Genomic DNA, 57671 nt, shown 5'->3' with positions numbered 1-57671 from the left:
AAGTTAACAGCAGCATTTGTGAGCCGTTTTGTGATAAAAAGTCTATCATATTCGTCAATCCTTTCTATTACTGGTCTTCTGAAACTGCTGTCGTTTCAAGAGGAATATCTTTGGCGTCATCCATATCGCCCCAAATATTATCATAAACGATTTCGGCTAGTGAGCTTCGAGTGACCAGTCCGATTAGACGATCCTTTTCATCAACAACTGGGATACTCTTGAAACCCCGTTTAAGAATACGTTGTACAGTATCTCTTAACAACGTACCAGTGCGGACAAAGTAAACTTCCGGAGACATCACATCTCCTACACTCGTTGCTCTTCTACGGTTTCGATCGAAGTCTTCAAGATCAACGATACCTTTAAGAACACCTGAGTCATCGGTAACATATAAAGTATCAACTTTGCGGTTCCGCATCAACTTGATGGCTTCTTGCAATGTTTTTCCAGGAGTGACACTAACAGGGTCTTTGATCATAATTTGATCGACTGTTTGAAGTGAAGGACGAGCTTGTAACAAGCGGTCTTCTCCAATGAAATCTTCAACGAACTGATTCGCTGGGTTTGCCAGTATGTTGTCAGGCGTATCAAACTGAACCACTTTCCCTTTTTGCATGATCACAATACGGTCTGCAAGTTTGATTGCTTCATCCATATCATGTGTAACAAAAATAACGGTCCGTCCCATTTCTGATTGAAGATGTTTCACCAATTCTTGTAAAGCATCTCTTGTGATCGGGTCTAAAGCACCAAATGGTTCATCCATCAAAATAATATCTTGGTCAGCTGCAAGCGCACGGATAACACCAATACGTTGTTGCTGCCCGCCGGATAATTCCTGTGGATAACGATCTAAGAATTCTAAGGGAAGGTCAACACGTCTGATCAGTTTTTCTGCCCGCTCACGTTTTTTTTCTTCTGGCCACTTCAGTAATTTTGGTACAAGTGTAATATTTTCGTACACTGTCATATGCGGCATTAAACCGATTTGTTGGATCACATAACCGATTCTTCTTCTTAATTCTACGGGGTTTTTATCCATGATATCTTCGTTGTCGATTAAAATTTGTCCTGAAGATGGTTCTTCCATACGGTTGATCATCCGCATCGAAGTCGTTTTCCCACTTCCACTTGTCCCAATGAAACAAATAAATTCTCCATCATTGAACTTTAAATTTAGATCATCAACAGCAACAAAATCATCATATACTTTTGAAACTTTTTTAAATTCAATCATTACGACACCTCTTTTATTATTTCGTTTGATTTGTTTACATTACTCAATTATTACAGAAATTGTAAAATTTTACAAATTTTGTCCTACTTCTTTGTAAAGTTTTACTATCAGTAATGCCTTTTCAGACTAAAAAAAGATGTCTCATCAGAACACTGAATAGTCCTTTTTAGTCAGCCTTTCTATTTATCTTCTCTATCAAGCTTAAACATTCACATGGATTTTCTAGATCAAAATAAGAGAATACAAAAAGCTCATGGCCAAGTTTAATGTCAACTGACATCAATTTTAGCAATGAGCTTTTTCTTCATTTATTATGGAGCGTCTAGAGATCATACAAGATATCTGCAGAAAACAAGGAAACGACATTCCCGCGCCGCGCTTCATCTAGTTCTTCTTTAGAGAATAGGCGAAAACAGACGAGAAAAAGTTTGTTTGAATTTCAGCCACCAAGATTGTTGATCTAGTATCTCTTTTGTTAATAAATAACTTTTTTTCATATCTTCTTTAAAATAATGCACTTGTTTCTCAGCGATAATCTTATCATACATAAAAGCATTAACTTCAAAGTTCAGCTTAAAACTCCTAATGTCGAAGTTAGCTGTACCGATCGAACAAATTTCATCATCAATAACGATTGTCTTGCTGTGTAGAAAACCATTATCGTAAATATAAACTTTGGCTCCAATATCGACCATATCTGACGCGTAATATAAAGTTGCGCGATAAATAAATGGATGATCTGGCTTATTTGGAATCATAATTTTAACATCAATGCCCGACATCACTGCGATCTCTAAAGCTTCCAGCACCCCTTCATCTGGAACAAAATAAGGCGTTTGAATGTAGATGGATTCTTTTGCCATACTGATCATTTTTAAATAACCCTTTTTGATTTGTTGGACTTCTGTGTCTGGACCGCTCGAAACGATTTGTAAATTGGTCTTTCCTTTTTTTCCGATCAAAGGGAAATAATTTTCAGTGTACTCTAACTTTTGCTTAGGAACAGCAGCATTCCAGTCCATCAAAAAACGACTTTGTAAAGCTAAAACGCCATTTCCTTCAATACGTAAATGAGTATCACGCCAGTATCCGAATTTTTTATATTTTCCTAAGTATTCATCGCCCACATTAAATCCGCCCACATAGCCGATTTTACCATCAATAACAACGATTTTTCGGTGATTACGGAAATTGACGCGCAAGTTGATAAAACTGTATTTAGAACCAAAAAACGGTTCTGCTTGTCCGCCCAGCTTTTTTAATTGATCAAAAAAGTGGTGACCTAATCTCCGAGAACCTAGAGCATCGTAAATAACTAAAACTTCTACTCCAGCAGCTGCGCGATCTTCCAGTGCTTTCAAGACCAATTTTCCTATTTGGTCGTTATGAAAGATATAATAAATCATATGTATATGATGTTCAGCTTTATAAATATCCCGAATCAGTTGTTTAAACTTTTCTTTCCCGTCTACGAAAATGGACACTTTATTCCCTTTTGTCAAAATGGATTCGCTGCTTTCTAAAAACAAACTTGCCATTTCATTAGTATTTTCATTAGATTGTGATGCAGACAACAAATCTTCGTCTTCCGCTAATAACGCTTTTTGCGCTTCAACTAGTTCAGGCATCCCGATATTTTCTTGAGCTTTAATATCAAAAATCTGTTCTCTTGAGATTTTTTTCCCTAAGAAAAAGTAAATGATAAATCCTACTCCAGGAAGTAAGTTTAACAATAATAGCCATGCCCATGTAGCAGCGATATCGCGTTTTTCTTTAAATACTGTTACGATGGCAAATACAGTATTGATCAATAACAAAGATACTAGGATATTCCTAAAAATCGTCATCCAGCTTCACACTACTTTCATAAATTATCTCTATCATCATACTATGTTCCTGCTTAAATTACTAACAAAAAATAAAACTCAGCAGTAAAAATATCTGCTGAGTTTCAATGCTTTGAACATTTTTGGTTCTTCCTCTTTTAACGTTGGTAAAGAAATTTCCTATGATCGATGGGCTACTGATGGAAAGCCATGAGAACACATTGAGCCGAAAATCGCGTCTCAATGCTTGCAAGCTTCAAACTTAGTGTAACGGCTAAAGCCTAACACTAAGTGATTCACATTGCATCTTTTTTCATGGTTATCAGTAGCCTTATGCGCTTCCTGAAATTTTTAGAAATAGGATTCTAACGAGTTCAGCATTAAAAAAATTGATTTTTTACAGACCAACGTTAAATATTGTAGAACCCATTTTTTAAGGTACAAATAAGCGTTTAGAAGACTTGATCAAAAGGACAAGTACGATGCTCGCTACTATCGCTGTCATTAAACCACTGGCACCGTTAGTCAAAAATGAATAAAGAAAAGCACCCATTCCTTCAGGAGCATAACTTCCCCAATAAACATAGCCTGCCCAAAAATGCCAGAAAAAACGGGCAAATGTTCCAGTAAAAGCGCTGAGACAGACGATCAGATACAAATCTTTTTGTTTACCATTCTTGATGGCGCTTTGCAATTTATTTGAAAACAATCCAGCAAATCCAATAAAAGCAAACGCGATAAAATACTCAATAAAACCTTGAACAAAACTTAAAATGTAAGCATTTCCTATCAAAAAATGAAGGATTCCCCACAAAAATCCTGAAAAAATCGCCGCTTTTGTTCCTCTTCTTAAAGCAAAAAGTGTTAAAGGGATGGTCCCCAGAGAAACGGTGATGGAAGGCCCTATGTTCGTAGGAACCAACGATAACACAATGGCCAATGCAGCAAAAATCGTTCCTTCAACAGCTACTTTAAATCTTATTCCTTGCATATAAAAAACCTCCTCTATTGTGTTGAACAGGGCCACACAAAAAAGGAGGATCACTGGAGTAATTGAAAAACTACTTTCGCGTTCCGTCACAATTCCTACGCTCGTACTAACGAACAGGTTCGAAGGGTCAGAATCAAAAGATTCAATCTCAGCTTTAACAGCTCCCCTTTGTGATGGGTGTTCATTTAATTTTCCTTGCCATTTCACTATACCTAAAGCTCTTTCTTTTGTCAATGGCAGAAAACAAAAGAGGTTATATCGATCAATTGTTAGCAAACATTCGCGTTTATGCTGATACTGTTTTCTACTTTTGCTTTTAACAAGTGATGACATGCACAGCTTAGTCACTTTGTTCTACAGGAATGAACAATAATCTTTGGTTGTTCTTCCTGCTTTAGTAAGTTTTTTCACTATCTTTTTGAGTAAGTGTAGGGAAATGTTTTCTTTTATAATCAACTGATTCCTTTTGAAAAAATAAAGTAAAAGTGGTCATTGATATGCAACTTTCTCTTTGTGTTTTCAAAACCAGCTCTCATGTAAAGGGTTTGTGCACCTAAATGATCGAGTTCAACAGCTAAAACAATTTCGTTGACAGAAGGAAAGTGTTGCTTGATATAAAGCGGAAGAAGTTCTAAAGATCTTTTTGCATAACCTTTCTGCTGATATAATCGATCGATCGAATGGTCTTTAAATAAGATAGCATGCGGATTGGAGGTGTATAAGGACAAGACAGATCCTGTCTGCAAGATAAAGAAGCCAATCATCAACTGATTCTCAAGGATCAAGATCAAATGCTTTTCCGTTTCATGAAGGTTCTCTGTTATGGCATCCATGGGGTTCGTCATCAAAAGATGAGTCTCTATATGATAACCACTGATCAGGTCTGCATCTCCTATCGTTGCTTCTCTTAGTTCAATTGGTGTTGTCGGTTCGATTTTTTCCATGTTTGCGCACTTCCTTCCTTTTTCTGCATTATAGCACAAAAATCTTTTTTTCCCTTTTTAAATGAATATCGACAAAATATTTTTTTATCACTAACTGTTTATTTTTTCCCATCCCATTCTTGATAAAACTCTTCCAAGAAAAGTTCCATGTACCGGTGTCGATCTGCTGCTATTTTTTTACCGTAGTTTGTATGGATCGTCTCTTTCAACTTCAATAACTTTTCATAAAAATGGAGGATCGCCGTATCATTTCCTGAACGATATTCTTCAAGTGTCATTTCTTCTCGCGGCTTTTTGTTTGGATCATGAATCAAGCGACCATGAGCGCCAGAATAAGCCATAGTACGAGCGATACCGATTGCTCCGATTGCATCCAGCCGATCTGCGTCTTGAACGATCTTCCCTTCAATTGTTTGCAACTCGACTTTATTGGTTCCGCCTTTATAAGAAAGATGCAAAACAATAGCTAGAATCTCATCACTTTTCCTTTTTTCCAGCTTTAATTCTTCAAGCCAGTTTCTGACTTTTCTTTCACCTGCCTCCAAGCTTTCATTTAGCTTTTCATCGGGTATATCGTGAAGTAAAGCCGACATTTCGCAAACGAATGGATCGATCGTCGATTCTTTTTCATGAGCAGCTATAGTCAGCGCCAGGTTTCTGACACGGTGGATATGCCACCAATCATGCCCTGATGCCTCATTTTCCAATTCCTTTCGAACGTATCTTTCAGTTTTTTGGATCATCAGTTGTTCCTGTCGTTTCATTTTCTTTCCACTTCCTTTTTCAGGTAACACAAAAGGCTGAGAAGACACTCCTCAACCTTTTATCTTGATGTATTCAAATCATCTTTTATTTTCTTTTTTTATTGCTGACTTCCATGATGATCGGCAGTATTACAGGTCTTCTGCGCGTGCGGTCAAATAAAAATTTGCTCAAAGCATCCCGCATTTCCTGTTTCAAAGTACCCCATTCAAATTTATTATGTTCTAGGTTTTCTTCTACTACTTCCCGTACTTCCTCACTGCTTTGCTCAATTAACTGCGTATTTTCTTTAACATAAACAAAGCCGCGAGTCATGACAGTCGGCCCAGAAACGATTTTTTGTTTTTTACGATCGATCGTTACAACAATAATAAAGATACCGTCTTCTGACAACAATTTACGGTCTCTTAAAACAATATTCCCAATATCGCCAATTCCGATGCCATCCACCATCGTATCGCCTGCGCTGACTTGGCCAGACATATGAATACGTTTGTTTTTATATTCGATAACATCTCCTTTACCAGGAATCAGAATATTTTTGTAAGACATGCCAACTTCATGTGCCAATTCAGCATGAGCGGCTAGCATTCGGTACTCTCCTTGAACTGGGACGACATATTCAGGATGGATCAAATTGATCAATAGTTTTAAGTCATTTGGCGTTGCATGTCCAGAAGCTTTTAAGTGATCAGTGATTTTTTTCACCGTTCCGCCAGCTCTGTAAATCATATTTTCAGTTGTAGACAAGATGACTTCCATTTTAGTGGAAGGACTTGTAACGATATAAACCAAATCTCCATCTTTGATATTGACTTGCGGATGGTTTCCTTTTGCCATTCGTTGCAAAGTCTGGATAGGTTCGCCCGTACTTCCAGTTTCCAGCACGACGATTTCTTCATCACGATATTTATCAATGTCTTTGACAGGCTTGATGAGGTCTTCGCTTGGCAATTGCAGCTTATTCAAATTTAAAGCCGTTTCAACGATTTCTTCTAAATTTTTACCAGTGATAAAAACTTTGCGCCAAGAACGGTAAGCTGCATCCATTACTTGTTGGATCCTCAAAATATTGCTGGCTACCGCTGCAACAATGATCCGCCCATCCGTATTCTGGAAAGTTTCTAAAACTTCTTCAGACACTTTTAGATCGCTAACGTTTTCTACATAACTTTCTGCTTCGCTTGAATCACTTAGTAAAGCCAAAACTTTTTCTTTGCCGATATCACTGATTTTAGAGAAATCAGTTCGATACATAGACGTAGCACTTTGATCAAACTTAAAATCTCCTGTATAAACGATACTACCTTCTTCTGTCTTTACCACGATCCCTACAGAGTCAGGTATCGTATGTGTGGTTTTAAAGAAACGTATCACAGCTTTATCAAATTCGATCTCAGTTTGCTCATCGATCACATGGAAGTCATCGTATCCTTTGACTAGGCTATTTTTTTCGACCAATAATTTTGCCAATGCAATCGTTAATTCAGTCCCAAAAACAGGAACATCAAATTTTTGAAGGAAATAAGGCAAAGCACCTATAGCGTCTTCATGACCATGTGTTAAGAAAACACCTGCGATTCTTTCACGATTTTCTTCTAAATAACTAAAATCAGGGATGACAACATCGATCCCATATAGTTCAGATTCTGGATACATTAATCCACAATCTAATATAAAGATTTCTTCATCCACTTCGACAACGTAAAGGTTTTTACCATTCTCACGAACGCCGCCTAAGGGAATCAGTTTAATTTCACTCATTTCTTCACCTCTATTTCGTTTTTTTTAATAATCCTTTTTTATTACTTCTAAAATATTCTTCTTTTCTTCCTCTGTACAAGGCACAAGCGGTAAACGTACGCCACCGGTTTCAATATTGATATGGTTGAGGTACATTTTTGTTGGTGCCGGTGAGGGAACAGAAAATAAGCTATTCATTTTTGGTACGAGTTTGCGATGAATGGCCGCTGCTGCTTGGAGCTGCCCATCTTCTAATAAATCATACATTTTAGCCATATCTTTTCCAACCGCATGGCTAGCAACTGAAACAATGCCATTTGCTCCAATGCATTTGGCTGGAAAGGCTGCAGCATCTTCTCCACTATATACAAGAAAATTTTCGTCTGTATGCTCAATGATCTCACTGACAGCTTCCAAACTGGCACATTCTTTGATGGCAACGATATTTTTGATTTTTGATAATTGTATCGTTGTTTGTGGATCGATCGAGATGCCTGTCCGGCCTGGCACATTATACATCATAATCGGTAAAGAAACTGCTTTTGCAACAGCTTCGAAGTGAGCAAAAATTCCAGATTGGTTCGGTTTGTTGTAATAGGGTGCAACGACCAACACACCATCAATCCCTGAAATGTTTTCAACTTCTTTTGTAAAAGCGACCGTTTCCTGAGTATTATTTGAACCTGTACCGACGATCACTGGAACTCTTCCGTCTACGATTCTAACGGTTTCCCGATATAAGTCCAGTTTTTCATCGTGATTCAATGTTGGGGACTCACCAGTTGTTCCACCTGCTAAGATTCCTTCTGTTCCATTTTCAAGTAAATGATTGATCAGCTTTTCCAATCGTTCTATATCTACTTTTTTTTCTTCATTAAAAGGTGTAACCATGGCTGTATAAATTCTAGCTTTTTTTAATTCCATTTTAAAACTCCTTTCAATTCTTATTTTGTTGCTTCTGATTTGACCATATTAAGATGATGTAGACGTTCAGCAATTTGTACTGAATTCCATGCCGCGCCTTTTAATAAGTTGTCAGAAACAACCCAAAGATGGTAGCCATCTTTTGCATCTAAATCTTTTCTGATTCTACCAACAAAAGTTTCTTTCTTATCTTTTGCTTCTAAAGGTGTTGGGTAAACTTGATCTGCAACGTCATCCATCAAAACCACACCTGGAGCATTTCTTAGAACATCTCGCATTGCTTCTACAGATGCAGCTTCTTCATTTTCAACTTCTATATAGATAGACTCAGAATGACCTGAAGCGACAGGAACACGCACACAAGTTGCAGAAACTTTGATTTGCGGATCTCCCATAATTTTTTTCGTCTCATTAGTCATTTTCCATTCTTCTTTTGTATAGCCTTCTTCAGCGAATACATCGATTTGTGGAAGAACATTAAACGCAATCGGAAAATGTTTTTTATCGCCGCTAACAGGTAAGATCGCAGCTTCGATCGACTCTTCATCAAGCATTTTTTGGGCTTGTTCATTCATTTCTTTTACCGCTTCATTGCCTGCACCGCTAACAGCTTGATAGGTAGAAACAATGACCCGTTTTAATCCAAATTTTCTTCTGATCGGTTCAAGTGCCACCATCATTTGAATAGTGGAACAATTTGGATTGGCAATAATTCCTTTGTTTTCTTTCAAAGCTGCTTCATTTACTTCCGGCACAACTAAAGGAACTTCTGGATCCATTCGGTACGCACTTGTATTGTCGATAACGATAGCGCCTCGTTTGACTGCTTCTGGTGCGAATTTTTTTGAGACTTCTCCCCCTGCACTAAACAATGCAATATCGATCCCTTCAAAACTTTCAGGTGTCGTTTCTTCAATCGTCATTGTTTGATCTTTAAAGGATACTGTTTTTCCTGCAGAGCGTTTAGAAGCTAAAAATTTCACTTCTTTAATTGGAAAATCTGCCGTTTCTAACATTTTAATCATTTTTGTTCCAACTGCTCCTGTAGCACCTACTACAGCAACTGCATAACCATTCATGCTGATCTCTCCTTATATACTTTCCTATCTCGTCGTTTAATTTATCTGTACAACCTGTACCATTACCCATTTTAGCACAATTATGTCTGAAATCCTATCAAACGAAATAAACAGCTCGTGTCAATGGAGGGTTGAAATTTTTTAAACTTGCGCTGATAATGTTTTCAATTTTTGATTCTGCTTGCTTCTATAGTGAGCGGCCCTATTCAAAGGGTATTTTTTTGCTTTTCTATTGCACTTCATTGCATTTTAGCAAACCCATACAAAATGAGGCTTTATGCTACTATTTTCTTTTAAATAAGAATTGGTCAACCCTAATCTATTCATTCTCAAAACAATAAAGGAGCCACAATAATGAATGTTGGGCAGTAAAAAACCCTTTCTTTTGATGCTAAATTTCTTAGAAACACATTTTTTTACCAACGTTAGAAGATGAAAAGTCATAATAAAAAGACTTGGTCTATTTTTTGACCAAGTCTTTTGTATTTTAATGTTTGCTCAGCATGTGTCGCTTCCATTTACCTCAATTGGAAACTTCCGGCAACTTTTTTCGGTTCTTCCTCTTTTAACGTTGGTAAAGAAATTTCCTACGGTCGATGGGCTACTGATGGAAAGCCATGAGAACACATTGAGCCGAAAATCGCGTCTCAATGCTTGCAAGCTTCAAACTTAATGTAACGGCTAAAGCCTAACACTAAGTGATTCACATTGCATCTTTTTTCATGGCTATCAGTAACTCTATGCGCCTCTTGAAATTTTTAGAAATAGGATTCTAACGAGCTTAGCATTAAAAAAATTGATTTTTTACAGACCAACGTTAAATATTGTAGAACCCTTTTTCATCATGTTAAGCTTTTTCATTCTCATTTTCGCTGTCAGTCATGACATCTTTGTGCGAAAGGTTGATCCGTCCTTGGCGATCAATCTCAATAACTTTAACTTTTAACTTGTCGCCCACACTCACAACATCTTCGACTTTGCCCACACGTTTTTTATCTAATTGTGAAATATGCACCAAACCATCTTTGCCTTTTGCGATTTCAACAAATGTACCAAACTTTTCAATTCGTTTGACTGTTCCGTTGTAGACTTGACCGACTTCAATTTCTTTTGTCAGTTCTTCAATGATTTCTTTTGCACGTTGAATCATTTCAGCATCATCTGAAGCAATGCTGACTTTTCCATCTTGATCAATATCGATCTTAACGCCTGTTTCTTCAATGATGGCATTGATTTGATCACCGCCGCGACCAATAACGACTTTGATCTTATCTGGATTGATTTGCATCATTTCAATTTTCGGAGCATATTTGCTTAGCGATTGACGTGGTTCAGCAATCGTTGAAGTCAATTCTTCCAAAATTTCCATACGCGCTTTTTTAGCTTGTTGCAGTGCTTCTTTCAAGATTGCTGTAGTGATCCCTTGAATTTTGATATCCATTTGCAAAGCTGTGATTCCTTCGCTTGTTCCTGCAACCTTAAAGTCCATATCTCCTAAGTGGTCTTCTAGTCCTTGGATATCTGTTAATACTGTATAGTTTTCGTTTTCCATTACTAGACCCATTGCTATCCCGGCTACTGGAGCTTTGATCGGTACACCGGCATCCATTAATGCCAAAGTTCCGGCACAGATACTTGCTTGTGAAGAAGAACCATTAGATTCTAAAACTTCAGCTACAAGACGAATGGTATAAGGAAAATCCTTTTCGCTAGGAATAACTTGCGCTAATGCACGTTCTCCAAGAGCGCCATGGCCGATCTCGCGGCGACCAGGTGCACGGCTGCGTCCTGTGCTGCCTACTGAAAACTGCGGGAAATTATAATGATGGATGAAACGTTTGCTTTCTTCTGCACCTAATCCATCTATGATTTGGTGTTCTCCAAGCGGAGCTAATGTAGCGATAGATAAAGCTTGCGTTTGTCCACGAGTAAAGAGACCTGATCCATGTGTTCTTGGTAATATACTGACTTCAGAAGATAAAGGACGAATCTCATCGATCTTACGACCATCCGGACGAACTTTTTCAGCTGTGATGAGGCGACGCACTTCATCTTTTTCCAAATCTTCCACAATTTGTTTCACTTCTTTGCGGATACGATCTGCTTCTTCATGCTCAGCATATTTTTCTTCAAAATAAGCTACAGCTTCTTCTTTAACGGCTTCTGTTTGTTCAGCACGTGCTAATTTTTCTTGGACTTGAATGGCTTGAACCATTTTTTCCTTGAATGCATCTTGAACTTCTGTCCGTAATTCAGCATCGATCTCTAACAATTTGACCGTCATTTTTTCTTTTCCGGCTTTAGCTATGATTTCTTCTTGGAACTGATTGATTGCTTTAATGGCTTCATGTCCGAACAACAAAGCTTGCAACATATCTTCTTCCGAAACTTCTTTTGCTCCGCTTTCCACCATATTGATAGCATCTTTGCTTCCTGCAACTGTTAAATGGATATCCGATTGTTCAGCCTGTGCAGACGTAGGATTTAAAATAAATTCTCCGTCTACACGTCCAACATCTACACCTGCAATGGGTCCATTGAACGGAATATCAGATACTCCCAAAGCTAATGAAGAACCGAACATTGCTGCGATAGCTGGCGAGCAGTCTTGCTCAACAGAAAGAACAGTGTTGGTGATTTGAACTTCATTACGAAATCCTTCTTCAAACATCGGACGAATCGGACGGTCGATCAATCTAGCAGTTAATGTTGCTTGTTCACTTGGACGACCCTCTCTTTTAATAAAGCCGCCAGGAATTTTTCCTACAGCATACATCTTTTCTTCATAATTGACTGTTAACGGGAAAAAGTCAGTATCTAATGCATCCTTACTTGCAACTGCTGCTGTTAAAACAACTGTATCACCGTAACGAACGAGCACAGCCCCATTTGCTTGTTTAGCAAGCTGGCCAATTTCGACTGTCAGCGGACGTCCGCCAAAGTCTTGAGTAAATACTTGTTTCTCTGACATATTTTGTTCTCCTTTTTTTGAGAACATTGTTGACTCTACATTCTACTAAACAAATGTCAGCTTTCTGAATATTTTTTATTCTGAAAGTTCACATTTGCATAGTAGCAAGCGAATAAAACAATGTTCTCTTATTTTGATTTTTCTCATCTATCAAGTTTAATCTGCCATTACCATTGATGCTTGCAACATTTCATTATGCTTTGTTTCCATGATCATTTGTTTGCAAAAAAATCAACGATTCTCAATCGATTGCCCATGATTGATACAAAATAAAGCGAGATTCCAAAAGAACCCCGCTTTTTGGTAGACAAACGGCTCTTAACGACGTAAGCCTAAGCTTTGAATCAATTCACGGTAACGTGTAACGTCTTTGTTACGCAAGTATGCCAACAAGTTACGACGGTGACCGATTTTTTTCATTAAACCACGGTAAGAATGGTGGTCTTTTTTGTGAACACGAGCATGTTCGTTCAAATGATTGATTTCTTCAGTCAATACAGCGATTTGAACTTCTGGAGAGCCAGTATCTCCTTCGTGTCTTGCAAATTGTTTGATGATTTCGTTTTTGCGTTCTTTAGAAATTGCCATTTCTAAACACCTCTTCCTTCTATTTTTCCTTTCACTGAGAAAACGTTGGTGAATCGTACATCCAAGTAAAAGGTATATGCTTTAGCACACCTTAAAGCATACAGGAGCCACGACTAAATTGCAAGATTAAATCGAGCTTTTCCAGTAATTTATAACTGTTTTTTACGCATGCCCATTAGATGAACAAGCAAATAAAGACATGGATGAAACGCCTGCCTATTCTACAATTTCTAAAAGGCAACGAACAGCTGGTTTGCCACTGCTAACGTTGTTTGGTACTAGTTGAATCAGGATCCATACCGTTATTTTCGTTTGTTCAGTACCTTGTTTTCTCTTTGTTCAGCAACTATTGATTATAACTTGTATTCTGCTTTCAGTTCTAAAACAACATCTCTTAAGTGAGCAGCTTTTTCAAAATCAAGCGACTTAGCAGCAGCTCGCATTTCCAATTCCATTCCGTCAATAACTGCTGCTTTTTCTTCTCGTGATAGGCTTGCCATTTTTTCAGCTGGTGTCAGTTCTTCACTTTCAACAGCAGAAGTGATGGAAATAAGATCACGTATTTCTTTCTTAATGGTGCGTGGAACGATCCCGTGCTCTTTATTATAAGCTTGCTGTACAGAACGCCGACGCTCAGTTTCATCAAGAGCATGTCTCATAGAGTCTGTTACTTTGTCAGCATACATAATAACTTTCCCATTCTCATTTCGAGCGGCTCTCCCGATCGTTTGGACAAGTGAACGTTCGCTTCTTAAAAAGCCTTCCTTATCAGCATCTAAAATCGCAACTAAGGAAACTTCAGGCACGTCAAGTCCTTCTCTCAATAGGTTGATCCCGATCAATACGTCAAATTCACCTAAGCGCAAGTCGCGAATAATTTCTGTCCGTTCCAAAGTTTTGATGTCACTATGAAGATACTTTACTTTCAGTCCCACTTCTTTCAAATAATCAGACAAATCTTCAGACATTTTTTTAGTCAATGTCGTAATAAACACACGCTCATTTTTCTCGATCCGTTCATTGATTTCACCGATCAGGTCATCGATTTGTCCCTTAATCGGTCTCACTTCTACTACCGGATCCAACAAGCCAGTCGGACGAATGATTTGTTCCACTACTCCCGACGTTCGTTCCAACTCATATGGTCCAGGAGTGGCTGATATATAAACGATTTGATTAACATGCTTTTCAAATTCTTCCAAACGTAAAGGACGATTATCCAAGGCGCTCGGCAAGCGAAAACCATGGTCGATCAAACGCTCTTTACGGGCTTTATCTCCATTAAACATTCCTCGAATTTGCGACATCGTGATGTGAGATTCATCTACTACGATCAAAAAATCATCTGGGAAAAAGTCAATTAACGTATATGGCGGTTCACCCGGCTTTCTTCCATCCATGTGTCTTGAATAGTTCTCTATCCCTGGACAATAGCCCATTTCAAGCAACATTTCAATATCATAGTTTGTTCGCTGCTCTAAACGTTGCGCTTCTAAAAGTTTGCCTTCTGCTCTCAATTCTTCCAAACGTCCATCCAGTTCTTTTTGTATGGTTTGAACGGCATGTCTCGTTTGCTCGTCATTTGCTACAAAGTGAGTAGCCGGAAAAACAGAAACATGTTGAACATCTGCTTTTACTTCCCCAGTTAATACATCGACTTCACGAATACGATCAATCTCGTCGCCAAAAAATTCTACTCTAATGGCTTCTGCATCCCGAGAAGCCAAGAAAATTTCCACTACATCTCCTCGTACTCTAAAACGACCACGCTGAAAATCGATATCATTTCGTTCAAATTGCATATCTACCAGTTTTCTCAGCATGGCATTGCGGTCCATTTGGGCACCTACACGCAAAGAAAGCACGTGATCGCGATAATCGAGCGGATTAACAAGTCCATAAATACACGAAACAGAAGCAATGACAATAACGTCTCGTCTTTCTAGCAAAGCGCTTGTAGCAGAATGACGCAATTTGTCGATTTCATCATTAATGCTAGCTTCTTTTTCAATAAATGTATCGGTTTGCGGGACATATGCCTCAGGCTGATAATAATCATAGTAGCTGACAAAATATTCTACAGCATTGTTTGGGAAAAACTCTTTAAATTCTCCATAAAGCTGCCCTGCCAATGTTTTATTGTGGGCAATCACCAATGTTGGTTTGTTAACTTCCTTTATGACATTCGATACTGTAAATGTCTTTCCTGTACCTGTAGCACCTAGCAGTGTTTGTTCTTTTGTTCCCTCATTCAAGCCATTGACCAGTTGTTTAATGGCTTCGGGCTGATCACCTTCAGGCTGATATTGCGAAACCAATTCAAACTTTTCATCTGCCATGCAGCATCCTCATTTCTTTTATTCATTTCTTTTAAGTTTTGTTTTTAATCTTCATTCTTCCTTATTTTACCACGGAACATACGTTCTTACAAATGCGAAGAAAAATAAACAACATCATTTCAGTTGCGGGAAAAGTTCAGACTTATACTGATACAGCAAGCAAAAAAAACACCCATTTCAAAAGAAATGAGTGACAGTTGCAATACTTTATTTAGCTAATTTTTTTGATAAACGAGCTTTGTCGCGCGCTGCTTTATTTTTGTGGATTAAACCTTTAGCAGCAGCCATATCAATGGCTTTAGCAGCTTCGTTGTATAGAGATTCTAGGTTTCCTTCTCCAGTTTCAGAAGCTTTTTCAAATTTTTTCATTGCTGTACGCATAGAACTTTTTTGAACATTGTTTTGAGCAGTTGATTTTTCAGCAGTGCGAACACGTTTAACTGCGGATTCGATGTTTGGCATTACATACACCCCTCTTTCCCTTTAGAACAAATAAAATAATCATTTTTAATTATTTCAACGTTTTTTATTATACAGAAGTTCGTAGCGTATTGCAACAAAAAGCTGTAAAGTTTTTTTACTTGATAGTAATCTTTTATTAGCTGAATATCTTCTTACTATTTCCTTTATTTGCAAATGAAAGCACAAATAATTCAAATTGCATTTTACGATCTCCTTGACCAGTTTTTAAGTGATATTCTGTTTCGATCAGCCCTTCATAGGCGCTCAGCAATGTTTTTGAATCAAATTTTCGAATTTGTTGAGCAGCCAATTTAATTCTGTAAGGGTGTACTTTTAACATCTTGCCTATTTCACTTTGTTGAAACCCTTTTTTTAACAACATTTGGACTTGTATGAGCAGCCGAAATTGTCCAGCCATAATCGCATTGATTTTTATTGGATCTTCTTTTTGCAGTAATAGGTCTTGATAAAGACTTAAGGCATGAGCAGTATCTTTTTTTAATACACTTTCATTTAATGCAAAAATATTTTGTTCCAATGATTTTGGTACCAATGCCTCCACTGCAGCCACCGTGATTTTTCTATTTTCCTGTGCATAAAGAAACAGCTTGGGCAACTCTCCAATAGCGGTTGATAAGTTGGCATCGGTCAATTGAATCAGCTTTTCAAAAGCCTCTGGAGAAATATTGTATCCTTCGTTGTTGATTGTATCACGAATGTATTTTTGAACATCCCGTTCTTTTAAAGGCTGTACATCAATCAATACAGCTGATTTTTTTAAAAGCTTATTGATTTTTTTACGCTGATCTAATTTTTCATAAGGAGCATAAATCACCAAAACAGTCGATTCGGAAGGTTGTTGTAAATAATGCTCAAAGTCTGCTAAGTCAGGATCGTTTTTTTGTTTGCTTTTTTCGGTGGATAAAAAAACAGATCGATTCATAAAAATCAATCGGCGTTCACCGAAAAAAGGTATGCTTTCTGCATCAGCTAAGACGGTCCCTAAGGAAACTTCTTCCATATCAAAAGAGCTGAAATTTAAATCTATTTCATCTGGCCCAATAACATTTTCCATTAAAGTTTTTCTTAACGTATCAATCAAATAGGCTTCAGTTCCAAACACTAAGTAAACAGGTGCAAACTCTTTTTTCTTTATTTTGGCTAATTCAGTTGAAAAGCTCACTTCAAACACCTTCCTTTGCTCTCATCTTTCTATGGTACAAAGTTATTTACCTGAAAGCAAGCTGATTTTTCATTTGAGTAAGGTTGTAAAGACACCTGTCTTCTTAAACATAGGCCATTCTCGATAAGTAAAAATGATCGAACCATCTTGATCTGTTCGGTAAATGGTACACTGCTGTTTTTCCAATCTCTTAAGGATTTCAGGATGCGGATGTCCAAAAGAATTATTTTTTCCGACCGAAATCAAGCTGAAAGTTGGTTTTAAAAAATCTACCCATTCTTTGCTTGTAGAAGTATGACTGCCATGATGTCCCACCTTTAAAACATCAACTTTTAAATGTGGATATTGTTTTATGATGGCTCGTTCACCAGCTTCTTCTAAATCTCCGGTAAACAACCAATAATGCTCACCAAATTTTCCATACAGCACTAATGAATCATTGTTTTCTCCTTTTCCTTCTTCCAGCGGCCATAAAATGATTAATCCTGGCCCAATTTGCTTCGTTTTCGCTTGATCCGCTAAAACTTCGATCAAACGTGTCCCTGTTGTTGCAAGCTTTCCAGCTGAAACGTCAAAGAGCGCTTTTTTTCTTACACCCTCTGGATAAACCAACGCTTTGATCGGAATATTCTCTGATAGCTCTGCCAATTCTCCAAAATGATCCATATCGCCATGTGTAATGAGAACTTGGTCAAGAGACGTCACACCATAAGCTTTTAGAACTGGTATAAGTGTTTTTTCTGTAAGAGATGCAGCTTGCTTTCTTACTTTCCAGTTCTCTTGTTCATACTGGATTTTCCCGCCAGTATCGATCAAATAGTTACCTTTACTGCCAGGAGATTTGATAAGAATAGCCTCTCCTTGTCCTATGTCGATCATAACGATTTTCCCTAAAAACGGATAGTGTTTAAAAAACAATATCAAGCCTAATAGAATCACTAAGACGGCTGTAGTTGTTTTTCTTTTTTTACCAGACTCTAACGCCAGCAACCAGTTGAGTAATGCAATCGTTAAAATAACAAGCACAAATGCAGACACTTTGCCTGTCACAATGACACTAAAAGGAATGGCACTCATCCAAGATGCCAATTTTTCGATTCCTGTTATGCTGTAAGAAAAAATAGCCACAAAAAAGTGAAAGATTTTAGTCGTGGACACCATATAAGACAGCAGTAAAAGGATAAGCAGCGGAAACAAAAGCCAGGAGAAAAATGGAACAAATAACAAATTGGCTAGAATACCGATCCAAGGAAATTCATAAAAATGTAATATCAAAATCGGAATCGAGCTCACTGTCATTAACATAGATAACTTAAGATTATCTAAAAGATAGGAAGTACGAGCTTTCAAATAAGATGGAGAAAATAACAATAAAGTAAGGCTCAATAGGTAGCTCAACTGAAATCCGACTAAAAAAATTTGATAAGGATCAATCCATAAAGCAAGTAACAGGGTAACCGACCAGGCATCCAAGCTAGTTAATGGTAAGTAAAACCTTTTTGTTGTGATGGAAATCATGGTTGTCAAAACTGCCCGAAAAGAACTTGTTCCCCAACCAATGAAAGAACCAAAAGCAAACAAACTAATCATTAGGATACCGTACGTTTTTTCTTTCGACAGTCCTAAACGGAGTAAGAAAAAAGATAAGCCAGCAAAAATAAATTGTATGTGCAGACCTGAAATGCTAAGTAAATGGAGGATGCCGAGATTTTTGAAATCATCTGACATATCCTGGTCAAAAGAACCTCTTTCACCTAGCCATAGTGTCTTGATATACCCGCCGATCTTAATCGGAAAAATAGCATCAATATGTTCACTGACACTTGCTTTTGCTGTTTCAAAGAAATGATCGTTCCTCTTTTTAAGTTGTTTTGCTGAAGAAAAGTGAACATCAGTAGCTTGCAGTATCCAATGGATCTTTTTTCGATAGAGAAAATTTCGATAATTAAATTGGCCGAAGTTGCGATTATTTTCGGGTTCTATCAGCTGACCAGAAATAACTACCCGATCAGCTTCAATCTCATTCTGCCATTTTTCTTTTTCAGCTTCCGATTGAAAAGAATAAAACACAACGATTCGTTCAGAAATCGACTTTTTATGATCCGTTTGTTTAACCGTTCCGTAAAATTGCAAGAGATTTCCGTCCATTTTTGTCTCACTTTTTTTAAAATAAACTTGAAAATGCTGCTCGTTTCCTGAAAGGCTGGTTTGATTGTGGACATCTTCCAATACTGTTACACCGCTGATCAAAACCGCAAAAATGCAGCTGAAAAAAAAGATAGGGGTGTTTTTTGTCCAGTATAAACGGAAGAGAAAATAAACCCCTGCTGCAATACTCAACCAATATCCATGGGTTAAGATGATCCAAACACAAATAAAGCTGAAAATGGCTGGAAAAAGGAAAAATCCTTTCACTAATGAGAAATCGTGTGTCTGTTGTGTTGCGGCATTTCTGTTTGTTCTTTCACTGCATGATCTAATTGCCCAAAGAAATCACCAGGCAGTTCAACCTTCTCACAGGCTACGTGGGCTTGTTTAATCAAATGCATACCATATTCATCATTTTTATAATCATGTAAATAATAAATCTTCTTAATGCCCGCTTGAATGATCATCTTCGTACATTGCAAGCAAGGAAAATGAGTGACATATATTTCTGCATCCTTTGTAGATGCGCCAAATTTAGCACATTGGAGAATAGCATTCATCTCAGCATGGATCGTTCTCGCACAGTGCCCATTAACAAGATAGCATCCTTCATCTGTACAATGCGTCTCTCCACTTACTGAACCATTATATCCGCCAGCGATAACTCTTTTTTCTCTGACGATCGTTGCCCCGACCATTAAACGTGTACATGTACTTCTTTGGGCCAGCAACACACTTTGAGCCATAAAGTACTGATTCCAAGGGATTCTTTCCATTCTTTAGACACCTCCCATTTTAAATTTCTTTTAGTATACATGAAGCTTTGATGAACTTGCAATGACCTCTTTATTGCCCCACCGTGATGAACGCTTTTAAAGATTCAAACGTTTTGTCGCCAATACCAGACACTTCTAATATTTCTTCAATTTTTTGAAAAGAGCCATTTTCTTCTCGATAACGAATAATTTCTTGAGCCTTTTTTTCACCGATTCCATTCAAGGTCTGCAATTGCGCTAAATCAGCGGTATTGATATTGATCAAATCAGATGCTGTCTCGTCGCTTTGAGTAGAAAGAGCAGAATGAAGTGTCGCTGTTTCGATTGTTTCCCCTACCTGCGGAACATAAATCACCATCTGATCCGTCAATCTTAAAGCCAAGTTGATAGAAGATTGATCCGCTGAAACAAGAAAACCGCCTGCAGATTCAATTGCATCCATTAAACGCATTCCTTCTTTTATCTGATAGACGCCCGGATCATGAACAGCTCCTTTTACATCCACATACATGGTCTCATTCTCTACCTGTGCAGATTGAATAGATGAGTCTTCCTCACTTGAGTTGCTTTTCATTTGTTCACTTTCTAAGTAATTGTCTAATTCTGACTCCTCCTCATAAGATCCATTATTTGATAATAAGAGAAAAATGACGATCAACAGACTGCTAAATACCATGATCAGACTGACGCTCAAAATGATCACTGGTTTTGATTTTGTCCATTGCTTGAATCTATCACCCATCAAAAGATCCCCCTTTGCTCTTTTATTTATCATGAGTATCTTACGCAGAAAAGTGAGCACTCTGTTTTTTAAATAAAAAAAGAGCGAGATTTTACTCTCAGCTCTTAATGATTATCTTATTGATTCTATTTTTTCCAAATAGTCGACTGCATCTTGAAAATGTTTAACTGGCACAATCGTCATATCTGTATCGATTTTCTTCGCTGCTGCAACTGCTTCTTCATAATTTGATTTCATTTCAGGAAAATGTTTTGCAATTTCTTTAGGTATCTCATCATCGGGAGCAAAGAAGATTTGAGCACCTTCTTTATCAGCTGCTACTACTTTTTTATCGATCCCGCCAATTCTGCCGATCGTTCCATCAGGAGAGATTGTTCCTGTACCGGCGATATCATTTCCATTGCGGAGTTGTTTGTCCGTCAATTGTGTATAGATCTGTAAAGCAAACATAAAACCAGCTGATGGTCCCCCAATAGAACCAGCATCTATAGAAACAGGAATGTCTGTTGTGATGGTTGTATCATCCACTAAACTGATGCCTAAACCAGGTTTCCCTGTCTCTTTCATTTTCATTAACTTAGCTGCAGCTGTTTGTTCTTTATCGTCACGCTGATAGGTCACGGTAACTTTTTGTCCTTCTTTTTGCTGTTGAACATAATCGATAAATTCCTGTGAGCTATCAAAAGACTTTCCGTCTAATGCTATGATCGTGTCCCCAGGCTGCAAAAGATCCTTAAACTGAGAACCCTCTAAAAGAGACATGACATAAACACCATTATATTGTAGATCATATTGTTCACCAGCTTGTTCATAGGCTGCCTGAATGGCTCCATTGATTGAGCTGATCATATAGTATTTCTGAAGCTGGTTATATTCTTGAGACGTTTCCATCGTTCCAAATAATTCTTTTTCTGTTACCCCTTCATGAAAAGGCAAATACTTCATAAAATAAGTAATAGGCGTCGCGTGGCGAATCGCAACTGTTGTCAACATGTACCTTCCTTTTTCTTGGTCCTCTTTGCCATCGACTGTTATCAATTGGTTTAAGGAAACCGCAGCTCCCGGGCCTTCAATATAATAAGGAATCGGTATTAAAAAGCCGAGACACAACAATATAACCGCAAGAAGAATAATCCACTTGCTAGACCATCTTTTTTTCAACACAGCCACCTTCATTTCGTTTATTCACTCTGATATTAACGGATCTTATCCCTCTTGTATTTTTCAATGATGGCATCGTTGATCTGTTCAGGAACGAGATGACTCACATCTCCGCCAAACATTGCAACTTCTTTGATCAAAGATGAACTGACGAAACGATAACGTTCATCAGCCATAAAAAAGACTGTATCCAGTTCAGGAAGTTGGGTTTTATTCATAGCAGCGATTGCTGCTTCATATTCAAAATCTTGAGTATTACGCAAGCCGCGAATCAAAGAAGTGGCATTGATTTTTCTCGCAAGTTCTACTGTTAAACCTCCCGTATGTTCAATCACTTTTGTATTCGGGAGATCTTTTGTGGCTGTTTCGATCAATGTCATTTTTTCTTCAGCTGAAAACAAGGATGTTTTTGATGAATTTGTTGAAACAGCGATCACCACTTGATCAAACAACTTACAAGCACTTTTGATCGTAGATAGATGTCCGTTTGTCATGGGATCAAAGCTCCCAGGAAAAAGAGCAATTTTAGTCATCGTCCTCTTTACCTCCATCAGTTTGTAATGTCAACTTATAGACCACAATACGAGTAATACCATACACCACATTTTTAATTGCGTATGCCGAGGAAACATTTTCTGGAAGTTCGATGTCTTTATCCACTTCACAAACGATCAAAGCATCATGAGTCAGCAAATTTTTTGTCAACATCAACTCAATTTGTTTAACGATCTGTTGCTTAGCATAAGGTGGATCAAGAAAAACCAGTTCAAAGGTTTGGTTTGTTTCAGACAATTTATTGACGGTTTGATTTGCACTACTGCGCATGATCACAAACTTCTCTGGTTCTTTCGTCATTGCGACATTATCGCGAATGGTTTGAATAGCTGGAGCCGCTTTGTCGACAAGGACAGCTCTTTCCATTCCTCTAGATACAGCTTCGATCCCTAGAGAACCAGAACCTGAAAATAAGTCTAAACAATGGCCCCCGTTAAAGTAAGGACCAATCATATTAAAAATTGATTCTTTCACCTTATCTGTCGTTGGTCTCGTATGTTTTCCAGGAACAGCTTTCAACTTTCTTCCGCGATACTCACCTGATATGATCCTCATCAGATCATCCTTTCTTATTCAATTATCACTAGCAATCAACACTGAGCAAGACCAAAAAAACACTTAAAGTATCAAGCTAGTATCTTCATTATTTTTCTATATTTTCTCTTTCGATAGATCTTTCTTCTGTCTGCTCTGTATTTTGAAGTTCATCAAGCGCGTGATCAAAATCCATATTGATTTCTGGACGGTGAGAAACTTCCACTTTTCTAACAAAATGCAATTGTTTTAATTTCTTTTCCGTTTCATTGAGCTCGAATTGATTGACATATAGGACAACATATTTCATTCTTCTTGATACATAATGAATCAATCCATAACGTTTCAATTGTTTGAGCGGCTTCAAAGTGTAGACCCATACAATGATTCCTTGACGTTCAATAAAATTCAACTGTCCCTCTCCTTTCTGCTTTGTTTAATAAGCGGTCACTGATCCATCATCCAATAACAGTAAAATGTGTTGTTGTTTGATCGCGATGCCAATTCTCGACATCTTATGATCCATTAACAAAGCTTGCATTTGCTTATAAGTAAACCAATAAGGTACAAGCGTTGCAGGTTCTTGATTTAATGGCGCATAAAATAACCTTACTTTCTGCTGATCGATCTGTTTTTCTTTTAAAAATTGTTTCAATAGTGCTTCATCTAATAGTGTCTCAGCATTTTGGTCGCTAGAAGAGTCTTGACTACTTTCTTGTGAAGTTTGGTTTTCTTGTTCTCTATCAGAAAAATCATGAACGATCACATTTCTTTTTGAACTATCCTCTTCTGGTGTTTCTTTGCTATTTTCCATTTCTTCTCGGTGTTCCTGCTGGTAGTCAAAAACAGCATACCCCATTGCAGACATGGTGAGATCAATGGTCAAAGGAGCCAATTCTGCTTTTTCTCTAAAGTTATTCAACATAACAATTACTTGTTCAATGATGTTCTGTTCCTTAGCCGTCGCATCAACAAAAGATTGCTGTTCTTTTTCTGGAATGACAGGGGTACTATCATATAAGCCAGCATACAATAAATTAGCGGCTGACATATAGTGAATCGCATTGATCTCATTCGTTGAACCATCCATGTATATAGCAGCATAGGCTTGATTGTCAAACGCAACTAGTGGGAAATGATGCAATTGGTTCTCAGATAGTTCCAATTGATACGTTTGTTGCTGGACATTCAATTCAAAAGTTAGATAAAAAGAAGCACTCTGATACATTTCTCCTCTGCTCATATTGATTTTAAAGGGCGCTACATCTAAATCGCTGCCAGTAACAAGAATATCTTGGATCTGCTCATGTTCTATCCCAATTTGAAAAGCATGCTGGTTGTCTTTCCCATACATCCATCTTTGTTTGCCATTCGATTCGGCTTCTTTTTTTTCAGGTTGGCCGAAAATTTCAATAAAGTCATCGACCGGCTGATTGATATAATAAGCATAGCCCTCTGCTGGCAATTCCGTTTGTTCCATTTCAGTGGATTCTTTAGGAAATGAATCCATTGCTTTTTCAGATACAATGTTTTCTTTGGTTACGATCGATCCAGCTTGTTCATTATCAAAAAAGCGAGGCAAAAAGTAAGTTCCCACCATAAATAAAACAAATAGCGGTATAACCCTCATGATGGTCTTCATTACTCTCTGCCTCCTTTTTATTTTTTAATGCGCGATGAATCGAACTTTATTTAATTTCTATCAGTAAGTCGCCTGATTCGATGATATCTCCATCTGTCACGTAAATTTGGTCCACGATACCATCTACTGTAGCTTTGATCGTCGTTTCCATCTTCATGGCTTCTGTTGTGATCAATGCTTGGCCTTTAACAACAGGATCACCTTTTTTAACAGCAATCTCTAACACAGACCCTGACATGGTTGCACTAATATGGTGCTTATTGGTCGGCTCAGCCTTTTTCCTTACAGCACTTGTGCTCGTGACACTAGCATCTTTCACTTCAATTTCTCGTCCTTGTCCATTCAATTCAAAGTAAAGAGGTCGGACACCGTCAGAATTTGGCTCACCGATTTGGTTGAGTTTAACGATCAGTGTTTTTCCTTTTTCAATCTGAACTTCGATAGATTCGCCTGTTCGCATGCCATGGAAGAAAGTGGCTGTATCTAGCATGGTGACATCTCCATACTTTTCAACATTTTGTCTGTAGTTTAAGAAAACTTGCGGATACATAATATAACTCAATACTTCTTCATCGGCAGGTTCCTTCGCAAAGATTTCTGTCAGCTCCTCTTTTATTGCTTTAAAATCTACCGGCTCGGCTAAGCTTCCCGGTCTGACCGTCAGTGGTTCTTTTCCTTTCAAGATCAAACGCTGCAGTTTTTCAGGAAAGCCGCCTACTGGTTGTCCAAGGTTCCCCATAAAGAAATGGATGACGGAATCTGGAAAATCAATGTCCATTCCTCGTTCATAAATATCCTTTTCAGAAAGTTGATTTTGAACCATAAACAATGCCATATCACCAACGACTTTAGAAGAAGGGGTAACTTTGATGATGTCTCCAAATAATTGATTGACTTCAGCATAAACCTTTTTGATTTCATCCCATTGTTCTTCCAGACCGACTGCTTTTGCCTGCTGCAACAAATTCGTGTATTGTCCGCCTGGCATTTCGTGCTGATAAACCTCTGTTTGCGGTCCTTTGATCCCCACTTCAAAATCACTATACAACCGACGTACATCAGACCAGTAATGATCAATTTGCTCAGCATTTTCGATATTCAATTGCGGACATCTTTCATCGCCTTCAAAAGCGTAATACAAACTGCTCATACTTGGTTGGCTAGTGGTGCTGCTCATTGCGCTAGTTGCTACATCCACGATATCTACTCCTGCTCGGATGGCAGCTGCATAGGTATATAATCCATTTCCACTTGTGTCATGCGTATGCAGATGGATAGGTAAATCCACAGTTTCTTTTAACTCGCTGATCAAACGATAAGCTCCTTGAGGTCGCAAGATACCGGACATATCTTTGATTGCAATGATATGTGCACCCAATTTTTCCAATTCTTTCGCTAAGTTCTTATAGTAGTCAATGGTATATTTATGTTGCGCAGGATCTAAAATATCTCCTGTATAACACATGGTAGCTTCAGCGATTTTTCCAGCATCACGTACATACTGAATACTTTTTTCGACTTGAGGCACCCAATTGAGACTGTCAAAAATTCTAAACACATCGATTCCATCTTTTGCAGCTTGTTTGATAAAAGCTTCTAAAACATTATCAGGGTAATTCTGATAACCCACACCATTCGAACCTCTGAACAACATCTGGAACAGCATATTGGGCATCTTTTCACGCAGTTTTTTCAACCGTTCCCAAGGGTCTTCATTTAAGAAACGGTATGCTACATCAAACGTAGCTCCGCCCCACATCTCAGTTGAAAACAATTGCGGCAGTCCTTTTTGTGTTTCTTCTGCAATATTGAGAAAATCTTGTGTTCGTACACGAGTTGCCAATAAACTCTGATGGGCATCTCTAAAAGTAGTATCCGTTAATTGAACAGCCTTTTGTGCTTTGACCCAGTCAGCTACTGCTTCTGGTCCATCTTCATCTAAAATTTGTTTCGCACTCTTCAATGTTTTATCAGGTAAAATCAAAGATTTTGGTTTTCTTGGCGCATCAAAAAAGCGTTTTTTCCGTTTCTCAATACCTGGAAAACCATTTACTGTAGTATTTCCGATATAAGCCATTGTTTTGTTTCCTCTATCACGGAGAGCAGAAAATTGAAACAGTTCAGGTGTTTGATCAATGAAAGTTGTTTTCGCATTTCCAGAAACAAAAACAGGATGAGAAATAACATTTTGCAAGAAAGGAATATTGGTTTTCACCCCGCGAATACGAAATTCTTTTAGAACCCGTTCCATTTTTTGAGCCGCCATTTGAAAAGTAGCTGCATGAACGCAAGCCTTAACTAACAAGGAATCAAAATAAGGGGTGATCACTGATCCTTGGAATCCATTTCCAACGTCCAATCTGACACCAAAACCACCTGGAGAACGATACGTATTGATTTTTCCAGTATCTGGAAAGAAATTATTCAATGGATCTTCTGTGGTCACACGACATTGAATAGCCGCTCCAATCAAAGGAATATCGTTTTGAATTGGAATATGGATATCTTTATGCAGATCTTTGCCTTCTGCAATTTGAATCTGTGCTTGCACGATATCAATTCCTGTGATCATTTCGGTGATCGTGTGTTCAACTTGCACACGAGGATTCACTTCAATAAAATAAAAACGATCTTCTTCTAACAAGAATTCTACCGTTCCTGCATTTTCATAACCCACATGTTGCATGAGTTGGACAGCTGCCTGACAAAGTTCTTCACGTATTTCTTTCGATACTGAGACACACGGTGCAACTTCTACAACTTTTTGATGTCGGCGCTGAACAGAACAATCACGCTCATACAGATGAACCACATTTCCATGATGATCTCCAAGAATTTGCACTTCGATATGCTTTGGATCTTGTATATAACGTTCTACATAAATCTCATCGTTTCCAAAAGCTGCTTTCGCTTCGCTTTGGGCTCGCTTATAACTTTCTTCGATTTCGGCTTCTTGGTAAATCACCCGCATGCCACGGCCTCCGCCGCCTAAAGCTGCTTTCACCATGATAGGATAACCAAAAGTCGCTCCGAATGTTTTCACTTCTTCAATAGAAGAAACAGGTCCATCAGAACCAGGTATGCTTGGGATACCAGCTTCTACAGCTGCTTTTTTTGCTTTTATTTTATCTCCGAATATATCTAAATGATGCAAAGTTGGGCCAATAAAAATGAGGCCTTCCTCTTGACAACGTTTAGCAAAGTCAATATTCTCTGATAAAAATCCATAACCAGGATGAACAGCTTCTGCTCCACTATCTTTGGCGATACGAATGATGTCTTCTATATCAAGATAGGCTTCAATGGGTTTCTTTCCTTTCCCAACCAAATAAGCCTCATCAGCTTTGAATCGATGGACCGAACCTTCGTCTTCTTGAGCATAAATGCCTACAGTGTGAATATTTAATTCCGTCAATGCTCTAAAAATACGAATGGCAATTTCTCCGCGGTTAGCCACTAAAACTTTTTTCATCCTAAATTTTCCTCCTATTTCTGATCAATGACCTTTCAATTGATTGAAAAGCAGCTGAATACTTTTATGATCCAGCTGCTCCAAAGTCATTCATCAACTTTCCTTTATCTGATGGTTTATTTTATTTTAACTTACTGATGACCATTCTCTCTTTATCCATCTTATCAGTCGCACTGACATTCAATACAAGTCCTATTGAGAAAGCAAGCACGATCGTACTTGATCCGCCATAACTAATAAAAGGAAAAGTCACTCCAGTTATCGGAAGCAATCCTAAAACACCGCCTAAATTGATTGAACTCTGGATTAGCAACATCGTCGCAATACCAATACATAATAATGCTCCAAATGTATCCTTAGAGCGGATACCGATCAAATAAATCCTCAAGATAAGGAAAATGATCAGGAAGAGAACAATCAAAATACCAAATAAACCCAGTTCTTCGCCTATGATTGAGATAATGAAATCAGTATAAGGTTCTGGCAAATATCCAGTTTTTTGAACACTTCCACCTATACCAACACCGAACAATCCACCTCGGTTCAAGGCATAGTAGGAATTTACCAATTGCATTCCTGACGTCTGTGACAATGCAAATGGATCCCAGAAAGCTAAGAAACGATTGTATTGATATTCAGCAAGGAAAGGCAAACGCGTTCCAAACTTATATACCAAGCCTACAAGCCCCATGATACTTCCAATTCCAATTGCTCCAACTGTAAGCCCCAATGCATAAGATACGCCACTTGTAAAAATCAATGTTACACCGATCGATAAAATAATCAATGCACCACCAACATCTGGTTGCAACATCACTGGAAAAATAATCAAAGCAAAAAATAAAATGGAAGGAGTCAGGAGCGTTCGCTTATAATCATTGATCAGTTCTTTTTGTTTCCTTGAGAAGAAATAAGAAAAATACAAAATAACAATGATTTTAGCAAATTCAGCCGGTTGAATTCCAATCGATCCAATCGATATCCAGCCTTTAGCACCATTCTTTTCTTGTCCAAAAATAAGCAAGAGATACAGAACGATACCAATCCCAATAACAGCCATACTCACAATGCCCTTATTCTTTAAGAGCGCGTATCGAAAACGAAACACAATAAAACAACTAATAAAACCTATGATCGAAAAAATCGTTTGGCGAATAAAATAATATTGTGCTTGGTCAAAGTTTTGCAAGGCAATATAGCTGCTGGCACTGTAAACCATCAAAATCCCTATACAAGTAAGCAATAAATACGGGATCAGAATATAATAATCCAAATATTTGATTTTTTTCATTTCTTTTGGCTAAATACCAGCCCTTTAGCCTCCTATCTGTCTATTTTTTTGAACTGCCAACAGATCGGGTTCTCTTTGTCTGTTGCCGAAATGATTGGTCCTTTATGTATACCACAAGACCAATATACACATTATAGCAACAAAAATCTTATCCAACAATATGTAACCCTAACCTTAATCATTTTACAAAAAAAAGAAGAAGGAACTGAAATAGACGTCAGTTCCCTCTTCTTTCTCGTTCCCAGTATTTCTCAAGCAGCTAGCCACTCAACATCTATTGTGGAACACCTAATGGTTATCTTTATCAACTTTTACTCGAGATACTTTATTAGGCTTTCTTTTTCTTTTTAGATGCTTTTTCACGCTCGCCTTTGTTCAAAACTTGTTTACGCAAGCGAACATGTTCAGGTGTGATTTCGCAATATTCATCATCGCCTAGGAATTCCAATGATTCTTCCAAGCTTAACTTACGCGGCGCCTTGATAACAGAAGTTTGATCCTTGTTAGCAGAACGAACGTTTGTTTTTTGTTTTTCTTTTGTGATGTTAACAGTAATGTCATTTTCACGAGAATTTTCACCAACGATCATGCCTTCATAAATTTCAGTACCTGGTTCAACGAAAATCGTTCCACGATCTTCAACACCCATAATGCCATATGTTGAAGCTTTTCCTGTTTCAGTTGAAACCAATGCACCATTACGACGTCCGCCAATGCTGCCGGCAATCACCGGCAAGTATTGATCAAACGTGTGGTTCATGATTCCATAACCATGAGTCAGCGATAAGAATTCAGTAGAATAGCCGATCATTCCACGTGCAGGTACAAGGAAAACTAAACGAACTTGTCCATTTCCATTATTGACCATATCTTGCATTTCGCCTTTACGTAAGCTTAATGTTTCGATCACTGACCCCATATATTCTTCAGGAGTATCGATTTGTACACGTTCGAATGGTTCACATTTCTTTCCGTCAAATTCTTTTACGATAACTTCTGGACGAGAAACTTGTAACTCATAGCCTTCACGTCGCATGTTTTCAACTAGAATAGACAAATGAAGTTCTCCACGACCTGAAACAATCCAAGCATCTGGAGATTCAGTATTTTCTACTCGCAATGACACATCGGTATGCAATTCAGACATCAAGCGTTCTTCTAATTTTCTTGATGTTACCCATTTCCCTTCGCGACCAGCAAATGGTGAGTTGTTAACTAAGAAAGTCATTTGTAGTGTCGGTTCATCGATGTGTAAAACAGGAAGCGGCTCAACATGATCAACTGGTGTAACCGTTTCGCCGACGAAAATATCTTCCATTCCTGAAACAGCAATCAAGTCGCCAGCTTTAGCTTCTTTAATTTCAACTCGTTCTAGTCCTAAGAAACCAAATAATTTGGTTACACGGAAATTCTTAGTAGATCCGTCTAACTTGCTTAACGTTACTTGGTCGCCGACTTTCATAGTACCACGGAAAACACGTCCGATCCCGATTCTTCCAACATAGTCATTATAGTCTAATAGGGCTACTTGGAATTGTAATGGTTCTTCACTGTTGTCCTCTGGTGCAGGGATTTCTTTTAAGATCGTATCAAAAACGGGATTCATGGATTCTTCTTGATCAGCAGGATCATCAGACACACTACTTGTGCCATTAACAGCAGATGTATACACCACTGGGAATTCCAATTGGTCATCATCTGCTCCAAGTTCAATAAATAATTCCAATACTTCGTCTACTACTTCTTCAGGACGTGCTGAAGGTTTGTCGATTTTATTGACAACGACGATCGGTGTCAATTTTTGTTCTAATGCTTTTTTCAATACAAAGCGCGTTTGCGGCATTGTTCCTTCATATGCATCTACTACTAATAAAACACCGTCTACCATTTTCATGATTCGTTCAACTTCACCGCCGAAGTCCGCATGTCCTGGGGTATCCATGATATTGATGTGGTGGTCTTTATATTTAACAGCTGTGTTTTTGGCAAGGATCGTGATCCCACGTTCTTTTTCGATATCATTTGAGTCCATTGCACGTTCAGCTAACTCTTTATGCGTGTCTAAAGTATCTGATTGTTTTAAGAGTTCATCTACTAATGTTGTTTTACCATGGTCAACGTGAGCGATAATGGCAACATTTCTAATATCTTCTCTTTTGTTCATTTTTATTCCTCCAAGATTAATCTTATCTTTCAAGTCTAGTATGGCCATCTTTAAACAGCAGCTGAAAGTGTTTCGTTGCTTTCTATTTAAAGGGTTCTGTTGATCCTACATTTTGAAAACGCTATGAAAACTTGTAGACTCAACTTTCAACTTATCTAGTCTACCACGTTAAAAGAAATTTGCAAAGAAATTTTTTCTATACAAATCATTTTTTTCATCTTTAGACGAAAAACAGACAAAAAGAAGAGGAATGCTGTTCACTATCCACACATTCCTGCAACTTTTCTATTTGGATATTTCCTTTACATTTGAACCAAGTGTTGAGTTATAGAATCAGACCATCACTTACTTGATACACCTTGTAGCAGTTCAAAAATTTCTTTATGTGCAGAAGGTGTAGCGATCAGTACAGGGTTTTTCTTTAACAATTGAATAGGTTCTCCATTTTGCTGTGTATACATTAACCCTAGTTCTTCAGCAATCACTTTCCCTGCTGCAATATCCCATGGTGCGAGTGAAGCTGCCACGTAAGCAACGATTCTTCCAGTCACAGCATAAATGGTTTCAATACCAGCAGATCCTACAATACGGACTCCACTGCTTCTTTTTGCAACTTGTTTTGCAGCTTCGTTTCCTTCTGCCAACAGAAGACCGCTAATGGCAACAAGTCCTTTTGCAAGTGACGTATCATCTACTTTAGATAGCTGTTTTTGATTGCATTTTACTCCTTGATCTTTTATGCCAACATACATTTCATCTTTGATCACATCATAGATATATCCCATTTGACCTATTCCATCTTCATAGACTGCGATCATAATCGCGAAGTCGTGTTTTTGTTTGACAAAATTTAATGTTCCATCAATGGGATCGATAATCCATACCACTCCGTTTAAATCTTGTGTATTTTGATTTGAACTTTCTTCAGCTAAAATTCTTTCATTTGGAAAAGATTGTTGGATTTTTTCGACCAAAAAGCTTTCTGTTTCTTTATCCATATTGGTCACTAAATCTTTTCGACTTGTTTTCTCACTGACTTGAAGCGGATCTTGCATTGAGGATCTGATATGATCCGCAGCTTGATAAATCCAATTTTGGATCAGCTGATGACGATTTGCTTTATCTTGTTGTTCCAATCCTCTTCGTCCTTTCTTTTCATTATTTCTTCATTTTTTGACAAAGAAGCGAGCCTGTCTCTTTTATTTCATTTTTATTTTTTCTTTCTTTCCATTCTTTGCCTCTTGTACTGTACGATAAAGAGAATAACCAGATACATTTTCAAAAGCACTATCCCATTTCTTTTCTTCTCCTTTTGATGGAACAACTGCTTTAAACTTTCTATATTGATCTAAAAAAAGCTTACGGTCAATTTCTTTTTCGTATGCATTCTCTACCATTCTCCATAAATCAACGACTGTGATCATTTCTTCTCTAGTCCAGTCATAATCGATTGGATAGGCGTAACTTTTTTCCATATACAGCCCTCGCTATTTTTTATGATTACTTTTATTATAACAAAATTTGGTCTCAAGTTTGAAGCTAAAGCTTTGCCTTGGATATCTTTTTTGTTTTCTCTATCAAATTGGTATTGAATAAGCGGGTCTTCCTTTTTTAACGTTGGTAAAGAAATTTCCTACGGTCGGTGGACTACTGATGGAAAGCCATGAGAACACATTGAGCCGAAAATCGCGTCTCAATGCTTGCAAGCTTCAAACTTAGTGTAACGGCTAAAGCTTAACGCTAAGTGATTCACATTGCATCTCTTTTCATGGCTATCAGTAGCCCTATGCGCTTCCTGAAATTTCTAGAAATAGGATTCTGACGAGCTTAGCATTAAAAAATTGATATTTTACAGACCAACGTTAAATATTGTAGAACCGAATCACCAAAAAAAAAGAATGGGAAAATCCCATTCTTTTTTAAACTTGATTGTTTAGTTTGTCTTACATGTGGATAGGCATGCCTAAAGCAGCTTCAGCAGCATCCATAACAGATTCACCTAATGAAGGATGAGCGTGGATCGTCAAAGCGATATCTTCAGCATTCATGCCGCTTTCTACAGCTAAGCTTAATTCTGCGATTAAGTCACTTGCGCTGATTCCAGCTACTTGTGCTCCAACCAAAACATTGTCATCTTTAGTTGTTACTAAACGCACGAAACCTTCTGTTGCATTCAATGAAAGTGCACGTCCATTACCTGCTAAAGTAAATTTAACAGCTTTAACATCTAAACCTTGTTCTTTAGCTTGTTTTTCAGTTAAACCAACCATTGCAATTTCTGGGTCTGTAAAGGCTACAGCTGGAAGAGCACGGTAGTCAACCGCAACTTTCTTACCTGAGATTGCTTCTGCAGCGATTTTAGCTTCATAACTAGCTTTATGAGCCAAAGCAGCGCCAGGAACGATATCACCGATTGCAAAGATATGACCTGCAGTTGTACGTCCTTGTTCATCTACTTTAACTAAACCGCGGTCAGTCATTTCGATACCGCAAGCTTCTAAGCCAAGTTCATCAGTATTAGGACGACGACCAACAGTTACCATGACGTAATCAGCATCAATAGATTCTTCTTTGCCGTTTACTTCATATTTAACCGTAACGCCATTATCTGTTTCAACAGCTTCTTTAGCCATTGCTTTTGTTACAATGTTAACGCCTTTTTTCTTGAAGTTCTTTTCAACGATTTTAACCATGTCTTTTTCAAAGCCGTTTAAGATCGTATCTAAACCTTCTAAGATTGTAACTTCTGTTCCTAAGTTAGCAAAAGCACCAGCTAATTCGCTACCAATGTAGCCGCCACCTACAACAACTAATTTTTTCGGAACATCTTTAAGGTTCAACGCACCTGTTGAATCTAACACGCGTCCGCCAAATTTGAAGCCTTTGATTTCGATTGGGCGGCTTCCTGTAGCAATGATGGCATTATTGAATGTATAGGTTTGAGCACTTGACTCAGTCATTACACGCAATGTATTTCCATCATTAAAGTAAGCTTCTCCACGTAGAATTTCAACTTTGTTCTTTTTAAGCAGCATTTCAACACCGCTTGTTAATTTACCAACAACTTGTTTGTCTTTCCATTCTTGTGTTTTTGAGAAGTCTAAAGAAACATTTTCAGTAGATACACCGAAGACAGAGGAATCCAGAGCTTCTTGGTAACGGTGACCAGCGCTGATCAATGCTTTAGAAGGAATACAACCCACGTTCAAGCATACTCCACCGATATATTCTTTTTCAACAATAGCCACTTTTTGACCCATTTGAGAAGCACGGATCGCTGCTACGTATCCACCAGGACCGGCACCTACGACTACTGTATCTAATTCGATTGCGAAATCTCCTACTACCATTCTACTCTCACCTTAACCTTCCATTAATAATAATTCTGGATCTGCTAACAATCTCTTGATATTGTTCATTGCTTTTTGAGCTGTAGCTCCATCAACGATACGATGGTCAAAACTTAGTGAAAGTTTCATCATACGGCCAACAACAATTTCGCCATCTGCATTTACTACTGGTTCTTGGCTGATTGTTCCAACACCTAAAATAGCTACTTCAGGATAGTTGATAACTGGTGTGAACCAGCCGCCACCAACTGAACCAATGTTACTGATTGAAATAGAGCCGTTTCTCATATCTGCTGCAGCTAATTTACCTTCATGTGCTTGAGCTGCTTTTTCATTGATTTCATCTGCAATTGTAAACATACCTTTTGCATTTGCGTTCTTAACGTTTGGTACATACAAACCATGGTCTGTATCTGTAGCAATACCAATGTTGATGTAATCTTTATATACGATTTCTTGAGATGCATCATCGATTGACGCATTCAATACAGGGAACATTTGTACTGTTGAAGACAAAGCTTTAACAACATATGGCAAGAAGGTCAATTTTGTACCTTTTTCAGCTGCCACTGCTTTAAATTTCTTACGGTGATCCCAAAGTTTAGACACTTCAACTTCATCATGTAAAGTAACATGAGGAGCTGTATGCTTGCTGTTGACCATTGCTTTAGCAATAGCTTTTCTTGTCGCTGACATTTTTTCACGACGTTCTTGATCTTCCATAGAAGAAGAGAATGGTTTTGCAGGAGCTGCTTTTTCTTGTTTTGCTTCTGCTGGTTTTGCTGCCGTTTGTTTTGTTTCTGCTGGTTTTGCTTCTGCAGCAGAACCGCCGTTTTGAACAAAGTTTTGAACGTCTTCTTTTGTTGTACGTCCGCCTTTGCCTGTAGCGTTAACCAAACGGATATCAATGTCATTTTCACGTGCAAATTGACGTACAGATGGCATAGCTAATACGCGTTTGTTAGGATCTACTTCAGCTGAACTTGCAGATGAAGTTGTAGCACCTTTAGCAGGGTCTTCTTTCATTGCTGCAGTTGAAGCTGGAGCAGCAGGTGTTTGATCTTCTGCAGGAGCTGTTTGTTCTGAGACGTAGTCAGGTGCATCGATTTGCATCAATACGTCACCAACATTTGCAACTGTTCCTTCTGATACTAAGATTTTCTTCACTGTACCAGAAACTGGAGATGAGATTTCTTCTACAGATTTATCATTTTGGATTTCTGCTATAGAATCTTCTTCTTCGATCGTGTCGCCTTCAGCAACTAACCATTTTACGATTTCGCCTTCTGCCATTCCTTCACCTACGTCAGGCATTCTGAATTCGTACAATGCATTGCTTCCGCCAGCAGGTGCAGCTGATTGAGCTGGTGCTGATTCAGCTGGTGCTTCTGCAGCTTCTTCTTCGTCTTCATGTCCTGGAGCATCGATTTCCATCAATACGTCGCCAATATTTGCAACTGTTCCTTCTGATACTAAGATTTTCTTCACTGTACCAGAAACTGGAGATGCGATTTCTTCTACAGATTTATCATTTTGGATTTCTGCTATAGAATCTTCTTCTTCGATCGTGTCGCCTTCAGCAACTAACCATTTTACGATTTCGCCTTCTGCCATTCCTTCGCCGACATCGGGCATTTTGAATTTATAAGCCATGAAAATTTCTTCCCTTCTCTTCTTTTGTTCATTTATTAGATAGGCATTTTATACTGTACAAGAACAAATACAATCTCTTGACCCTGAAACGTCTATCGATTGTATTCGTTCAAGTTCATTGTCCTAAATTAGAAATTTACAGTATTTTTGACTTTTTCGATAATATCATTTGCATTTGGTAACCAGTCATTTTCTGCAAGACCAAATGGGAAGACTGTATCTGGAGCAGCTACAAACGCTACTGGTGCTTCTAATGAAAGAACTGCACGTTGAGAAATTTCAGAAATAACTGTAGCTCCGACACCAGCTTGACGCTGAGCTTCTTGAACCACTACAGCACGTCCTGTTTTTTCAACTGAAGCGATGATAGTTTCGATATCTAAAGGAGAAACAGTTCTCAAGTCAATGATTTCTGCAGAAATGCCATCTTTTTCAAGTTGGTCTGCTGCTTTGATTGCTTCGCGAACCATAGCGCCGTAAGTGATGATTGAAACATCTTTACCTTCACGTGTAACAGCAGCTTTGCCTAATGGAACAGTATATTGTTCTTCTGGAACTTCTTCACGGAAAGAACGATACAATTTCATGTGTTCTAAGAATACAACAGGATCATTGTCGCGGATAGCGGAAGTCAATAAACCTTTTGCATCGTATGGGTTTGATGGAATAACAACTTTGATACCAGGTGATTGTGCGATCAATCCTTCTAAGTTATCAGAGTGCAATTCTGGAGTGTGAACACCACCGCCGAATGGTGAGCGAATCGTAATTGGCATATTACGTGTTGAGCCCATGCGGTAACGTGTACGAGACATTTGACCTGAAATAGAATCCATTACTTCAAAAACGAAACCGAAGAATTGAATTTCTGGAACAGGACGGAAACCTTGTAATGATAATCCAATAGCCATTCCACCGATAGCTGATTCAGAAAGTGGTGTATCACTCACACGGTCATCGCCATATTTGTCGGATAGACCAGCTGTAGCACGGAAAACGCCGCCGTTTTTACCAACGTCTTCACCAAAAATCATTACTTTTTCATCTTTTTCCATTTCTTGATCAAGAGCTTCAGTAATCGCTTGGATCATTGTTTTTTGTGCCATGATTATTTATTCTCCTTTGCTTCAAAAGTTGCAATTTGTTCCTTAATGACTTGAGTTGGTTCTTCGAACATGTTCTTCAAGAAATCAGAAACTTTTTGTTTAGGTGCTTGGTCTGCTTCTTTAGCAGCTGCTTTAATTTCTTCTTTTGTTTTTTCGATTAGTTCATTTTCTTTTTCTTCAGACCATAGACCTTTTTCAGTCAAGAAGTTACGGAAACGAATCAATGGATCACGTTGTTCCCAGTAGTCAAAACTTTCTTGAGTACGGTAACGTGTTGGGTCATCACCAGAAGTTGAGTGAGGACCAAAACGAGAAGTGATCGTTTCAATCAAGACAGGACCATTTCCAGCCAATGCCCATTCTCTAGCTTGTTTAGATACAGCATAAACTGCTAATGGATCCATTCCATCAACTTGGATACCAGGAATACCTACTGCTACAGCTTTTTGAGCTAATGTCTTAGCGCCTGTTTGTTTTTCACGAGGAGTAGAAATAGCATAGCCATTGTTTTGGATATAGAAAACAACTGGTGCTTTGTAACGAGCTGCGTAGTTCAATCCTTCGTAAGTGTCCCCTTGAGATGAACCGCCATCACCTGTGTAAGTGAATGTTACAGCATCTGCTCCGTTTAGTTTTTGTCCAACCCCACTACCCATAGCTTGGATGATTTGTGCACCAATGATGATTTGTGGTGGCATTGCATGTAAATCTTCAGGATAGTTGTTTCCTTCAACGTGTCCACGAGACCACAAGAATGCTTTTGAAACAGGTAAACCGTGTAAAATCAATTGAGGGATATCACGGTATCCTGGGAATAACCAGTCTTCTTTTGTAAATGCGTATTGACTTGCGATTTGAGAAGCTTCTTGTCCTGCAGTAGGAGCATAAAAGCCAAGACGTCCTTGACGAGCCAAAGCCATTGAGCGTTCATGCAAAATGCGTGACCACACCATCTTCTCCATTAAATCTACTAATTGGTCGTCTGATAAATCAGGCATGATGTCTTCGTTAACGACTTTACCGTCCTTGTCTAAGATTTGTACCATTGGAAAAGCAGCATCTATTGTGCTTAACAATGCTTCATAATCTACAGGTTGTTTCTTGTTAGCCATCTGTTTACCCATTCCTCTCTTTTAGGTTCCTTGTGTAGTTTATTGTTAACACAGTTCATTAAACTGTATTAATCTACATCGTTTACCTTACAAATTTACCACGGTTCCGCTGATTTTGCAAGCCGTTACTATTTTTTTTATTATCCTCTGCTTTTTTTCATTTTATTCTCATCATTCCCTTTTTATTTTCCTCAAAAATAAGCAGCACAGCGCTTTTTCTTCCCCTTTTGCATTCATATCCGCATTGCATTTTTTAAATCACGGCTAACAAACAGACAGAACGAAAAATACTTTTTAAATGAAAAACTGTTATATAATTGCTAAAAAACTGTAACACTTCTGTTTCGTTATTTTCCTATTTTTCACAAGAATCCTTTTACCCTTCTGCTTTTTTCGTTTTTTTAAGTAGTACAATTTTGTATTTTATATTTTATGTAAAAATCACCTTTCAATCATGGTCAATGTCGCAAAGCACGGGTCCAATCCTTTCATTCAAAAAGCAGCAGCGCAAACTTCTTCAGAATCTAAGCTATCTTTTATATAGTCCATTTGCTATCTCATCTATCTTTTTGCAAATCAAAAAGGACCGTATCTAAGCTGCCCCGTAAGTTGGAATTTTTCATTCTTACTTTTTGGGGACTGTACACCTAGATACTGATCCTTTTTTATCTATTCATTTCATTTAAATGATGCCTTGCGTCAACATAGCTTGAGCAACTTTTTCAAATCCAGCAATGTTTGCTCCTAATGTAAAATCTCCAGGATATCCGTATTGAGCAGCTGTATCTCTAACTTTTTGATAGATTTGCTGCATGATCTCTTTCAGTTGACTATCTACTTCTTCAAAGGACCAGCTCAGACGTTGACTGTTCTGGCTCATCTCTAAAGCTGAAACTGCTACTCCTCCTGCATTCGCAGCCTTAGCCGGTCCATATAATAACCCAGCTTTTTTGTACAGCTGAATGCTATCCAGGTCACTTGGCATGTTAGCCCCTTCTGCAACAGCAAAAACGCCTTGTGCAATTAATTTCTCTGCTTGTTCTTTCATGATTTCATTTTGCGTTGCACAAGGAAGAGCAATATCAAAAGCAATCTCGTGATCCCAGATATTTCCTTCATAATAGTTCGCTTCGCGATGAATCTCTGCGTATTCTTTTATTCTTTCCCTCTTTACTTCTTTGAGGTGTTTAATGGTTTCTAAGCGAATCCCTTTTTCATCGATAATATAGCCATTTGAATCAGAACAGCCAATAACTGTTCCGCCGAATGCAGTGACTTTTTCAATTGCATACTGAGCTACATTGCCGCTACCTGAAACCATGACTTTTTGTCCTTTAAAAGATTTTCCTGCATCTTCGATCATCGCTTTAGTAAAATAAACTAATCCATAGCCAGTTGCTTCTGTCCGGCCTAAACTTCCACCATATAATAGAGGTTTGCCAGTCAAGACGCCATTCTGAAAGCCATTCAATCTTTTATATTGCCCAAATAAATAGCCGATTTCTCTAGCCCCTACTCCTATATCTCCAGCAGGCACATCGATGTCAGGCCCGATATACTTTTGCAGTTCAGTCATAAAACTTTGACAAAAACGCATGATTTCTGCATCAGATTTTCCTTTAGGGTTAAAGTCACTGCCGCCTTTTCCGCCGCCAATCGGCAATCCCGTTAAGCTATTTTTAAAAATCTGTTCAAACCCAAGAAACTTGATAATGCTTTGGTTAACCGTTGGATGAAATCGCAAACCACCTTTATATGGACCGATCGCCGAATTGAACTGTACACGAAAACCGCGATTGACTTCTGCTTTTCCTTCGTCTGTTACCCAAGGAACTCTAAATTGAAGAATCTTTTCTGGTTCAAGGATTCTTCCTAAAATATTTTGATCGATCCATTCTGGATGTTTGTCTAATGCCGGTTCAATCGTATCTAAAAATTCTTTAACGGCTTGTAAAAATTCTGGCTGATACTCGTCTCGTTCACATGTCAGCTGGTAAATAGATGCAATATATTTTTTAGTCTCAACCATAAAGGTACCTCCATCAAATGAAAACATACTAACTTTTTGCACACCATTATCTCATAATCTCTATCAGAAAGAAAGCTTTTTTTCAACGTGCAATATCTTCTTTTTTTTGTTAAAATAGAGTAGTTATAGATAAAAAGTTAGCGTTTTTGGAAAGAATGATAGGAGCGAGGCAGTAAAATGATTACTATGAAAGATATAATTAAAGAAGGGCATCCGACATTGCGTTTGACAGCAGAAGAGCTGCCTATTCCAGTTTCACCGGAAGTCAAACAACTTGGCAAAGATATGTTGACATTTTTGATCAATAGTCAAGATCCTGAATTGGCAGAAAAATACCAACTAAGAGCTGGTGTAGGATTAGCTGCTCCTCAGGTTAATCAATCTATTCGTATGATTGCTGTTCATATCCCTGGTATAGAAGAAGGCATAGATGAACCCATTTTAAGTACTGTTATGATCAACCCGAAAATTGTTAGCCATTCCGTTCAAAATGCTTGTCTTGCTGAAGGAGAAGGATGTTTATCTGTGGACCGAGATGTTCCTGGATACGTTCCAAGACACAGTCGAGTAACGGTGACTTATTATGATTTAGAAGGCAACAAACATAAAAAACGATTGAAAAACTATCCTGCTATCGTTGTCCAACACGAAATCGACCATATAAACGGCATCATGTTTTATGATCATATCAATGAAGAATCTCCTTACTACCTTGAAGAAGGTATGGATGTTATTTCTTAATATAATAAACCCACAAACAATAAAGAGCCGAGACAAACATCTCGGCTTTTTATGATGGGATTTTTTCAAACTTATTATGAAATTATTTTCTATGAGATAAGTTCAAGCTCTTTTAACGCAAGTGCGATACCATCTTCGTTGTTGGAAGCAGTTGTCCTGTCTGCTCTCAGCTTGATCGATTCCAATGCATTTCCCATGGCTACTCCTGTTCCTACCTTGGTCAGCATTTCCTCATCGTTCATACCGTCTCCAAAAGCAATCGTGTCTTCTCTATTGAATCCTTTTTTCTTCGCAAAATGCATCACTGTGTTTGCTTTAGATCCATCATGCGGCAACACGTCTACCCCATTTTCGTTCCAACGGACAAATCGAAATTTCGAAAACTGTCCATTTTCGTAGTCTCCTTTTTCTTCTTCTCTATAAAACAACAAGGCTTGAACAAGAGAATGATGTTGATAGAAGTCACGATCATATTCAGGAACACCAAAACCAACTTCTCGCATAGCTGATTCCATTCTAGCTCCCGCTTCTTCCGTTCTTCTTCTAACTTTTTCAGGCGTTTCATAGGCTAAGCCATGACCATTTTTGTCAGCTAGCTGTATTAAGCGATCTAGTTCGTACCTATCCAATGGATTTTCGTAGATCATCTCATGATCAAAATAGCCGGCAGCTCCATTACAGACAATGTAATGCTTTAGTTCCAATTCTTCAATAACGATTCTCGCCATAGACAGGTTTCTTCCAGTTGCAATGACGACCTGATGACCATTTGCTTCTAATTCCCGAATAGCTGCTTTTGTACTCGGCAAAACTTGTTTACTGTCATCAAGGAGTGTTCCATCAATATCAAAAAAAATCATTTTGCTTTTCATTACCAATACGTACCTGCCTCTCAAAATTTGATTAACCGCTTTTATTTTAGCGAACAAACGAAGGATAAGCAAAACAATTTACAATAAAGAAGTGCAAATGTCCTTCTTTTTAAGGAAGAGGAGCAAAAGTTAACTTCTATACTTCATCACCAAATTGTGTTAAACTAATGATAGCCGTTGCGGTAAGCTGCAACAAAAAGTTCGGGAAAAATAATGATGCGTTATTAATGAAGAGAAGATTCTATTCATTTATAAAACTTGTTTTTGCGTTTCAGTATCTGCTCCATATTGACATCGTTTGGAGAGAACTGCTTCGCTTTTTATCTATACAGGTATGTTTTACCCCGTACATGACGACGCGAAAAACAAAATTGAATCATCAAAGGAGAGAAAAAAATGATTTTTAAAGTCACTTATCAAGAAGACAAAATTTCCAACCCAAAAAGAGAAAAAACGAAAGCTTTATATATTGAAACAGAGAGCGCTGTAGAAGCACGCTATTTAGTTGAACAAAATACCCCCTACAATATCGAATACGTTCAACTTTTAGATGAAAAATATTTGGCTTATGAACAAAAAAGTCCTGATTTCAAATTAACGGAGTTCAACTAGATGAAACCAAATATCAAAAATAATGAAGCTGCCGTTTTTGCGATAGGGGGATTAGATGAGATCGGGAAAAATACTTACGGCGTTCAATTTCAGGATGAGATTATTCTTTTAGATGCAGGAATAAAATTCCCTGAAGATGATTTGCTAGGTATTGATTATGTCATTCCCGATTATAGTTATATTGTTCAAAACATCAATAAAGTGAAAGGTTTATTCATTACTCATGGTCACGAAGACCATATCGGTGGGATCCCTTTCCTTTTACAACAAGCGAATATCCCAATTTATGCTGGTCCGTTAGCGTTAGCACTGATCAAAAATAAATTGAATGAGCGAGGATTGTTACGAGATGCAGAACTTCATGAAATTCGTGAAGATGATGTAATCAAGTTTAGAAAAACCAGTGTGAGCTTTTACCGAACCACTCATAGTATTCCAGAAGCATTTGGTGTTGTTGTAAAAACACCGCCAGGCAACATCGTTCTAACAGGAGACTATAAATTTGACTTTACGCCTGTCGGATTGCCGGCTAACTTGCATAAAATAGCTAAGATCGGTGAAGAAGGCGTTTTAGCTCTACTTTCAGATAGTACAAATGCTGAAGTTCCAACCTTTACTCAATCTGAACAAATCGTTGGCGATTCCATTGCAAATATCATGCAAAAAGTTGAAGGCAGAATCATCTTTGCCACATTCGCTTCAAACATTTCGCGTATTCAACAAGTGGCCAATGCTGCTATCAAAACTGGTAGAAAAATCGCTGTATTTGGTCGGAGCATGGAATCCTCAGTAAAAACTGGGAAAGAATTAGGTTATATTACAGCTCCAGAAGATACTTTTGTAGAACCAAGAGAAATCAATAAGCTTCCTGCTGAAGAAACCATTATTTTATGTACTGGTTCTCAAGGGGAACCTATGGCTGCTTTAAGCAGAATAGCAAATGGTACGCATCGCCAGATCTCTATTCTGCCTGGAGACACAGTTATTTTCTCCAGCTCACCTATTCCAGGTAATACGACAAGCGTCAATCGTTTGATCAACTTGCTGACTGAAGCCGGCGCCAACGTCGTTCATGGCAAAGTCAACAATATTCATACTTCTGGACATGGCGGTCAACAAGAACAAAAATTGATGTTGCGTTTGATGAAACCTAAATACTTTGTTCCTGTTCACGGAGAATATCGTATGTTGAAGATCCACACAGGATTGGCTCAACAAGTTGGTGTACCGAAAGACAATTGCTTTATTCTTAATAATGGTGACGTCCTTGCGCTAACAGAAGACACCGCGCGCCAAGCTGGTCACTTTGAAGCCGGAGACGTATACGTGGATGGCAAGGGTATTGGAGATATCGGGAATATCGTGTTACGCGATCGTAAACTTCTTTCTGAAGAAGGTTTGTTGGTCGTAGTTGTAACAGTTGATTTTAAATCCCGTCTTATTTTAGCCGGACCGGATATTCTTTCAAGAGGTTTTATTTACATGAGAGAATCTGGTCAGCTGATCCATGATGCCCAAAGAGTCGTGACAAGAAACTTAAAGAAAGTCTTTAAAGAAGAACAAGTCACTGAGCAAATGATCAAAACTTCTATTATTCAATCATTAAAGCCTTTCTTATATGAACGTACAGAAAGAAACCCAATGATTCTACCCATTATTATGCCAGTTTAATAAAAAAAGGAATCCGGAAAATTTCCGGATTCCTTTTTTTATGAAGTCTATTATTTTTTTTTATTGCTCATGAAAGTGGTAAATTGGTTCTTCTCTTTCTTGATCAAAATCTACTTCTAAGTCATGTCCGCTAAAAAACCATTCATCAGAATGATTGATGAAGTATAAAATACCACCTTTGGTTGTGGATGCTAGCAAATCTCCACCAGGTTCTTCAACATTCATTGCTACTGAGAAGCCTTCATGGATTTCCGTTTTCCCATATACTTTCCCTAAAAAACGGATACCATACCCTTCAGGAATTCCTAACTCGTCTTCAAACCATTGTTGAGCTTGATCGCTTATCGTTATCTTCATGATGATTCACAGAATAAATCTGTGTTGCCTCCTCTCATTTCCTCACTACAACTAGTTTAGCACAGATAAAATAAGATTACACTTCTAAAAAGTGTAACCGTGCTTTCACCAGACAAAGAGGATGAATCAACTTAAAGAAACAATCCCCTATTCAATCAACTGATTTCTAAAAGCGTAGATGGTGGCTTGAGTACGATCTTCAACGTTTAATTTAGCCAGTATATTTGATACATGGGTTTTAACCGTTTTTAGTGTAATAAACAATTCATCTGCTATCTCTTGATTTGATTTCCCTTGGGCTATCAGCAGCAAAATCTCATGTTCTCGACTCGTTAATTCGTCATGTAACTGAGGCTGATGCTGCTTAGAAAAGTGTTCCATCATCTTACCTGTTACTTCAGGTTCTAACACCGTTTCTCCTTGATATGTAGACCGAATAGCATCTGCTATCTCACTGGCCGTTGATGTTTTCAAGATATAGCTGGCTGCTCCTGCTTCTAAAGCAGGATAGACTTTCTCATCATCAATAAAACTTGTTAAAATAATGATTTTTGCTTCTGGCCATTCTTTCAAGATGGCTTTAGTCGATGCTATGCCATCCATTTCATCCATGACCAGATCCATCAGAATAATATCTGGTCGCAGCTCTACAGCCTTTTCAAATCCTATTTGGCCATTTTCAGCCTCACCGACCACTTCCATATCTGGTTGAACCATTAAATAAGAAGAAACACCTAATCTCACCATTTCATGATCATCAACTAATAACACCTTTATCATTCGTTTCACTTCCTTTTACAAGCGGTATTTTGATCTCTATACTTGTTCCTTTATTTTTAAAACTAATGATTTTGCATGTCCCACCCATGCCAGAAACTCTTTCGCGGATGTTTTCCAGACCATAACTACCCGCTTTTTTTATGTTTGGGTCAAATCCCACACCATCGTCTAATACACGCAAAGAAATCGTTTGATCAATTTGATCTAAATAAACTTCCAATTCTTTTGCTTTACTGTGTCTTAATGTATTGGACAGCAACTCTTGGATAATCCGAAAAAGATGGTCTTCTATTCCTTTTGGCAAGGAAACATCTTCGATCGACCAAGTCAGTTTCATTTGGATTTTTGTGCGCAGTTCCTTTAACAATTGCACGATCCCATCTTTTAAACTCTTACCTTCTAATTTCACAGGACGCAAATGTAGCAGCAATGCACGCATTTCAGATTGAGACTCATTAATGATCATCTCCACCCGTTCCAGCTGGCTTTTAATAACTGGATCGCCATCTTTCATCTGTTCACTTAATGCTGACAACATCATCATAGCTGCGAATAATTGTTGGCTGACAGAATCATGAAGTTCTCTTGCAAGCCGGTGCCGTTCTTTTTCCAAGATCTCCTCTTTTGTCAGTTGATCAACCATCAAAGGTTGACTGCTGTATTCTTGAACTTCTTTAGACAACTGAATAAGCTTTTGCTGAATAGTGACGACATCTCGACTAATATTTTGGATCACAACAGTTTCTTTAAAATCCTCTAAAGGGATCCTGCTGATACTTTCACCTGCATAGTAGTTTCCTTTAGCTAAATCTTCCAATGCTTGTTGGATTTTTTCTGCTTGTCTTCGAGAGCGAAAATAACTAAAGAAAATCAGAATTCCTGAAAGGATGGCAGCTATTGCTAATTCATAAAAAACAAACGGGATGTATAAAAAGCGATGAGTAAACACCGTTAAATACCATTCATGATCATTGGAAGCATAGCTGAACGAAATTGTGATAAATAAAAGCAGGATAAAGATAAACAAAAAAGTCGGGAAAAAATAGGTCTTTAATTTTCTGCCCATTATACAGAGATCACCTCCAGATCTCCTAGAAAAACAGAGGTAATGATCTTTAATTTTCTAGTGCTCTCATCATAATCCTTACTATAGATTTTTAAAGTCTCATTTGATAAGGAAATCGTTTCTCCTTCAAATATAACTTTTCCGTTTAAAGTATGGTGCTCTAATAAAATCCCTGTTCCAGTTGGGACAAGAATTCTTGTTTTTCCAAACCCTTTACGCAAAACGACGAAGTTTTCTGATTTGGGCAAAAAGGTATTTCCTAAGTCAATGATGGTATCGCCAGCCAAAACAGAAAGGTTGATATCATCCCACTCATAGACTTGGTCACCTATTTTTGTATTGCCAAGCCATTCATATTTTATTTTTTTCCCATTTTTAGGCATTTTTTCTACTGTATCTACGACGATCATGTCTTTTTTATTCCAAGGCGCATGTTTAAAAAGACGGTTATCCATTTTTTTTAAGTGGGATTTTCCTTCTGATAATAACCATACACCGTTCACAATAAGGAATACCCAGAAAGATGTCAAAGAAAATAATGAAAATAAAATCAAAAATAGTGAAATTAAATAATAAGGAGTTTTATTTTCTTTTTTGCTACTTTGAACCGAGAAAAAAATAAATAACCCTAAAATGATCATTCCCAGTATAAAAAGGTGTGTTGTAATTTGATAAATCAGCCATAATACTAATACAGCCTCAATGAATAAAAAAGCCCTCCACCTATTCTTCACTAATACGAACCTCCTTCTTGCTATTATTCCTCATCTAACAGTATAGCTCTTTTTTCATCAAAATACAGCTGCTTAAGCATGAATTGCCTCTACAACTAAAGTCCGAAAAATAAGTCTAAAAAAGACTTCTTTCACCTCTCCTAGTATTTTCATAAGAGACAAACAAGGAGCGTTAAAACAAAGCCGACTGACTTGTTTTAACGCTCCTTGTTTGTTCACCAATCACAATTTAGGCAACAACAGAAAAGTATCTATCATTGTTTATTGAACAGTTGTGATTTTGATTTTCATGTCTCCACCAGGTGTTTCAATCACTACTTCATCATCGACTTTTTTACCAATCAATGACTTAGCGATAGGAGAATCATTCGAAATTTTTCCGTTGAACGGATCTGCTTCTGCACTGCCGACGATTGTATATTCTTCTTCATCTCCATCGGGCAGTTCAATAAATGTAACAGTTTTTCCGATTGAAACTTCATCAGCTGCTGATGTAGAATTATCAATAATTTCTGAAAAACGAAGCATATTTTCGATTTTTGTAATGCGACCTTCTACAAAAGCTTGTTCATCTTTTGCAGATTCATATTCAGAGTTCTCAGATAAATCACCAAAACTGCGAGCAATTTTGATTCTTTCAATGACTTCTCCTCTTTTAACTGTTTTTAGTTCTTCTAATTCTTCTTCTAATTTCTTTTTCCCTTCAATAGTCATAGGGTATGTGCGTTCAATCATGTTTCTCTCTCCTTCAGTGGTTAAACTACCTTTCTTTTAAAAGTGGTAGCGTACTCATTTGCTAATAATTTTAATAGTGACAAGATACCATGCCCTTATTAAAAAGTAAATACTTTATTTTATATTTTTGAAATATTTGTGAAAAAATTAGCGATCTTTCGTTATTTTATTTTTCATTCGTTTCTTTCTATTTCCTTCAGTTATGGATTTTGTCTCTTAATCCCTTGTCAAATCAACATAAGTGCCTGTCTTAATGTTTGCAAGATAAAAAGCTTTCTTTACTACCATACTTTTTTCGTAAACAAATTTCTTCATTTTGTACAATATTGTATGAACACCTTGATCCTATAACGAATGGAAAAGAACATGTACGTTGCCTTTCTTACAAGTTCTTTTCCATTTTAATCAACTAACGGATGAGTTTATTTTTTGATAAAAATCTCGCCTCGTGTATCGTGCTTCAACGTTTTTCAAGGATGCTGTGGATTTTCGTCGTCATCAAATCAACAGCCACTTGATTGCGGCCGCCTTCAGGAATGATGATATCTGCATACCGTTTGGTTGGCTCAACGAATTGATTGTGCATCGGCTTTACGACCGTTAAGTATTGATCTATGACAGAGTCTAAGGTTCGTCCTCTTTCTTCGATGTCTCTTTTGATCCGACGAATGATACGGATATCATCATCTGTGTCCACATAAACTTTGATATCCATCAAGTCACGAAGATCAGGATGATCTAAAATCAATATTCCTTCCAAAATGATTACTTCTTTTGGTTCTTGAATGATGACTTCCTTGCTTCTTGTATGTCTCGCATAATCATAAACCGGTTTTTGGATGGTTTGATATTGAAGCAGTTCTTTGACATGTTCGATCAGCAAGTCTGTATCAAAGGCAAAAGGATGATCATAATTTGTTTTTAACCTTTCTTCAAAAGACAAATGGCTTTGATCTTTGTAATAATAATCTTGTTCGAGCATTAAAATAGAATGTCCTGAAAAGTGATTAAAAACAGCCTGGCTGACACTCGTTTTTCCGCTACCTGATCCTCCTGTTACTCCAATGACGATAGGTTTTTTCTTTATTGACATAACTGATCCTCTTTTCTTAGTTAAAAGCATTGAACGTCTCTCTGTTCAATGCTTTTATTGTTTCTCTTATGCAACTGTCTATCTATTAGTCAAGATAAGCTGCTTTATTTTCCAAATGTTCTTGATACGTCTCTGCAAAATAAACTTTTCCTGTTTTCAAGTCCGCTAAGAAATAAAGATCTTTTGATTCTTGTGGATTCAAAGCTGCTAGAATACTTGCTTTGCTTGGGCTGTTAAAAGGTCCTGGTCCATACCCAGTGTGAGCATATAGATTATATGGCGAATCAACCTTCAAGTCTTCAAGCGTGACTTTTTCTTTATGAAGATTTAAAGCATAAAGGACCGAAATATCTGATTGCAAAGGCATTTCTGCTTCTAAACGATTATAAAAAACACCTGCAACTCTTGTACGATCTTCATCATGAATAGCTTCTCTCTCGACTAATGAAGCAATCGTCAATATTTCTTGGACTGTTCGTCCTTGCTCTTTAATTTTTGCATAGTCATCTTTCAAAATACTGTTCGTTTTAGCCAACATGCTTTCAACAAGTGTCTCTAAGTCCATATCTTCATAGTAATCATATGTAGCTGGATAAAGGTATCCTTCCAGAACATATTTTGTGTTTTTTGCATCCATAGCACTTTCCAATAGATCTGGATATTTATCCAGCATCTGATTTAAAAATGCTTTGCTCTGGATCAGTTCGAGAAAATCATCTGCAGAATAAACGGTACTTTTTTCGATCGCTTCTGCAATTTGATCAATCCCTACGCCTTCTCTTATCGTTACTGGATTAGAAGAACCAAAAGCTACATCGCTTCCGCCTGTCTGTAATTGATGAATGATCTGATCAATATCCATAGAAGGAGAAAAAAGATAATATCCTGCTCTAAAATTCGACTCGTGGTTAATTCGTGTATAAATATTAAAAACTGAAGCACTTTTGATGATGTTGTTTTTCTCTAAAATCTTCGCGATATCTGTCGAAGAAGACCCAGAAGGAATTTCTATTTGGATTTCTTCAGTGTTCGCCTTGTTCACCGGTTCGAGAGAAGTTGTATAAAAACGGTAGCCAGTGAATCCTAGCACCAAGACAAGAATGATAAGAACGGTAATGATTCCAAGAACAATTCGTCGAACAACTTTTTTTTCTTTCTTTTGATCATATTGATCATTACGCTCACCAATATATTGGCTATTTATTTTCTTTGAAGTATCCTCTTTTTTTCGATTTGCCAATCATAGGCCTCCTAACTGAACCAATTGTATAGATCATACTGATTGGTCCCGCTTTTCTCTCATTATTATACATGAAAACAAAGCTGATGAGAACCCAAAAAAAAAGCTAACAGTATCGTTAGCTTTTTTAGAAAAGCAAAAGTGTGTTAAATCCTTTATTCTTCTTCATCTTCCATAAAAGTATTGAGTACTTCTTCGATCATATCCCACTCTGCTTCTGTTTCGATTGGATTTAACTGTCCTTGTTCTCCATTTTCATCTTGGATAAATGAAAATGCAGACAATTCCACTTCTTCTCCTTCAGCTGCACCAGCCGGATAAACCAAAACATAAGATTTTTCAAAATCATCTGAATCAAATGTAAATAAAATTTCGTATAATTCTTCGTTTCCTTGTTCATCAACAATCGTGATGTGTTCGTGGTCATGACCATGCTCGTGATCGTGTTCGTGAGCCATTGTAAGACCCCTTTCTATTTTTTATTTTTTCTACAACTCATTAAATGGATCAATAAACTAGCTAGGATGCTGATCTAAATGGTTCTGCAAAATCATGACCGCTGCTAGTTTATCGATCACTTTTTTTCGTTTCCTTCGAGATGCATTTCCTTCTTCGATCAACATACGCTCTGCTTGAACCGTCGTTAATCGTTCATCTTGAAACGCTACAGGCAATTGAAATTGCTTTTCCAGCATCTCTGCATACAGCATAGAAGCTTCTGCTCTTGGGCCAATCGTGTTGTTCATATTTTTGGGCAAACCCACAACGATTTTTGTGATCTCATATTGTTCGATCAATTCGGCGACTCTTTCCAATCCGTATTCCCCTGCGTCTTCATTGATCTGAATAATTTCGATTCCTTGTGCTGTCCACCCAAAAGGGTCGCTAACAGCAACACCAACTGTTTTTGACCCTACATCTAACCCCATCGTTCTCATATATCTTTTCTTTCACTTTTTAGATAAGATTTTACGAGTTCTTCAACAATTTCATCTCTTTCATGCCTTTTGATTAAGTTTCTGGCATCTTTGTGACGTGGGATGTAAGCTGGATCTCCAGATAACAAATATCCCACGATTTGGTTGATTGAGTTGTATCCTTTTTCATTTAAAGCTGTATATACAATAGACAATGTTTCTTTGACATCTTTTTTGCTGTTGTCGCCAACGTTGAAACGAACTGTTTCATCTAATGACCCCATTTTATTACACCTCTATTTCTGTTAACTACAGTTCTTATTTTACAAGAAAGCACTTCAAACTACAATGCTTATCCTCAAACATTTGGAATAATTCAATGACTACTAGAAGAAAGCTTGTTGTCTTTCTTGAAAACACATCCCTGATTCAACTGATTTTAAATGAGCCATCTTAGAATGGTTAGACATTTTCTTGGATCCAATCAACAGCTCTTTTCAAAGCAGCTGTCAGCCCCTCAGGATTCTTGCCGCCAGCTTGTGCCATATCAGGACGTCCGCCGCCACCACCGCCAACGATCGGTGCGATTTCTTTGATCAAGTTACCTGCTTTCAAACCTTTGTTGATCATTTCTTTATCCATAGCTGCTAGCAAGTTGACTTTACCGTTTGTGATCAAGCCAAGTACTAACACATTAGAAGCTGCTTTTTGTTTCCATTGATCAGCTAGTTGACGCAGTTGATTCATATCTTTCACATCTACTTGAGCTGCAATAACCGAAACGCCATCAATATCTTGAGGCTCATTAAAGATATTTGCAACTTGTTGATTTGCCAATTTAGCTTCTAACGATTCATTTTCTTTACGCAACATTTTCAGTTCGTCTTGAAGTTGTTCTACTTTTTGGATAGTATCTTTTGTTTGTTGAGCTTTGACCAAGCCAGCAATCGTTTCTAAACGTTGATGTTCTTCTTCCAGCAACGCATATACAGCTTCACTTGTAATGGCTTCGATCCGTCTTACACCTGCTCCTATTCCAGATTCTGATACAATTTTAAAGATGCCGATTTCGCTGGTGTTTCTGACATGAACACCACCACATAATTCGATAGAATAATCTCCTACATTGACAACACGTACATCGTGTCCGTATTTTTCGCCAAATAAAGCCATTGCTCCCATTTCTTTTGCAGTATCAATATCTGTTTCAAGTGTAACCACTGGAATAGAAGCCCATATTTTTTCATTGACCATTTGTTCCATTCTTTCTAATTCTTCAGTCGTCACTTGTCCAAAATGAGTGAAATCAAAACGCAAATGGGTTGGTGTTACTAAAGAACCAGCTTGATTTGCATGTTTGCCGAGAACGTCTTTCAAAGCTTGATGCAGCAAGTGAGTAGCGGTATGATTTCGCGTGATTTTGCGACGAGCATCTTTATTAACAGATAAAATATACGTCTCACCAACCGATAGTGGTGCTACGACTTCAACTTTATGCAGCGGTTGTCCGGCTGGGGCTCTTTGTACGTCTGTCACATTTGCAACGATCGTACCATCAAGAGACTGAATGACTCCCGTATCTCCTACTTGTCCACCCATTTCAGCATAAAAAGGTGTTTGATCAAAAATCATTTCAACGGATGTTCCAGCTGCTGCTTGTTCAACTAACTCCTCTGAGGTTGCGATCACAACCAGTTTACCTTTTGCCTCCACTGCTTCATATCCCAAAAAGCGGCTTTCCTCAGTAACGTTAGCAAAAAGTCCAGTTTGTACGGACATCGATTTATCATCGCTTCGTGCTGCACGTGCGCGTTCCCGCTGCTTATCCATTTCCTTTTCGAAACCTTCATGATCAACTTCTAGTCCTTCTTCTTCCGCATATTCTTCCGTTAATTCTACTGGAAATCCATAAGTGTCATAAAGACGGAATATATCTTCTCCGTTCAATTTTTTTTGGCCTTTTTCTTTTAAAGCTTTGATCAATTGGTTTAGCATTTCTAAACCTTCATTGATCGTTTCATTAAAGCGAGCTTCTTCATTCTTGATTACTTTTTCAATAAATGCTTCTTCCTTAAGAATTTCTGGGTAGTGGCTTTCCATGATTCGACCAACAACTGGAACGAGTTTATACAAGAACGCTTGGTGGATCCCCAGTTTTTTTCCATGCATCACAGCTCTACGCAGTAAGCGTCTTAAGACATAACCTCGTCCTTCATTTGAAGGCAATGCACCATCACCGACTGCAAAAGCAACAGCGCGAATATGATCAGCGATTACTTTAAAAGAAACATCCTTTGCAGGATCATTTCCATACTTTTGATCACTCATTTTTTCAACTTCTTGAATGATCGGTAAGAACAAATCCGTTTCAAAATTGGTTGGTGCATCTTGGATAATAGAAACCACTCTTTCAAGTCCCATTCCCGTATCAATATTCTTATGCGGTAGTGGTTCGTAAGAGCCGTCTGGTTTGTGATTAAATTCAGAAAACACTAAATTCCAAATTTCTAGCCATCTTTCATTTTCGCCGCCAGGGTAATTTTCAGGATCATCTGCTGCAACGTTGTTATACGTTTCTCCACGATCATAAAAAATTTCTGAATCTGGTCCACATGGGCCTTCACCGATGTCCCAAAAATTGTCTTCCACTTCAATGATATGATCATCAGCTAAACCGATGTCTTCTTTCCAGATACGTTTTGTTTCTTTATCTTCCGGATAAACCGTTACGTATAATTTTTCTGGTTCAAAAGCTAACCACTTTTCACTAGTCAAGAACTCCCAAGCCCATTCGATTGCTTCTTCTTTAAAGTAATCTCCAATGGAAAAATTACCCAACATTTCAAATAATGTATGATGACGAGCCGTTCTACCAACATTCTCAATATCATTTGTCCGAATACTCTTTTGAGCACTCGTCATGCGTGGATTGTCAGGAATCACTGATCCATCAAAGTATTTTTTCATCGTGGCAACTCCTGAATTGATCCAAAGCAAAGTAGGATCATCTACCGGTACCAATGACGCACTTGGCTCAACTTGATGATGTTTTGATTTAAAAAAGTCTAAATACATTTGACGTACTTCGCTGCTATTTAATGTTTTCATTTTTTCACTCACCTTTTGTTTTTTGAATTTATTTATGTTTTTTCAATTTCGGTACCTGTCATTTTTAACAACAGACGTATGATGAAATATAAAAAGCCTATTCTCTATTGCAGAACAAGGACGAAAAAATCGCGGTACCACCTTGCTTGCAATGAAAAGAATAGACTGTTTCATTACCTCTTTATGTCTCAATAACGGGAGCGCCGATAGTATTTCTACTATTTGTGATGAAGGGAGCAACTTGTTTAGTTTACTGGTCTTCTTTCAGCCTAGGAAAACCTTTCTTTGAGCAAATAATAAACAGCTATATCCTTCATTTTTACATTGTTTCAACGTTAAAAGTATATGAAAAAACACATGAAAAGTCAACCTAAAAAAAGCTGACACCTCAGTCTTTAGAGATTTAAATTGAACTCTCTTTCTAAGGTGAATCCTGCTCCCCAAACTTCGCTCGCACTGGTGACGACAACAAAAGCTTTAGGATCTACTGCTAAAATAGTATCTTTTAATAAGGTAAATTCGTGTTCTGCAACCACACACATGATCATTTCTTTATCGGTATTTCCATAACCACCTTTTATTCCAAGGTTGGTCACGCCTCGATTAACATTTTTGAAAATTGCCGTTTTAATTTCATTTGGATAATCAGAAATAATGAGCACACTTTTAGAACGGTTCAAACCAACTTGGATCAAGTCGATCGTTCGACTGACGATAAACAACGCGATCATGGAATACATGATCGTTTCCGCATCAAAGGCTGCAAAGGCTGCTACAATAACAAGCCCATCTACTAATCCTGCACTTAACCCTAAAGGAAGGTGTAGATATTCGTGAACGACTTGAGCTACAATACTCGTTCCTCCGGTTGAAGCTTTTGCTCGATAAACCAAACCAATGCCGATCCCTGAAGTTAACCCGCCAAACAAAGCTGCTAATAACTGAGAATCAGTCACAGGTTCCAAAAACGAAAACAGACCAATAAAAGCTGGCATAGCTAAGCTTCCTAAAACCGTTTTATAGAACGAAGCTTTTCCTAAAGCTACATAACAAAGCGCCAATAGCGGAATATTTAAAGCAAATTGAATCATGGCTGGATCCCAAGAGAATAAAGTATTTAAAATCGTACTAATCCCACTAACGCCTCCCGAAACGATATTATTCGGCAATAGAAAAACTTTAAAAGAAACCCCAGCTATAAGAGATCCTATCAATACATAAAGAATATCCATCGCACTTAGTGTATATTTAGATGCCACTTTTTTCAATTTTCTTCATCCTCTCTTTTTACGCACATCTTGCTTATTCTATCATCGTTTGCAAACAAATAAAGACAGAAAATTCAAAAAATGAAGATTTTTTTATATAATGTCTACTGAACAATTAGGCTAATTTGTAATAAAGGAAAGTTCAAAAGAACCTTCCGGCTTTTTATCCGATTCTTTATTTGACTAAAAAAAGAGCACAAGTGATTACGATGAATATTAGCTACATTCATCGCAATGACGGATAAGGCAATTGTAGTCAAGGTGGTTTCACGGAGTTTGGTACGAATATTTTCCATACCGAAACAGCGCTTCAGTAAACTGAAGCTGCGTTCAACTGCTACACGGTCTGCATTATCGCGGTATTCGATTTTTTTATCTCTAGTTTGGTCTTTCTTCGGCCGACCAAGTGATGGTCCGGCTAGGCGAATGTCTCGTGCCTTGCAGTAAGACCTGTTTTCTCGATTCCGATAGATCTTATCAGCGAGAATCCGCTCAGGATAACAGCCGTTTCGATCGTAGAAACGGCGGACAGCTTGAACCAACACAGAAGCTTCATTGTAAGCATCAAAACTGGTCTTTTCAATCCGTGCCATCCCATTTGAATCGATACTCAGATCCAGCTTCGCTCCGAATTCAACTGTTGTTTTGGATTTCCCTCGAACAATCGGTCGCAGCCAAGGTTGAGAAAAGCTGACGATGCGGTCTTTTACGGAATGCATCTTTTTATCGAACATTTCCTTCTGCTGGTCATAGATACGACAAATGACGTCGAGTGTTTTTTGTTGTTTCTCGTTCAGTTTGATCCCTTGCTCGAGATAACCTTTAATGTAGTCGATATCTCGGCGTACGTATCCAAGTAACTTTCGTATTTTAGGGCGCAGCCATTTGACTGACTTTCTTTTGCGGCGAACAATTGACAAGTAATCTTTTCTAGCTTTCTTGCGATACATACGAGGCTTAGAGAAACCGTTGGTATCACAAATGTCGTCTACCATCTTTTCTGCATGCGTACGTGCTTCATTGAGCAGTTCTGTATCCGTAGGATACTTGATTTTTTGAGGCGCACAAGTTGCATCTAAGATCAATGTTCCGGCATTCCCCGAATCATTCGAATCCGCATCGTCATCAGTGTCGTTATCGTTATCTTGATTTTCTTTGGCTAAGGCGTAATCAATAATTTTTTCATTGATCTCGGTCAGTGTTACAGCGTCCAAGCGTTTGCGAAAATAAACCATCGTCGAAGAGTCGAATGGTTTTTCCTCTTGATAGCCGGGTAAGCCGATAAAGAATTGAAGATAAGGGTTTTCTTGGATCTGAAGGACAGTCTCTTCATCAGAATAACCGTATTCTATTTGGATCAAAAGGGCACCCATAGCCATGCGAAGCGGTTTTGCGACATTGCCTTTTTGATTGCGAAAGTTCTTGGCGTAGTCCTTTTCCAGTTCAGCCCAAGGGATCCATTCTGCTTTTTCAATCCATCTATTTTTCGGGTTCATTTTTAGTCCCATTGGTTGGTTGAAGTCTTCGAAAGCGATTTGTGAATACGGTTGTGATTTATACACGTTTCTGTCCTCATTTCAGTAAAAGTGCAAGGTTTTGTTCGACATCCTATAAAAACCCTTGCATCTATTATATCAATCATTAGTTGTAAAAGGCAGCAGAATAAGCATAGTTTATTATTCAGCAGACATTA

General features: G+C 37.9%; 49 protein-coding genes and 1 riboswitch (1 of these 50 running past the window's edge). Of the genes, 3 read left to right on the top strand and 46 right to left on the bottom strand.

Annotated features, from left to right (window positions below; translation table 11 throughout):
* The 32 genes from BM057_RS03465 to gdhA all read right to left on the bottom strand — a co-directional run.
* Positions 1-49, bottom strand: partial view of an ABC transporter permease gene (locus BM057_RS03465; RefSeq protein ID WP_047391264.1) — the 5' end (the start) only. It extends 587 nt beyond the left edge of the window; the window shows 49 of its 636 coding nt (coding positions 1-49); the start codon lies at positions 47-49; its stop codon lies off the left edge, out of view.
* 18 nt (positions 50-67) lie between these two features.
* On the bottom strand, positions 68-1237 hold the full coding sequence (locus BM057_RS03460; RefSeq protein ID WP_092091506.1) for a betaine/proline/choline family ABC transporter ATP-binding protein: 1170 nt from the start codon (positions 1235-1237) through the stop codon (positions 68-70).
* Between the two features lie 395 nt (positions 1238-1632).
* Complete coding sequence (gene cls, locus BM057_RS03455; RefSeq protein WP_092091504.1) at positions 1633-3084, bottom strand: cardiolipin synthase; 1452 nt, start codon at positions 3082-3084, stop codon at positions 1633-1635.
* A 412-nt stretch (positions 3085-3496) separates the two neighbouring features.
* Entirely contained in the window at positions 3497-4054 is a 558-nt protein-coding gene (thiT, locus tag BM057_RS03450; protein WP_047391259.1) for an energy-coupled thiamine transporter ThiT, read from the bottom strand.
* 75 nt (positions 4055-4129) lie between these two features.
* A riboswitch (TPP riboswitch) is annotated at positions 4130-4232 on the bottom strand.
* 274 nt (positions 4233-4506) lie between these two features.
* Entirely contained in the window at positions 4507-4998 is a 492-nt protein-coding gene (locus BM057_RS03445) for a GNAT family protein (RefSeq protein ID WP_092091502.1), read from the bottom strand.
* A 98-nt stretch (positions 4999-5096) separates the two neighbouring features.
* Complete coding sequence (locus BM057_RS03440) at positions 5097-5762, bottom strand: HD domain-containing protein (protein WP_092091544.1); 666 nt, start codon at positions 5760-5762, stop codon at positions 5097-5099.
* Between the two features lie 85 nt (positions 5763-5847).
* Positions 5848-7524: a ribonuclease J gene (locus BM057_RS03435; RefSeq protein ID WP_092091500.1), complete on the bottom strand. Its 1677-nt coding sequence runs from the start codon at positions 7522-7524 to the stop codon at positions 5848-5850.
* Between the two features lie 24 nt (positions 7525-7548).
* Positions 7549-8427 (bottom strand): 4-hydroxy-tetrahydrodipicolinate synthase, encoded by an 879-nt coding sequence (gene dapA, locus BM057_RS03430; protein ID WP_047391252.1) that lies wholly within the window; start codon positions 8425-8427, stop codon positions 7549-7551.
* A gap of 20 nt (positions 8428-8447) precedes the next feature.
* The gene (locus tag BM057_RS03425) at positions 8448-9506 is read right to left on the bottom strand and encodes an aspartate-semialdehyde dehydrogenase (RefSeq protein WP_047391250.1); all 1059 of its coding nucleotides are present in this window, start codon (positions 9504-9506) and stop codon (positions 8448-8450) included.
* 847 nt (positions 9507-10353) lie between these two features.
* On the bottom strand, positions 10354-12477 hold the full coding sequence (pnp, locus tag BM057_RS03420; RefSeq protein WP_092091498.1) for a polyribonucleotide nucleotidyltransferase: 2124 nt from the start codon (positions 12475-12477) through the stop codon (positions 10354-10356).
* Between the two features lie 318 nt (positions 12478-12795).
* Positions 12796-13065, bottom strand: coding sequence for a 30S ribosomal protein S15 (gene rpsO, locus BM057_RS03415; protein WP_047390153.1), 270 nt, complete (start codon positions 13063-13065; stop codon positions 12796-12798).
* A gap of 353 nt (positions 13066-13418) precedes the next feature.
* On the bottom strand, positions 13419-15404 hold the full coding sequence (gene uvrB, locus BM057_RS03410) for an excinuclease ABC subunit UvrB (protein ID WP_092091496.1): 1986 nt from the start codon (positions 15402-15404) through the stop codon (positions 13419-13421).
* Between the two features lie 207 nt (positions 15405-15611).
* Positions 15612-15866 carry a 30S ribosomal protein S20 gene (rpsT, locus tag BM057_RS03405; RefSeq protein WP_047390151.1) on the bottom strand — a complete coding sequence of 85 codons (255 nt, stop codon included), beginning with the start codon at positions 15864-15866 and terminating at the stop codon, positions 15612-15614.
* 136 nt (positions 15867-16002) lie between these two features.
* Entirely contained in the window at positions 16003-17049 is a 1047-nt protein-coding gene (gene holA, locus BM057_RS03400) for a DNA polymerase III subunit delta (protein ID WP_047390150.1), read from the bottom strand.
* Between the two features lie 69 nt (positions 17050-17118).
* Positions 17119-19464 carry a DNA internalization-related competence protein ComEC/Rec2 gene (locus BM057_RS03395; protein WP_177186161.1) on the bottom strand — a complete coding sequence of 782 codons (2346 nt, stop codon included), beginning with the start codon at positions 19462-19464 and terminating at the stop codon, positions 17119-17121.
* Positions 19464-19973 (bottom strand): ComE operon protein 2, encoded by a 510-nt coding sequence (locus tag BM057_RS03390; protein WP_047390149.1) that lies wholly within the window; start codon positions 19971-19973, stop codon positions 19464-19466. The genes BM057_RS03395 and BM057_RS03390 overlap by 1 nt, the downstream gene beginning before the upstream one ends.
* 70 nt (positions 19974-20043) lie before the next feature.
* Positions 20044-20715 (bottom strand): helix-hairpin-helix domain-containing protein, encoded by a 672-nt coding sequence (locus tag BM057_RS03385; protein ID WP_092091492.1) that lies wholly within the window; start codon positions 20713-20715, stop codon positions 20044-20046.
* Between the two features lie 111 nt (positions 20716-20826).
* Positions 20827-21876 (bottom strand): SepM family pheromone-processing serine protease, encoded by a 1050-nt coding sequence (locus tag BM057_RS03380; protein ID WP_425439013.1) that lies wholly within the window; start codon positions 21874-21876, stop codon positions 20827-20829.
* 35 nt (positions 21877-21911) lie between these two features.
* Positions 21912-22409: a pantetheine-phosphate adenylyltransferase gene (gene coaD, locus BM057_RS03375; RefSeq protein WP_047390146.1), complete on the bottom strand. Its 498-nt coding sequence runs from the start codon at positions 22407-22409 to the stop codon at positions 21912-21914.
* Complete coding sequence (rsmD, locus tag BM057_RS03370) at positions 22402-22986, bottom strand: 16S rRNA (guanine(966)-N(2))-methyltransferase RsmD (protein WP_047390145.1); 585 nt, start codon at positions 22984-22986, stop codon at positions 22402-22404. Before rsmD ends, coaD begins: the two co-directional genes overlap by 8 nt.
* An 88-nt stretch (positions 22987-23074) precedes the next feature.
* Positions 23075-23377, bottom strand: a complete 303-nt coding sequence (locus tag BM057_RS03365) for a YlbG family protein (protein WP_092091490.1) — start codon at positions 23375-23377, stop codon at positions 23075-23077.
* 24 nt (positions 23378-23401) lie between these two features.
* Complete coding sequence (locus BM057_RS03360; RefSeq protein ID WP_092091488.1) at positions 23402-24607, bottom strand: CAP-associated domain-containing protein; 1206 nt, start codon at positions 24605-24607, stop codon at positions 23402-23404.
* A gap of 46 nt (positions 24608-24653) precedes the next feature.
* On the bottom strand, positions 24654-28079 hold the full coding sequence (locus BM057_RS03355; RefSeq protein WP_092091486.1) for a pyruvate carboxylase: 3426 nt from the start codon (positions 28077-28079) through the stop codon (positions 24654-24656).
* A gap of 121 nt (positions 28080-28200) precedes the next feature.
* Positions 28201-29370 (bottom strand): FtsW/RodA/SpoVE family cell cycle protein, encoded by a 1170-nt coding sequence (locus tag BM057_RS03350; RefSeq protein ID WP_047390141.1) that lies wholly within the window; start codon positions 29368-29370, stop codon positions 28201-28203.
* A gap of 328 nt (positions 29371-29698) precedes the next feature.
* A complete protein-coding gene (gene typA / locus BM057_RS03345; RefSeq protein WP_092091484.1) occupies positions 29699-31534 on the bottom strand; it encodes a translational GTPase TypA in 1836 nt (611 codons plus the stop codon).
* A 341-nt stretch (positions 31535-31875) separates the two neighbouring features.
* On the bottom strand, positions 31876-32670 hold the full coding sequence (locus tag BM057_RS03340; RefSeq protein ID WP_052181736.1) for an inositol monophosphatase family protein: 795 nt from the start codon (positions 32668-32670) through the stop codon (positions 31876-31878).
* A gap of 63 nt (positions 32671-32733) precedes the next feature.
* Positions 32734-33009 (bottom strand): UPF0223 family protein, encoded by a 276-nt coding sequence (locus BM057_RS03335; protein ID WP_047390139.1) that lies wholly within the window; start codon positions 33007-33009, stop codon positions 32734-32736.
* 468 nt (positions 33010-33477) lie between these two features.
* Positions 33478-34884, bottom strand: a complete 1407-nt coding sequence (gene lpdA, locus BM057_RS03330) for a dihydrolipoyl dehydrogenase (protein ID WP_092091482.1) — start codon at positions 34882-34884, stop codon at positions 33478-33480.
* Positions 34885-34896: 12 nt separating this feature from the next.
* Positions 34897-36537, bottom strand: a complete 1641-nt coding sequence (locus BM057_RS03325; protein WP_092091480.1) for a dihydrolipoyllysine-residue acetyltransferase — start codon at positions 36535-36537, stop codon at positions 34897-34899.
* A 128-nt stretch (positions 36538-36665) separates the two neighbouring features.
* On the bottom strand, positions 36666-37643 hold the full coding sequence (locus tag BM057_RS03320) for an alpha-ketoacid dehydrogenase subunit beta (protein WP_047390136.1): 978 nt from the start codon (positions 37641-37643) through the stop codon (positions 36666-36668).
* Positions 37644-37645: 2 nt separating this feature from the next.
* Entirely contained in the window at positions 37646-38755 is a 1110-nt protein-coding gene (gene pdhA, locus BM057_RS03315) for a pyruvate dehydrogenase (acetyl-transferring) E1 component subunit alpha (protein WP_047390135.1), read from the bottom strand.
* A gap of 682 nt (positions 38756-39437) precedes the next feature.
* Entirely contained in the window at positions 39438-40784 is a 1347-nt protein-coding gene (gdhA, locus tag BM057_RS03310) for an NADP-specific glutamate dehydrogenase (RefSeq protein ID WP_092091478.1), read from the bottom strand.
* Positions 40785-40961: 177 nt separating this feature from the next.
* On the opposite strand from gdhA, the gene def reads away from it, so the two are divergent.
* A complete protein-coding gene (gene def / locus BM057_RS03305; protein WP_047390133.1) occupies positions 40962-41525 on the top strand; it encodes a peptide deformylase in 564 nt (187 codons plus the stop codon).
* A gap of 89 nt (positions 41526-41614) precedes the next feature.
* Here def and BM057_RS03300 read toward each other — a convergent pair whose 3' ends face one another.
* Positions 41615-42397 carry a Cof-type HAD-IIB family hydrolase gene (locus BM057_RS03300; protein WP_047390132.1) on the bottom strand — a complete coding sequence of 261 codons (783 nt, stop codon included), beginning with the start codon at positions 42395-42397 and terminating at the stop codon, positions 41615-41617.
* A gap of 396 nt (positions 42398-42793) precedes the next feature.
* On the opposite strand from BM057_RS03300, the gene BM057_RS03295 reads away from it, so the two are divergent.
* Positions 42794-43009: a DNA-directed RNA polymerase subunit epsilon gene (locus BM057_RS03295; protein WP_092091476.1), complete on the top strand. Its 216-nt coding sequence runs from the start codon at positions 42794-42796 to the stop codon at positions 43007-43009.
* Positions 43010-44680: a ribonuclease J1 gene (gene rnjA, locus BM057_RS03290; RefSeq protein WP_092091474.1), complete on the top strand. Its 1671-nt coding sequence runs from the start codon at positions 43010-43012 to the stop codon at positions 44678-44680.
* 60 nt (positions 44681-44740) lie between these two features.
* Here rnjA and BM057_RS03285 read toward each other — a convergent pair whose 3' ends face one another.
* The 13 genes from BM057_RS03285 to BM057_RS03225 all read right to left on the bottom strand — a co-directional run bounded on the left by BM057_RS03285 (position 44741) and on the right by BM057_RS03225 (position 57540).
* Positions 44741-45037 carry a HesB/YadR/YfhF family protein gene (locus tag BM057_RS03285; RefSeq protein ID WP_092091472.1) on the bottom strand — a complete coding sequence of 99 codons (297 nt, stop codon included), beginning with the start codon at positions 45035-45037 and terminating at the stop codon, positions 44741-44743.
* 147 nt (positions 45038-45184) lie between these two features.
* A complete protein-coding gene (locus BM057_RS03280; protein ID WP_092091471.1) occupies positions 45185-45817 on the bottom strand; it encodes a response regulator in 633 nt (210 codons plus the stop codon).
* A complete protein-coding gene (locus BM057_RS03275) occupies positions 45795-46883 on the bottom strand; it encodes a sensor histidine kinase (RefSeq protein WP_092091469.1) in 1089 nt (362 codons plus the stop codon). Before BM057_RS03275 ends, BM057_RS03280 begins: the two co-directional genes overlap by 23 nt.
* A complete protein-coding gene (gene liaF / locus BM057_RS03270; RefSeq protein ID WP_092091467.1) occupies positions 46883-47617 on the bottom strand; it encodes a cell wall-active antibiotics response protein LiaF in 735 nt (244 codons plus the stop codon). The genes BM057_RS03275 and liaF overlap by 1 nt, the downstream gene beginning before the upstream one ends.
* A gap of 261 nt (positions 47618-47878) precedes the next feature.
* Positions 47879-48352, bottom strand: coding sequence for a transcription elongation factor GreA (gene greA / locus BM057_RS03265; protein ID WP_047390125.1), 474 nt, complete (start codon positions 48350-48352; stop codon positions 47879-47881).
* 460 nt (positions 48353-48812) lie between these two features.
* Positions 48813-49445 carry a uridine kinase gene (gene udk, locus BM057_RS03260; protein ID WP_047390124.1) on the bottom strand — a complete coding sequence of 211 codons (633 nt, stop codon included), beginning with the start codon at positions 49443-49445 and terminating at the stop codon, positions 48813-48815.
* Positions 49446-49530: 85 nt separating this feature from the next.
* Positions 49531-50685: an endolytic transglycosylase MltG gene (gene mltG, locus BM057_RS03255; RefSeq protein WP_092091465.1), complete on the bottom strand. Its 1155-nt coding sequence runs from the start codon at positions 50683-50685 to the stop codon at positions 49531-49533.
* A 155-nt stretch (positions 50686-50840) separates the two neighbouring features.
* The gene (locus BM057_RS03250; protein WP_047390122.1) at positions 50841-51143 is read right to left on the bottom strand and encodes a DUF1292 domain-containing protein; all 303 of its coding nucleotides are present in this window, start codon (positions 51141-51143) and stop codon (positions 50841-50843) included.
* A 57-nt stretch (positions 51144-51200) separates the two neighbouring features.
* On the bottom strand, positions 51201-51623 hold the full coding sequence (ruvX, locus tag BM057_RS03245) for a Holliday junction resolvase RuvX (RefSeq protein ID WP_092091463.1): 423 nt from the start codon (positions 51621-51623) through the stop codon (positions 51201-51203).
* Positions 51620-51886, bottom strand: coding sequence for an IreB family regulatory phosphoprotein (locus BM057_RS03240; RefSeq protein WP_092091460.1), 267 nt, complete (start codon positions 51884-51886; stop codon positions 51620-51622). The genes ruvX and BM057_RS03240 overlap by 4 nt, the downstream gene beginning before the upstream one ends.
* A 178-nt stretch (positions 51887-52064) precedes the next feature.
* Positions 52065-54710, bottom strand: a complete 2646-nt coding sequence (alaS, locus tag BM057_RS03235; protein WP_092091458.1) for an alanine--tRNA ligase — start codon at positions 54708-54710, stop codon at positions 52065-52067.
* A 395-nt stretch (positions 54711-55105) separates the two neighbouring features.
* Positions 55106-55969, bottom strand: coding sequence for a YitT family protein (locus BM057_RS03230; RefSeq protein ID WP_245741790.1), 864 nt, complete (start codon positions 55967-55969; stop codon positions 55106-55108).
* A gap of 113 nt (positions 55970-56082) precedes the next feature.
* Positions 56083-57540 carry an IS5 family transposase gene (locus BM057_RS03225; RefSeq protein WP_092091456.1) on the bottom strand — a complete coding sequence of 486 codons (1458 nt, stop codon included), beginning with the start codon at positions 57538-57540 and terminating at the stop codon, positions 56083-56085.
* Positions 57541-57671: the final 131 nt, after the last annotated feature.

The sequence above is a fragment of the Pisciglobus halotolerans genome (assembly GCF_900113675.1).
In the GTDB taxonomy this organism is placed as follows: domain Bacteria; phylum Bacillota; class Bacilli; order Lactobacillales; family Carnobacteriaceae; genus Pisciglobus; species Pisciglobus halotolerans.
This window is presented reverse-complemented; position numbering and strand designations above follow the sequence as displayed.

What these genes read in the sequence shown, in the direction of transcription:
- ruvX (WP_092091463.1), bottom strand. Translation starts at nt 51,623, where the DNA reads ATGAGAACGATGGGGTTAGATGTAGGGTCAAAAACAGTTGGTGTTGCT.
- pnp (WP_092091498.1), bottom strand. Translation starts at nt 12,477, where the DNA reads ATGTCAGAGAAACAAGTATTTACTCAAGACTTTGGCGGACGTCCGCTG.
- BM057_RS03460 (WP_092091506.1), bottom strand. Translation starts at nt 1,237, where the DNA reads ATGATTGAATTTAAAAAAGTTTCAAAAGTATATGATGATTTTGTTGCT.
- rsmD (WP_047390145.1), bottom strand. Translation starts at nt 22,986, where the DNA reads ATGAGGATCATATCAGGTGAGTATCGCGGAAGAAAGTTGAAAGCTGTT.
- BM057_RS03300 (WP_047390132.1), bottom strand. Translation starts at nt 42,397, where the DNA reads ATGAAAAGCAAAATGATTTTTTTTGATATTGATGGAACACTCCTTGAT.
- udk (WP_047390124.1), bottom strand. Translation starts at nt 49,445, where the DNA reads ATGTCAATAAAGAAAAAACCTATCGTCATTGGAGTAACAGGAGGATCA.
- thiT (WP_047391259.1), bottom strand. Translation starts at nt 4,054, where the DNA reads ATGCAAGGAATAAGATTTAAAGTAGCTGTTGAAGGAACGATTTTTGCT.
- BM057_RS03390 (WP_047390149.1), bottom strand. Translation starts at nt 19,973, where the DNA reads ATGGAAAGAATCCCTTGGAATCAGTACTTTATGGCTCAAAGTGTGTTG.
- BM057_RS03350 (WP_047390141.1), bottom strand. Translation starts at nt 29,370, where the DNA reads ATGAAAAAAATCAAATATTTGGATTATTATATTCTGATCCCGTATTTA.
- BM057_RS03360 (WP_092091488.1), bottom strand. Translation starts at nt 24,607, where the DNA reads ATGAAGACCATCATGAGGGTTATACCGCTATTTGTTTTATTTATGGTG.
- coaD (WP_047390146.1), bottom strand. Translation starts at nt 22,409, where the DNA reads ATGACTAAAATTGCTCTTTTTCCTGGGAGCTTTGATCCCATGACAAAC.
- pdhA (WP_047390135.1), bottom strand. Translation starts at nt 38,755, where the DNA reads ATGGCTAACAAGAAACAACCTGTAGATTATGAAGCATTGTTAAGCACA.
- BM057_RS03275 (WP_092091469.1), bottom strand. Translation starts at nt 46,883, where the DNA reads ATGGGCAGAAAATTAAAGACCTATTTTTTCCCGACTTTTTTGTTTATC.
- def (WP_047390133.1), top strand. Translation starts at nt 40,962, where the DNA reads ATGATTACTATGAAAGATATAATTAAAGAAGGGCATCCGACATTGCGT.
- BM057_RS03240 (WP_092091460.1), bottom strand. Translation starts at nt 51,886, where the DNA reads ATGGGGTCATTAGATGAAACAGTTCGTTTCAACGTTGGCGACAACAGC.
- BM057_RS03435 (WP_092091500.1), bottom strand. Translation starts at nt 7,524, where the DNA reads ATGAGTGAAATTAAACTGATTCCCTTAGGCGGCGTTCGTGAGAATGGT.
- BM057_RS03295 (WP_092091476.1), top strand. Translation starts at nt 42,794, where the DNA reads ATGATTTTTAAAGTCACTTATCAAGAAGACAAAATTTCCAACCCAAAA.
- greA (WP_047390125.1), bottom strand. Translation starts at nt 48,352, where the DNA reads ATGATTGAACGCACATACCCTATGACTATTGAAGGGAAAAAGAAATTA.
- gdhA (WP_092091478.1), bottom strand. Translation starts at nt 40,784, where the DNA reads ATGGTTGAGACTAAAAAATATATTGCATCTATTTACCAGCTGACATGT.
- BM057_RS03325 (WP_092091480.1), bottom strand. Translation starts at nt 36,537, where the DNA reads ATGGCTTATAAATTCAAAATGCCCGATGTCGGCGAAGGAATGGCAGAA.
- BM057_RS03440 (WP_092091544.1), bottom strand. Translation starts at nt 5,762, where the DNA reads ATGAAACGACAGGAACAACTGATGATCCAAAAAACTGAAAGATACGTT.
- uvrB (WP_092091496.1), bottom strand. Translation starts at nt 15,404, where the DNA reads ATGGCAGATGAAAAGTTTGAATTGGTTTCGCAATATCAGCCTGAAGGT.
- BM057_RS03355 (WP_092091486.1), bottom strand. Translation starts at nt 28,079, where the DNA reads ATGAAAAAAGTTTTAGTGGCTAACCGCGGAGAAATTGCCATTCGTATT.
- rnjA (WP_092091474.1), top strand. Translation starts at nt 43,010, where the DNA reads ATGAAACCAAATATCAAAAATAATGAAGCTGCCGTTTTTGCGATAGGG.
- BM057_RS03320 (WP_047390136.1), bottom strand. Translation starts at nt 37,643, where the DNA reads ATGGCACAAAAAACAATGATCCAAGCGATTACTGAAGCTCTTGATCAA.
- alaS (WP_092091458.1), bottom strand. Translation starts at nt 54,710, where the DNA reads ATGAAAACATTAAATAGCAGCGAAGTACGTCAAATGTATTTAGACTTT.
- rpsT (WP_047390151.1), bottom strand. Translation starts at nt 15,866, where the DNA reads ATGCCAAACATCGAATCCGCAGTTAAACGTGTTCGCACTGCTGAAAAA.
- dapA (WP_047391252.1), bottom strand. Translation starts at nt 8,427, where the DNA reads ATGGAATTAAAAAAAGCTAGAATTTATACAGCCATGGTTACACCTTTT.
- rpsO (WP_047390153.1), bottom strand. Translation starts at nt 13,065, where the DNA reads ATGGCAATTTCTAAAGAACGCAAAAACGAAATCATCAAACAATTTGCA.
- BM057_RS03280 (WP_092091471.1), bottom strand. Translation starts at nt 45,817, where the DNA reads ATGATAAAGGTGTTATTAGTTGATGATCATGAAATGGTGAGATTAGGT.
- typA (WP_092091484.1), bottom strand. Translation starts at nt 31,534, where the DNA reads ATGAACAAAAGAGAAGATATTAGAAATGTTGCCATTATCGCTCACGTT.
- BM057_RS03250 (WP_047390122.1), bottom strand. Translation starts at nt 51,143, where the DNA reads ATGGCTCACGAACACGATCACGAGCATGGTCATGACCACGAACACATC.
- BM057_RS03285 (WP_092091472.1), bottom strand. Translation starts at nt 45,037, where the DNA reads ATGAAGATAACGATAAGCGATCAAGCTCAACAATGGTTTGAAGACGAG.
- cls (WP_092091504.1), bottom strand. Translation starts at nt 3,084, where the DNA reads ATGACGATTTTTAGGAATATCCTAGTATCTTTGTTATTGATCAATACT.
- lpdA (WP_092091482.1), bottom strand. Translation starts at nt 34,884, where the DNA reads ATGGTAGTAGGAGATTTCGCAATCGAATTAGATACAGTAGTCGTAGGT.
- BM057_RS03335 (WP_047390139.1), bottom strand. Translation starts at nt 33,009, where the DNA reads ATGGAAAAAAGTTACGCCTATCCAATCGATTATGACTGGACTAGAGAA.
- BM057_RS03445 (WP_092091502.1), bottom strand. Translation starts at nt 4,998, where the DNA reads ATGGAAAAAATCGAACCGACAACACCAATTGAACTAAGAGAAGCAACG.
- BM057_RS03385 (WP_092091492.1), bottom strand. Translation starts at nt 20,715, where the DNA reads ATGGGTGATAGATTCAAGCAATGGACAAAATCAAAACCAGTGATCATT.
- BM057_RS03425 (WP_047391250.1), bottom strand. Translation starts at nt 9,506, where the DNA reads ATGAATGGTTATGCAGTTGCTGTAGTAGGTGCTACAGGAGCAGTTGGA.